The 57671-nt window shown below is 67.8% G+C and carries 50 protein-coding genes and 1 pseudogene (1 of these 51 running past the window's edge); 22 read left to right on the forward strand and 29 right to left on the reverse strand.

The features are described 5' to 3' along the window. Nucleotides 1–186 precede the first annotated feature (186 nt). From crtI to M1L58_RS19260, 4 genes are all read right to left on the reverse strand, one after another. Complete coding sequence (gene crtI / locus M1L58_RS19245; RefSeq protein ID WP_248660105.1) at nucleotides 187–1776, reverse strand: phytoene desaturase family protein; 1590 nt, start codon at nucleotides 1774–1776, stop codon at nucleotides 187–189. Next, a complete protein-coding gene (locus M1L58_RS19250; RefSeq protein ID WP_248660106.1) occupies nucleotides 1773–2684 on the reverse strand; it encodes a phytoene/squalene synthase family protein in 912 nt (303 codons plus the stop codon). The genes crtI and M1L58_RS19250 overlap by 4 nt, the downstream gene beginning before the upstream one ends. 37 nt (nucleotides 2685–2721) lie before the next feature. Next, complete coding sequence (gene idi, locus M1L58_RS19255; protein ID WP_006868710.1) at nucleotides 2722–3312, reverse strand: isopentenyl-diphosphate Delta-isomerase; 591 nt, start codon at nucleotides 3310–3312, stop codon at nucleotides 2722–2724. 151 nt (nucleotides 3313–3463) lie between these two features. Next, nucleotides 3464–4078, reverse strand: coding sequence for a TetR/AcrR family transcriptional regulator (locus tag M1L58_RS19260; RefSeq protein WP_248660107.1), 615 nt, complete (start codon nucleotides 4076–4078; stop codon nucleotides 3464–3466). A 93-nt stretch (nucleotides 4079–4171) separates the two neighbouring features. Between M1L58_RS19260 and M1L58_RS19265 the strand changes: the two genes are divergently transcribed. Beyond that, nucleotides 4172–5194 carry an ABC transporter permease gene (locus tag M1L58_RS19265; protein WP_248660108.1) on the forward strand — a complete coding sequence of 341 codons (1023 nt, stop codon included), beginning with the start codon at nucleotides 4172–4174 and terminating at the stop codon, nucleotides 5192–5194. 79 nt (nucleotides 5195–5273) lie between these two features. On the opposite strand, the gene M1L58_RS19270 is transcribed toward M1L58_RS19265, so the two are convergent. The 3 genes from M1L58_RS19270 to M1L58_RS19280 all read right to left on the reverse strand — a co-directional run bounded on the left by M1L58_RS19270 (nucleotide 5274) and on the right by M1L58_RS19280 (nucleotide 7563). Then, nucleotides 5274–5939: a CDP-alcohol phosphatidyltransferase family protein gene (locus tag M1L58_RS19270; protein ID WP_308221829.1), complete on the reverse strand. Its 666-nt coding sequence runs from the start codon at nucleotides 5937–5939 to the stop codon at nucleotides 5274–5276. Between the two features lie 52 nt (nucleotides 5940–5991). Then, the gene (locus M1L58_RS19275) at nucleotides 5992–6873 is read right to left on the reverse strand and encodes a YhjD/YihY/BrkB family envelope integrity protein (RefSeq protein ID WP_248660110.1); all 882 of its coding nucleotides are present in this window, start codon (nucleotides 6871–6873) and stop codon (nucleotides 5992–5994) included. A gap of 69 nt (nucleotides 6874–6942) precedes the next feature. Beyond that, a complete protein-coding gene (locus M1L58_RS19280) occupies nucleotides 6943–7563 on the reverse strand; it encodes a LysE/ArgO family amino acid transporter (RefSeq protein ID WP_154884006.1) in 621 nt (206 codons plus the stop codon). A gap of 85 nt (nucleotides 7564–7648) precedes the next feature. On the opposite strand from M1L58_RS19280, the gene M1L58_RS19285 reads away from it, so the two are divergent. Next, nucleotides 7649–8557, forward strand: coding sequence for a LysR family transcriptional regulator ArgP (locus M1L58_RS19285; protein WP_248660111.1), 909 nt, complete (start codon nucleotides 7649–7651; stop codon nucleotides 8555–8557). Between the two features lie 13 nt (nucleotides 8558–8570). Here M1L58_RS19285 and M1L58_RS19290 read toward each other — a convergent pair whose 3' ends face one another. Both M1L58_RS19290 and ku read right to left on the reverse strand, forming a co-directional pair. Next, a complete protein-coding gene (locus M1L58_RS19290) occupies nucleotides 8571–9947 on the reverse strand; it encodes an MFS transporter (protein ID WP_248660112.1) in 1377 nt (458 codons plus the stop codon). A gap of 60 nt (nucleotides 9948–10007) precedes the next feature. Beyond that, on the reverse strand, nucleotides 10008–10991 hold the full coding sequence (gene ku, locus M1L58_RS19295) for a non-homologous end joining protein Ku (protein WP_441316554.1): 984 nt from the start codon (nucleotides 10989–10991) through the stop codon (nucleotides 10008–10010). A gap of 116 nt (nucleotides 10992–11107) precedes the next feature. On the opposite strand from ku, the gene M1L58_RS19300 reads away from it, so the two are divergent. From M1L58_RS19300 to M1L58_RS19315, 4 genes are all read left to right on the forward strand, one after another. Next, nucleotides 11108–13579: an ATP-dependent DNA ligase gene (locus tag M1L58_RS19300; RefSeq protein WP_248660113.1), complete on the forward strand. Its 2472-nt coding sequence runs from the start codon at nucleotides 11108–11110 to the stop codon at nucleotides 13577–13579. Beyond that, a complete protein-coding gene (locus M1L58_RS19305) occupies nucleotides 13579–15099 on the forward strand; it encodes a DHA2 family efflux MFS transporter permease subunit (RefSeq protein WP_248660114.1) in 1521 nt (506 codons plus the stop codon). Before M1L58_RS19300 ends, M1L58_RS19305 begins: the two co-directional genes overlap by 1 nt. 49 nt (nucleotides 15100–15148) lie before the next feature. Further along, the gene (locus tag M1L58_RS19310) at nucleotides 15149–15922 is read left to right on the forward strand and encodes a dienelactone hydrolase family protein (protein ID WP_248660115.1); all 774 of its coding nucleotides are present in this window, start codon (nucleotides 15149–15151) and stop codon (nucleotides 15920–15922) included. Nucleotides 15923–16094: 172 nt separating this feature from the next. Further along, nucleotides 16095–16832: a metallophosphoesterase family protein gene (locus tag M1L58_RS19315; RefSeq protein WP_248660116.1), complete on the forward strand. Its 738-nt coding sequence runs from the start codon at nucleotides 16095–16097 to the stop codon at nucleotides 16830–16832. An 85-nt stretch (nucleotides 16833–16917) separates the two neighbouring features. On the opposite strand, the gene M1L58_RS19320 is transcribed toward M1L58_RS19315, so the two are convergent. The 3 genes and pseudogenes from M1L58_RS19320 to M1L58_RS19330 all read right to left on the reverse strand — a co-directional run bounded on the left by M1L58_RS19320 (nucleotide 16918) and on the right by M1L58_RS19330 (nucleotide 19040). Beyond that, complete coding sequence (locus tag M1L58_RS19320) at nucleotides 16918–17946, reverse strand: ElyC/SanA/YdcF family protein (RefSeq protein WP_248660117.1); 1029 nt, start codon at nucleotides 17944–17946, stop codon at nucleotides 16918–16920. Between the two features lie 106 nt (nucleotides 17947–18052). Continuing rightward, nucleotides 18053–18478, reverse strand: a complete 426-nt coding sequence (locus M1L58_RS19325; RefSeq protein WP_248660118.1) for a DoxX family protein — start codon at nucleotides 18476–18478, stop codon at nucleotides 18053–18055. A gap of 86 nt (nucleotides 18479–18564) precedes the next feature. Then, nucleotides 18565–19040, reverse strand: a pseudogene (locus M1L58_RS19330) (Lrp/AsnC family transcriptional regulator). 273 nt (nucleotides 19041–19313) lie between these two features. On the opposite strand from M1L58_RS19330, the gene M1L58_RS19335 reads away from it, so the two are divergent. Further along, nucleotides 19314–21665: a transketolase-like TK C-terminal-containing protein gene (locus M1L58_RS19335; protein ID WP_374112758.1), complete on the forward strand. Its 2352-nt coding sequence runs from the start codon at nucleotides 19314–19316 to the stop codon at nucleotides 21663–21665. A gap of 69 nt (nucleotides 21666–21734) precedes the next feature. Here the strand turns inward: M1L58_RS19335 and M1L58_RS19340 are convergent, their stop codons facing one another. The 4 genes from M1L58_RS19340 to M1L58_RS19355 all read right to left on the reverse strand — a co-directional run bounded on the left by M1L58_RS19340 (nucleotide 21735) and on the right by M1L58_RS19355 (nucleotide 26541). Beyond that, complete coding sequence (locus M1L58_RS19340; protein ID WP_248660119.1) at nucleotides 21735–23267, reverse strand: NAD(P)(+) transhydrogenase (Re/Si-specific) subunit beta; 1533 nt, start codon at nucleotides 23265–23267, stop codon at nucleotides 21735–21737. Further along, nucleotides 23264–23569, reverse strand: a complete 306-nt coding sequence (locus tag M1L58_RS19345) for an NAD(P) transhydrogenase subunit alpha (RefSeq protein WP_006358004.1) — start codon at nucleotides 23567–23569, stop codon at nucleotides 23264–23266. Before M1L58_RS19345 ends, M1L58_RS19340 begins: the two co-directional genes overlap by 4 nt. Further along, entirely contained in the window at nucleotides 23569–24657 is a 1089-nt protein-coding gene (locus M1L58_RS19350) for a Re/Si-specific NAD(P)(+) transhydrogenase subunit alpha (protein ID WP_248660120.1), read from the reverse strand. Before M1L58_RS19350 ends, M1L58_RS19345 begins: the two co-directional genes overlap by 1 nt. A 330-nt stretch (nucleotides 24658–24987) precedes the next feature. After that, nucleotides 24988–26541 (reverse strand): molybdopterin-dependent oxidoreductase, encoded by a 1554-nt coding sequence (locus M1L58_RS19355; protein ID WP_248660121.1) that lies wholly within the window; start codon nucleotides 26539–26541, stop codon nucleotides 24988–24990. Nucleotides 26542–26719: 178 nt separating this feature from the next. Here M1L58_RS19355 and M1L58_RS19360 point away from each other — a divergent pair, with 178 nt between their 5' ends. Continuing rightward, on the forward strand, nucleotides 26720–28192 hold the full coding sequence (locus M1L58_RS19360; RefSeq protein WP_154884020.1) for an FAD-binding protein: 1473 nt from the start codon (nucleotides 26720–26722) through the stop codon (nucleotides 28190–28192). 141 nt (nucleotides 28193–28333) lie between these two features. On the opposite strand, the gene M1L58_RS19365 is transcribed toward M1L58_RS19360, so the two are convergent. The 7 genes from M1L58_RS19365 to nadB form a co-directional block, all read right to left on the reverse strand. Beyond that, nucleotides 28334–30619 (reverse strand): heavy metal translocating P-type ATPase, encoded by a 2286-nt coding sequence (locus tag M1L58_RS19365; RefSeq protein WP_248660122.1) that lies wholly within the window; start codon nucleotides 30617–30619, stop codon nucleotides 28334–28336. Further along, nucleotides 30619–30813, reverse strand: a complete 195-nt coding sequence (locus tag M1L58_RS19370; RefSeq protein ID WP_006868688.1) for a hypothetical protein — start codon at nucleotides 30811–30813, stop codon at nucleotides 30619–30621. Before M1L58_RS19370 ends, M1L58_RS19365 begins: the two co-directional genes overlap by 1 nt. Before the next feature lies 1 nt (nucleotide 30814). Beyond that, nucleotides 30815–31021, reverse strand: a complete 207-nt coding sequence (locus M1L58_RS19375) for a heavy-metal-associated domain-containing protein (RefSeq protein ID WP_154884023.1) — start codon at nucleotides 31019–31021, stop codon at nucleotides 30815–30817. 49 nt (nucleotides 31022–31070) lie between these two features. Next, nucleotides 31071–31364: a metal-sensitive transcriptional regulator gene (locus M1L58_RS19380; RefSeq protein WP_005196646.1), complete on the reverse strand. Its 294-nt coding sequence runs from the start codon at nucleotides 31362–31364 to the stop codon at nucleotides 31071–31073. 175 nt (nucleotides 31365–31539) lie between these two features. Beyond that, the gene (locus M1L58_RS19385; RefSeq protein ID WP_248660123.1) at nucleotides 31540–32439 is read right to left on the reverse strand and encodes a hypothetical protein; all 900 of its coding nucleotides are present in this window, start codon (nucleotides 32437–32439) and stop codon (nucleotides 31540–31542) included. Nucleotides 32440–32601: 162 nt separating this feature from the next. After that, complete coding sequence (locus M1L58_RS19390) at nucleotides 32602–33606, reverse strand: alpha/beta fold hydrolase (RefSeq protein ID WP_227026502.1); 1005 nt, start codon at nucleotides 33604–33606, stop codon at nucleotides 32602–32604. A gap of 73 nt (nucleotides 33607–33679) precedes the next feature. Next, the gene (gene nadB / locus M1L58_RS19395) at nucleotides 33680–35326 is read right to left on the reverse strand and encodes an L-aspartate oxidase (protein ID WP_248660124.1); all 1647 of its coding nucleotides are present in this window, start codon (nucleotides 35324–35326) and stop codon (nucleotides 33680–33682) included. 147 nt (nucleotides 35327–35473) lie between these two features. On the opposite strand from nadB, the gene M1L58_RS19400 reads away from it, so the two are divergent. Next, a complete protein-coding gene (locus M1L58_RS19400) occupies nucleotides 35474–37009 on the forward strand; it encodes an FAD-dependent oxidoreductase (protein WP_248660125.1) in 1536 nt (511 codons plus the stop codon). 24 nt (nucleotides 37010–37033) lie between these two features. Here the strand turns inward: M1L58_RS19400 and M1L58_RS19405 are convergent, their stop codons facing one another. Beyond that, entirely contained in the window at nucleotides 37034–37903 is an 870-nt protein-coding gene (locus M1L58_RS19405; RefSeq protein ID WP_308221828.1) for an SDR family NAD(P)-dependent oxidoreductase, read from the reverse strand. 150 nt (nucleotides 37904–38053) lie between these two features. Between M1L58_RS19405 and M1L58_RS19410 the strand changes: the two genes are divergently transcribed. From M1L58_RS19410 to M1L58_RS19420, 3 genes are read left to right on the forward strand one after another with little or no spacing between them, the layout of a single operon-like run. Continuing rightward, nucleotides 38054–39649, forward strand: a complete 1596-nt coding sequence (locus tag M1L58_RS19410) for a phytoene desaturase family protein (protein ID WP_248660127.1) — start codon at nucleotides 38054–38056, stop codon at nucleotides 39647–39649. A gap of 13 nt (nucleotides 39650–39662) precedes the next feature. Next, entirely contained in the window at nucleotides 39663–40097 is a 435-nt protein-coding gene (locus M1L58_RS19415; protein ID WP_248660128.1) for an SRPBCC family protein, read from the forward strand. Nucleotides 40098–40137: 40 nt separating this feature from the next. Further along, nucleotides 40138–40743 carry a flavodoxin family protein gene (locus M1L58_RS19420; protein ID WP_248660129.1) on the forward strand — a complete coding sequence of 202 codons (606 nt, stop codon included), beginning with the start codon at nucleotides 40138–40140 and terminating at the stop codon, nucleotides 40741–40743. Here M1L58_RS19420 and M1L58_RS19425 read toward each other — a convergent pair. The 3 genes from M1L58_RS19425 to M1L58_RS19435 all read right to left on the reverse strand — a co-directional run bounded on the left by M1L58_RS19425 (nucleotide 40734) and on the right by M1L58_RS19435 (nucleotide 43589). Next, nucleotides 40734–42206: an aminotransferase class I/II-fold pyridoxal phosphate-dependent enzyme gene (locus M1L58_RS19425; protein WP_248660153.1), complete on the reverse strand. Its 1473-nt coding sequence runs from the start codon at nucleotides 42204–42206 to the stop codon at nucleotides 40734–40736. The two genes, M1L58_RS19420 and M1L58_RS19425, sit on opposite strands and share 10 nt — an antisense overlap. 52 nt (nucleotides 42207–42258) lie before the next feature. After that, nucleotides 42259–43308 carry a hypothetical protein gene (locus tag M1L58_RS19430; RefSeq protein ID WP_248660130.1) on the reverse strand — a complete coding sequence of 350 codons (1050 nt, stop codon included), beginning with the start codon at nucleotides 43306–43308 and terminating at the stop codon, nucleotides 42259–42261. A gap of 74 nt (nucleotides 43309–43382) precedes the next feature. Beyond that, the gene (locus tag M1L58_RS19435; RefSeq protein WP_006868676.1) at nucleotides 43383–43589 is read right to left on the reverse strand and encodes a hypothetical protein; all 207 of its coding nucleotides are present in this window, start codon (nucleotides 43587–43589) and stop codon (nucleotides 43383–43385) included. A 139-nt stretch (nucleotides 43590–43728) separates the two neighbouring features. Between M1L58_RS19435 and M1L58_RS19440 the strand changes: the two genes are divergently transcribed. Next, complete coding sequence (locus tag M1L58_RS19440) at nucleotides 43729–43974, forward strand: DUF6480 family protein (RefSeq protein ID WP_154884031.1); 246 nt, start codon at nucleotides 43729–43731, stop codon at nucleotides 43972–43974. A 306-nt stretch (nucleotides 43975–44280) separates the two neighbouring features. Here M1L58_RS19440 and M1L58_RS19445 read toward each other — a convergent pair whose 3' ends face one another. Then, nucleotides 44281–45324: an NAD(P)-dependent alcohol dehydrogenase gene (locus M1L58_RS19445; protein WP_006868674.1), complete on the reverse strand. Its 1044-nt coding sequence runs from the start codon at nucleotides 45322–45324 to the stop codon at nucleotides 44281–44283. Between the two features lie 197 nt (nucleotides 45325–45521). Here M1L58_RS19445 and M1L58_RS19450 point away from each other — a divergent pair, with 197 nt between their 5' ends. Together M1L58_RS19450 and M1L58_RS19455 are read left to right on the forward strand one after the other, a co-directional pair. After that, the gene (locus M1L58_RS19450; protein WP_248660131.1) at nucleotides 45522–46898 is read left to right on the forward strand and encodes an ABC1 kinase family protein; all 1377 of its coding nucleotides are present in this window, start codon (nucleotides 45522–45524) and stop codon (nucleotides 46896–46898) included. A 104-nt stretch (nucleotides 46899–47002) separates the two neighbouring features. Continuing rightward, on the forward strand, nucleotides 47003–48364 hold the full coding sequence (locus M1L58_RS19455; RefSeq protein WP_006868672.1) for a DUF3068 domain-containing protein: 1362 nt from the start codon (nucleotides 47003–47005) through the stop codon (nucleotides 48362–48364). A gap of 499 nt (nucleotides 48365–48863) precedes the next feature. On the opposite strand, the gene M1L58_RS19460 is transcribed toward M1L58_RS19455, so the two are convergent. Further along, entirely contained in the window at nucleotides 48864–49826 is a 963-nt protein-coding gene (locus M1L58_RS19460; protein WP_248660132.1) for an alpha/beta hydrolase, read from the reverse strand. Nucleotides 49827–50235: 409 nt separating this feature from the next. On the opposite strand from M1L58_RS19460, the gene M1L58_RS19465 reads away from it, so the two are divergent. The 7 genes from M1L58_RS19465 to M1L58_RS19490 form a co-directional block, all read left to right on the forward strand. Beyond that, entirely contained in the window at nucleotides 50236–51714 is a 1479-nt protein-coding gene (locus M1L58_RS19465) for an amidase (RefSeq protein WP_248660154.1), read from the forward strand. 75 nt (nucleotides 51715–51789) lie between these two features. Then, entirely contained in the window at nucleotides 51790–53451 is a 1662-nt protein-coding gene (locus M1L58_RS19470) for an FAD-binding dehydrogenase (protein WP_248660133.1), read from the forward strand. A gap of 114 nt (nucleotides 53452–53565) precedes the next feature. After that, entirely contained in the window at nucleotides 53566–54570 is a 1005-nt protein-coding gene (locus M1L58_RS19475; RefSeq protein ID WP_248660134.1) for a Dyp-type peroxidase, read from the forward strand. A gap of 48 nt (nucleotides 54571–54618) precedes the next feature. Continuing rightward, a complete protein-coding gene (locus M1L58_RS19480; RefSeq protein ID WP_006868666.1) occupies nucleotides 54619–55419 on the forward strand; it encodes a family 1 encapsulin nanocompartment shell protein in 801 nt (266 codons plus the stop codon). Between the two features lie 50 nt (nucleotides 55420–55469). Beyond that, entirely contained in the window at nucleotides 55470–55595 is a 126-nt protein-coding gene (locus M1L58_RS23370; protein WP_282578898.1) for a hypothetical protein, read from the forward strand. After that, the gene (locus tag M1L58_RS19485) at nucleotides 55589–57322 is read left to right on the forward strand and encodes an ABC transporter ATP-binding protein (RefSeq protein ID WP_248660135.1); all 1734 of its coding nucleotides are present in this window, start codon (nucleotides 55589–55591) and stop codon (nucleotides 57320–57322) included. The genes M1L58_RS23370 and M1L58_RS19485 overlap by 7 nt, the downstream gene beginning before the upstream one ends. Then, nucleotides 57319–57671, forward strand: partial view of an ABC transporter ATP-binding protein gene (locus M1L58_RS19490; protein ID WP_248660136.1) — the 5' portion only. The gene runs 1567 nt beyond the window's last position; only the first 353 of its 1920 coding nucleotides appear in the window; its start codon is at nucleotides 57319–57321; the stop codon falls past the right edge of the window. The genes M1L58_RS19485 and M1L58_RS19490 overlap by 4 nt, the downstream gene beginning before the upstream one ends.

Below are 57671 nucleotides of genomic sequence, written 5' to 3' on the forward strand. Positions count from 1 at the left end.
CCCCCCCCCCCCCGGGGGGGCCCCCCCCCCCCCCCACGAAGGGCTGGCGAGATAACCTCACCAGGCCTTCGTGGCTCGTCGCTACCGCTCCTCGCACCTCAGGCAGCAGGGGCAGGTCGCCCGGCGGACTCCCCTCACACCTCAGGCAGCAGGTTGGGTTGCGTTCGGCAGCAGACAATTCCGCTGTCAGCGCGTCGGCGTCGGACCGACGGAGCAATCACCGTTGAGTCTCTTGCGGATCAGCTCAGCACTGATGAGGCACATCGGGAGACCGATGCCCGGTCGGGTGCTCGATCCCGCGTAGTACAACCCCTCGACCTTGCGTGAGCGGTTCGTCGAACGAAGGAATGCACTCTGTCGCAACGTATGTGCCGGACCGAGGGCGCCACCGCACCACGAGTTCACGTTGTCGACGAAGTCCGCGGGGCCGACTGTGCGTCGGACGACGATGCGGTCGGCGAGGTCGGGGACTCCGGACCACTGGGCGATCATGGCGATGGCACGGTCGGCGACCTTCTCGATGTCGGGGTCGCCGGCCCCGTCCATGCCGCCGTGTCCGAGGCCGGGATCAGCCGGGACCGGGACGAGGACGAAGACGTTCTCGTGACCGTTCGGGGCCACCGAGTAGTCGGTCGCCGACGGCTTGCACACGTACAGCGACGCCGGATCGGGTACCCGCGTGGGTGATTCGAAGATGGCGTCGAAGTTCGTCTTCCAGTCCTCGGTGAAATACAGCGAGTGGTGGGCGAGCTCGGGCAGCTCACCGCGGACGCCGAGGTAGGCCAGAACCGCACCGGGACCCGAAGTAGCGCGTTCCCAGTAGCGCTCCGGGAAGGTCTGCAGCTCACCCGGAAGGAGCTTGGTCTCGAGGTGATGGAGATCGGCCGCGCCGACGACGATGTCGGCGGGCAGCTCTCGCGTGGCCCCGTCGGCGGTCTGGACGCGAACGCCGACCACCTCGGCGCGGCGGCGAAGTCGACGACCCGACCGTTCCCGGGTGAGCACGGAGGTCGCGGCCGTACCGGTGCGGATGACCACACCGCGCTCGCGGGCGACGCGTTCGAGTGCGTCGACGAGAGTCGTGAAGCCGCCCTTGGGGTATCGGACGCCGTCGGCGAGGTCCATCCAGCTCATCAGGTGGTACATCGACGGTGTCCGCTCCGGCGACGAGCCGAGGAACACGGCCGGGTAGCCGAGCACCTGCTGCAGGCGTCGGTCGCTGAACTTCGACGAGATGAAGGACTGCAACGACCGGGTCAGCAGTTTCGCGAGCGTCGGCGCGTGCTTCAGCACGGGGAGACCCAGGAACGCGCGCGGAGAATCGAAGCTGGTGTAGAGGAACCGTTCGACGGCGAGGTCGTACGCCTGGCGTGCCGTCTGCAGGTAGGAGTCGAGGGCCGCCCCGGCGCCCGGTTCGATGTTCTCGAACACCTCGCGGTTGCGTTCGTAGTCGCCGAAGATGTCGATCGGGGCCTCGCCGGAACCGTTCTCCCCGAAGAACACTCGGTAACCGGGATCGAGCCGGACGAGATCGAGCTGCTCCTTGGTGGAGGTGCCCAACATCTCGAAGTAATGGTCGAAGACCTCCGGCATGAGCCACCACGACGGCCCGGTGTCGAACCGGAACCCGTCCTTGGTCCACAGCCCGGCACGGCCGCCGAGATCGTCGTTCTTCTCGATCACCTCGACGTGGTGTCCGTCGTGGGCGAGCAGTGCGGCAGTGGACAGGCCGGCGACACCGCCGCCGATGACGACGATTCGTTTGCGTGCGGTCATGCGCTCACTCCCCGTGCTGCACGCGGCATCCCGCGTCGGGCGACGGCGGCCGCCGCAATCTTGGCCTTGCCGGCGTTGGGAACCCGGACGCGTTGCCGTCTGGCCTCGGACGCCGAGGATTCCCGAAGTCGCGCAGTCAATTCCGCGAAGAGATCGTGCGCGGTGCAGACAGCGACACGGCTGCTGGACGGCAGGTACGGGATCGCCGTCGCGGCGGCGGTGAGGTCGAGATCGATGTCGTCGAGCCACAGCGACCACGCCGCGTCGTCCGGCTCCTCCGGGTTGAGACCGACCAGGTACCGACGACCCAATCCGTCACTGTCCTCGCCGAAGTCGCGCAGGAAGTTGATCTTCTGGAAGGCGGCACCGAGTCGACGCGCGCCGGGCGCGAGGTGGTCGTAGCGTGCCTCCGCCTTCGCCTCCTCGGCGAGGAACGCGCGCAGACACATCAACCCGACGACCTCGGCCGAGCCGTAGATGTAGGACGCGAGGCTCTCGAAGTCGTGCTCGACCTGGGTCAGGTCGGAGCGCATCGAGGCGAAGAACGGCGCCACCAGGTCCAGATCGATGCCGACCCGTCGTGCGGTCCGTGCGAAGGCGTGCACCACCAGGTTGCTGCTCGACCCGGTGATCATCGCCGCCGAGGTCTGCTCCTCGAGCTGATCGAGTTCGTTGCTGCGGTCGACGAGTCCCTGCTCGGGGCGCGGTGCGTCGACGATCTCGTCGGCGACGCGGACCAGCGCATAGATGTTGCGGACGTCGCGGCGGACGGCGGGGGCGAGTAGACGTGAGGCGAGTCCGAAGGAACTCGAATACGACTTGATCACCAGTGCCGCGCTCGCCTCGGCGACGGCGTCGTACCGCCGATGCGGCGGGACCAGCTCGGTATGACCGGGTAGATGCATCATCCGATGGCTCCTGCGGTGTGAAGTGGGGTTCGGTATGTCATGAATTCGACACCCGGACGGTGGTCGGATGGGTCACGACCACGGCGGGGTCGGCGGCGAGTCCGTGGGGGTCGGGGCCGGGCATCTGGCGAACCTGGTCGGCGAACCAGGGACTGACCGCCCAGGGGGTGCGCGACACGAGATCCCACACGTCCGGGACATCCGCCCATGCGTACTCGGCGACTTCGTCCGGGTTGGGCTCCAGCGAGCCCAGAGGCCGGGCGACGAACACCGGGCAGATCTCGTTCTCGACGATGCCGCTCGCGTCGACGGCCCGGTACCGGAAGTCGGGCAGGACGCACCGTACCTCGTCGACGTCGATGCCCAGCTCACGCTGCGCGTACCGGTGGACGGCGTCGACGACGGCCTCACCCGGCCGCGGATGACCGCAGAACGAGTTGGTCCACACGCCGGGCCAGCTGCGCTTGGACAGGGCGCGACGGGTCATGAGGATCCGGTTGTCGGCGTCGACCAGGTGGCACGAGAACGCGAAGTGCAGCGGTGTGTCGACGCCGTGCACGGCCTCGCGGTCGGCGGTGCCGCAGGGGCGGCCGTCGGCGTCGGCGAGAACCACCGAGTCGTTGATCATCAGTTCCTCATCAAAGTCGAGATCGTGGGTCGAGCCAGGTTCGCCCGTTGTTCGTCACCGAGGCCGTACCGGATTGGCCGGCCGGTCCCGGACGACGGAACCGCGGACGAGAGTCGACGCCCTCGCATCGATGGTAGGCAGTGCGGGTGGATCAGCCCTGGTCGCCGAACCCGGCAGCGCGCATCAGCGCACACCACGTGTCCACATATGCGTCCACATCGACGTCACCGACGAGTGACTGCTGTACGACGACGCCCTGCATCACCGACACCATCGGGAGCGCTAGATCTGCGGGTTCACCAGGCAGTTCGTGGCCGGCGTCGCGCCAGCGGACCAGGACACGCTCGAAGACCTTACGCAGGCCCAGGATGATCTCCCGGACGATCTCGCGCAGTTCGGGGTTGTTCGCCGCCTCGCCCCAGATGGTCACCACCATCCGGAAGTCGTCGGTGAGCGGTGCGATCTCGGCGACTACATGCGCAGCGAGCATCCGGATGGCGTCCTCGGGCGACGCCGGGGCTCCGTGACCGTCGACGAGGTCTCCGAGCCCTGACTCGTAGGCCTGGAACACCGACCGCGCGACCGCGGCGATCAACTGCTCTTTCGACGAGTAGTACGAGTACACCGCCCCGGCGCTCAGGCCCGACTCCCGGATCACGTCCGACATGGACGCCCGGTGGAACCCCTTCTCGACGAAGCAGCGACGTGCCGCATCGAGGATCTGCTGACTGCGCTCGAGCTTGCGTTCATCGCTGATCTTCGGCATTCGGTGAGTATAAAACGAATATTCGTTCTTGATTGGCGGCAAGGCCCGGCGCATACTTCTTAAAACGAGAGTTCGTTCTTTTTGGAGGCCGTGATGACCACGTACACCGAACCGTCCGACCGAGAGTTCGCGACCGAGGATCGGCCGCCCGAGCCGGCCCCTTCGCACGGACCGTCATGGCGCATCGTCGTCGCCCTGGTCCTGGCGATACCGATCGTGGTCAGCACGATCGCGGCCATGTTCGTCTCCCTGGCGGTGGACCCCGAGCCGCACGACGTCCCACTCGGCCTGGTCGCACCGGCACCCGCAGCGTCTGCCATCGAATCCGCCCTGGCTGACCGTGCAGGGGAGGACGCCTTCGCCGTCGAACAGTTCGCCGACCCCGCCGCTGCGCGGGAGGCCATCGAATCCCGGGACATCGTCGGCGCCATCGCCGTCGGCCCGCAGGGCATCACCGTCCTGACCGCCGAGGCCGGGTCACCGGCGCTCGCCCAGATCGTCGGCGGCGTCGGCACGGGCATCGCCACCGCGCAGTCGTTGCCGATCACCACCGAGTCCGTGGTCGCCCCGCCCGCCACCGATGCACGCGGAACCGGATTCGCCGCCGGCCTCCTGCCGCTGCTCATCGCCGGGATCGCCCTCGGTGCCGCGTCGGCGATCGCCCTTGCCGGTCGGGTGTGGATGCAGGCCACCGTCGCGTTGGTCGGCCCGTTGGTCACGGGCCTGGGGTTTGCTGCGGTTTGGTCGTGGCTCGGGGTCATCGACGGGCGCATGGTGCCGGTGGCCTTGGCACTCGCCCTGATGATCGGTGCGATCTCCTGGTTCACCGCCGGGGCAGGCGCCCTTCTCGGCGCGCCCGGCGTCGGCATCGCGGCGGTCCTGATGATGCTGATCTCCAACCCGCTGTCCGGGCTGGCGTCGTCGCCGTACCTGCTCCCGGCACCCTGGGGGAGCATCGGTCAGTGGCTGCCGACCGGCGCCGGCGGCACCCTCACCCGCTCGGTCGCCTACTTCCCCGACGCCGCGATCTCCGGGCCGCTGTGGATTCTGTTGGGCTGGATCGCCATCGGTGCGATCCTGCTCGCCGCCTCCGGGCTTCGGCGAAGCCGGGCCTGACTCGGTCGAAGCCGGGTCTGATTCGGTCGAGGCCGGGTCTGACCCGGGCGAGGCCGGGTCTGGGTCAGGAACGTCGGGATCAGGCGCGCAGTCCGCGCGTTTGCCGGAACACCGCAACGAACAACTGCAGAAGGCCGATCGTCGCCAGGATCGCACCGATTCCGGCGATGATCGCTGCCAGCGTCCGGGTACTGCCGTCGGACAGCCCGATCTGCCACGCGACCGTGGCCACGACCATCGCGATGAAGGCGAGGATCACCCGCGACGGCCGTTCCCAGACGGTGACGGTTCCGGGTCCTGTCATCCCGGCGGCCTGGGCGGTCGCCCGCGTGCCCTCCAGGAACAGCGTGAGCACGGCGAGCACCACTCCCGACCACGGTGGCGCACCGGCCATCACGACGATGCCCGCCAGGAAGATGTCCGACCATCGATCGGCCATCGTGTCGAGCACGCGTCCCCATTGCGTGGCCGCGCCGGTTTGGGCGGCGACGGCGCCGTCCACCCCGTCGAGGACGGCAGCGAGAAGGATCACCACGGCCGCGACCGCGAACCAGCCGCGTCCGGCGAAGGTCACCGCGAAGGCGATCGCGGTGACCGCGGCCCCGCAGACGGTGATCACGTTCGGGGTGATGCCCAGTCGTACAAGGGGTCGCGCGCAGGCGTTGCTGAGGAGCACCCACCGCTCGACCCAGAACGAGCCGCGGGGATCGATTCCGCCGTGCAACTGCGACCATGCGTCGAGCACCGCGTCCCGTTGCGTCTGGCGGGCCTGTCGTCGACCGGGCCGATGATCCGGTTCAGTCGACACGGTCGCCTCCGACGGTCCGGGCCAGTACCTGTCCGACGGCCCAGCCGACGATCACCAGGATGTGGAGCACGTAGAGCCACAGTCCGGCAGCCACCACGCCGCCGACGACGCGGAGGCCGCCGTAGGGGATCCCGACGTCGATCGGCAGGGACAGGAACAGCAGGAACCCCTGCGAGAAGCCCGCGATGAACGACGCCGTGCCCAGTGCGGTCATCGCCGAGACGAGCAGAGACGGACCGCCGGGTGTGACCTTCCAATAGACCCAGGTCAACGGGATCGTCAGGGTGAGCCAGACGGTGAGGAACTCGATCACCACTCGGGCTGCGAGATCCCCGACGCCGCCGGCGCCCCCGCCGTCCGGGGCGAGCGTGGTGATCGACGAACCCGCTGCGACCGCGACCATCGTCAGGGGCGGCACGAAGACGAACAACACCAGGATCGAGAGCCGGGAGCGCCATCCGGTGAAGCGATCCTTCTCCGGATGCATCATCAGGCAGGCGCGTCGAAGCCCTTCCCCGTAGAACGACGCGGGGAAGAGCAGGACGAGCGCACCCCAGCCGGTCAGTGCGATGCCGATCGACACCGCCTCGCCGAAGACGTCTCGTCCGCCCATCTCCGGAGGGATCAGGACCGCCAGCTCACGCCAGGTCGACTCCGCTGCCGCATCCCCGCGCAGCCACGTCGTCGACCAGATCGCGAGCAACACCCACGGGACCACGGCGATCGCGGCGTAATAGGTCAGGGTCGCCGCGGCCGCGGCGAGGTCGCCGCGCGCGAGGACGTCCTTGGTGCCGGACGCCGCCCGGCGTACCGCGGACAGCACCGTCCCCGGCGCGGAACGCGTCTGCGGGGTGGCGGAACTGAGGATCACGATGTCCGGTGTACCCGAAATTCGGCACGACTAGGCACGTCACGGGCGGAAGTGACCGACGACGCTCCGTCAGATCGAGGCGAAGAGCGCGACCGCCATCCCGATCATGATCACCGCGACGACGGCGTCGAGGATCTTCCACGCCCGCGGGCTGGCGAAGAAGTGAGACAGGCGCCGAGCACCTCCCCCGAGCGCGGTGAACCACAGGATGCTGGCCAGGCAGGCCCCGATGGCGAAGGCCCACTTGCCGTTTCCGTGACCGTTGGCGATCGCGCCCATGGTCAGGACGGTGTCGAGGTAGACGTGCGGGTTGAGCCAGGTGAGCGCCAGCGCCGTGCCCACCGCGACCCACCGGCCGGCCGATTCCGCCTCCTCGGCGTTCGCGGCGATGGCCTCGTTGCTGCGCAGGCATCGCTTCGCGGCAAGTAGCCCGAGCACAAGGACATAGAGGCCGCCGACGAGTTTGGCGACGGTGACCACTTGCGGATGCGCCGCGACGATCGCGCCGAGCCCGGCCACTCCCGCGACGATCAGCACGACGTCGGAGATCGCGCACACCGCCACGATCGCCCCCGTGTGCCGTCGCGCGACGCCCTGCCGGAGGACGAAGACGTTCTGCGGACCGATTGCGACGATCAGGCCCGCGCCGGTGAGCAGGCCGGCGATCGCGGGGAGGAGGTAACTGGACACCCGGTGAACGCTATGGGGCCTCGGCAGATCAGTACAGCGAATGTTTCTGATGAATCATTAGCTGTTCTTCATCTAGCCTGGTCGTATGGAAATCAGCCAGGAAGGCCTGCGGACGCTGGCCGCGGTCCTCCGGGAAGGCACCTTCGACGCCGCGGCCGCGTCGCTGCACATCACGCCGTCGGCGGTGAGCCAGCGGATCAAGGCGTTGGAGTCGGCGGTCGGGCGGGTGGTGCTGCGCCGGACCAAACCCGCATCGGCGACGCCGGACGGCGAGGTGCTGGTCCGCCTCGCCAGGCAATGGGAACTGCTGCTCGCCGAGACGCGCGCCGAGTTCGTCGGCGAACCCGATGACGACGACACACCGGTGATCTCCCGCCCCCGCGTGCATCTGCCGATCGCGACGAACGCGGACTCGCTCGCGACCTGGCTGCTCCCGGTGCTCGCGCGGTTCCACCGTGAGCACGCGGTCGCCGTCGAGGTCTTCCGCGACGACGAGACCCGTAGCAGCGCCCTGCTGAAGTCGGGTGACGCGCTCGCCGCGGTGACGTCGGAACCCATCGCCATCCGGGGTTGCACCCTGCAGTCCCTCGGCAGCATGCGGTATCTGCCGGTCGCGACACCGGAATTCATCAATACCTGGCTACCCGACGGTCTCGACGCCGAGGCCCTGGCGAGAGCCCCGATGGTCCAGTTCGACCGCAACGACCACATCCAACTGGACATGGTCGCGGCCCTGGCCGGACGCGCGGTCGACCCACCGGCGGCCTACATCCCGGCCTCCACCGAGTACCACCGCGCGGTGTCGCTCGGAATCGGTTGGGGCGCAGTGCCCGTCGTCCAGATCCGGGAGGCACTCGACGACGGCCGGGTGCAGCTGATCGCCGACCACCACCTCGACGTCCCGCTGTACTGGCAATACTGGAAGCTCAGTTCTCCTCTGCTGCAACAGCTCACGAACCTGGTGGTCGCCGGGGCCGCGGAGGTGCTCCGCTGACCGTGCCGGAGGGTCAGTCGTTCACCGACACCAGCGTCGGCGGCGTCTCGTCGACAAGCGGGTTCTCGATCTCGTCGCGCCACATGCGGGCCGCGAAGTAGAACGCCCACGCGATGGGAACCGGCAGGAGACCGGCCAGGACGAACGTGGCGGTCAACCCGATCGCCGACGAGACCGGGGCGGCGATCGCCATCGACACCGGCATCAGTGCGACCGACACGAAGAAATCGAGGCTCGCGATCCGGCCGAGCAGCGCCGGCGGTACACGGCGTTGCAGCAGCGTTCCCCACAGCACCATCGGGCCGTCGAACATCACGCCCATCCCGACACCGGCGGCGACGAACATCCAGGTCGCGTCGGCGACACCCATCAGGACGAGTGGCACGCTCGAGAACGACCAGATGCCGAACATGACGGTCAGATACCGCCGCGGCATCGGCAGGGATGCGAACACCAGGGATGTCGCGGCCGCGCCCACGCCGAATCCGGCGAGCACCCACGCGTGCTGGGAGGCGCCACCGTCGATGCGCTCACGCAACGCGAAGGGCACGAGCACCTCGATCGGACCCATCGTCGCCAGCACCAGGACGCAGGCGAAGAACAGCGTTCCCCACAGCCACGGCGTACGGATCATGTAGACGAAACCCTCGACGAGGTCGACGACGACACCGCCGCGGGCGCTCGTGCGTGCGCCCTCGACGAGGTCGACGACGACACCGCCGCGGGCGCTCGTGCGTGCGACCTCGCCCTCGGAGGTCTCCGGTTCGCCGAGGCGTCGTGCGGTGACCGGGGTCATCACCAGGTAGCAGACCCCGGAGGCGATGGACGCGATGGCGGCCAGCACGACCGCCTGGCCCGGCGCGGTGGCACCAATGACCGCACCGGCGACCATCGGACCGACGGCCTGGAACACCACCGGACGGAAGAAGCCCTCGATGCCGTTCGCCGCCTGCAGCTCCGACGCGGAGACCACTCCGGGCAGCAGTGCCGAGTACGCCGGGTAGTACATGCCCATCGTGACGCCGGCGAGCAGCGAGGCCACCACGACCATCCAGAGGTCGAGGACCTCGAACACCGAGGCAGCACCCACCGCACCGAAGGCCGCCATCTTGGTGACCTCGAGACCGATCATGATGTGGCGCTGCGAGATCCGGTCAGCGAGTACACCGCCGACAAGCGTCGACAGGAGCATCCCGACCGCCGCCGTCCCCGTCGCCAAGGAGACCTGACCGGGTCCACCGCCAAGGGCGATGACCTGCCAGATCACCGCGACGGTCCAGATCCCGTCGCCGAACATCGCCAGGATCAGACCCGACGCCAACAGCCGATACTGCCGTCGCGCCAGGGGCTTCAGGGCGCGCGGCAAACGGGTGTCGACAGTGGTGCTCACCCTTCGAGCTTGCCGGACGCCGCCGGTCTCAGGCCAGCGAATTTCGTCGGGAGAGCAAGATCAGCTGGCCTTGCGGGAGGCCTTCTTGGCAGGTGCCTTCTTCGTGGTGCTCTTGCCGGAATCGGAACTCGAGCCGCTCTTCGACGCCGTCTTCTTGGCGGTCGTCTTCTTCGCTGCGGTCTTCTTCGCAGGCACCTTCTTGGCCGCCTTCTTCGCCGGGGCCTTCTTCGCGGTGGACTTCCCCCCGTCCGAAGCGTCGTCGGAGGAGCCACGATCCTTCACCGAGGCACGCAGCGCGGCAAGCAGATCGGCGACCTCGGAGTCCTCGTCCTCGGGCTTCTCCTCGTCGGACTCCGGGAACGCCTCACTGCCCTCGGCCTTCGCCTCGATCAGTTTGGACAGTTCCTCCTGGTACCGGTCCTCGAATTCGGACGGGTCGTAGTCGGAAGCCATCGATTCGATCAGCGAGGCCGCCATCTTCAGTTCCTGATCGCGGATCTCGGTGTCCTCGTCGAGGAAGCCGAAGTCGGGCTTGCGAACCTCGTCCGGCCACAGGAGGGTCTGCAGCGTCATCACGCCGTCGACGACGCGCAGCGCCGCCACCCGCGTCCGATTGCGCAGGGTGAACGTCGCGATGGCCAGGCGATCGGTCTCCTCGAGGGCCTTTGCCAGCAACACGTAGGCCTTGGGCGACTTCGACGACGGCTCCAGGTAGTACGGCTTGTCGAAGTAGATCGGGTCGACCTGTTCGGCCGGCACGAACTCGAGGATCGAGATTTCCGGGCTCTTCTGGACGGGCAGCGTGGCCAGGTCGTCCTTCGTCAGGATCACCGTCTCGCCCGATTCCGACTCGTAGGCATTGGCGATGTCGGAGTAGTCGACCTCGGTGTCGGTTCCCTCGCGCACGCGGCGGTAGCGGATGCGGGTGCCGTCGGAGGAGTCGACCTGATACGACTTCCGGTCGTGACTCTCCGTCGCGGAATAGACCTTGACCGGTACGTTCACCAGGCCAAAGCTGAGATCGCCCTTCCAGATCGAGCGCATGTGGAACATTGTGCCAGGCATTTGCACGCGACGTCGTCAACCGGGCGCAACACGGCGGGGCCGACATCCCGCGTCGATCAACCTGCCTCGGGGCATCGGGTGTGGACAATGGGGGGATGGCAGGCGGAGAGAACCTGGAGGTCGACGGCCGCCGGATCTCGATCACCAATCTCTCCAAGGTGCTCTATCCGGCGACCGGGACCCGGAAGTACGACGTCATCGACTATTACTCGCGTATCGCCGATGTCATGCTGCCGCATCTGCGGCATCGCATCGTCACCCGCAAACGCTGGCCCAACGGTGTCGAGTCGACGCCGTTCTTCGAGAAGGACATGCCCGACAGCGCACCCGACTGGGTCCGCCGGTACGGAATCCAGCACAGCGAGCGGGTCATCGAATACGCGCTGGCCGAGGATCGCGCCACGCTTGTGTGGCTGGCCCAGATGGCGGCACTGGAGATCCACGTCCCGCAATGGCGACTACCGATCGGCCCCGACGGCGAGCGCATGGCCAACCGAATCGTCTTCGACCTCGACCCCGGCCCGAATGTCCCCCTCCACGAGACCGCAGGCGTGGCCGTGGAGATCCGGAACTGGCTGGGCGGCACCACCACCTACCCGGTGACCAGCGGCGGCAAGGGCATCCACATCTACGCCCGACTGCCCAAACCGGTGAGCTCCGAGGCCGCGCGGAAGGTCGCGCGCGAGGTGGCCAACGAGTTCGCCCGGCAGAACAGCGATTTCATCACCGCCAACATGTCCAAGAAGATCCGTGACGACAAGGTCTTCATCGACTGGAGCCAGAACAACGCCTCCAAGACCACGTTGTCGCCGTACTCGTTGCGCGGACGCGAGCAGCCGTGGGTCGCGGCGCCCCGCACCTGGGACGAGATCGAGGACCCGAAGATCGCCCAGTTGCTCTACACCGAGGTCCTCGACCGCGTCGCCGACGTCGGCGATCTCCTCGAGGGTCTCGACGCCCCGTACGACGACGAACCGGAATTCGACGCCCACGAACACGACACCGAGAACGCCGTGGACGAGGACCTCGATCCGGACACCTTGCGGGAGAACATCACCTCCGGCGACGGTCCCGCGCCCGACGAGCGCCCCACCGAGGAGTCGCAGCCGGGGCAGATCATCAACCTCCGTGAGTACCGTCGTAAACGGGACGAGTCCAAGACGCCGGAACCGTTCGGCGACGAGAACCATCGACAGCGCCTCCGCGAATCCGGCGAGGAGGCCGGCACCGAATCCGAAACCGGCCCGCGCGAACCGATCTTCGTCATCCAGGAACACCACGCGCGGCGCCTGCACTACGACTTCCGCCTCGAACACGACGGGGTGCTGGTCTCGTGGGCCGTCCCGAAGAACCTGCCCACCGATCCGGACCAGAACCGGCTCGCGGTCCAGACCGAGGACCATCCGATGGACTACGCCGACTTCGAGGGTGACATCCCGGCCGGAGAGTACGGCGGCGGGCACGTATCGATCTGGGACAAGGGCACTTTCGAACTGGAGAAGTGGCGGGACAAAGAAGTCATCGTCCGCCTGCACGGCGAGAAGGTGCAGGGTCGTTACGCCCTGATCCGCACCGGTGACAAGAACTGGCTCGCCCACCTGATGACCGACGAGCCGCGCCCCATCGTCCCCGACAGTCTCAGCGATCCGCGTCCGATGCTCGCGACCGACGACCCGATCGACAAGCTGAACGAACGGGACTGGGCGTTCGAGGGCAAGTGGGACGGTTATCGGCTCCTGGTCCGGTCGATCGGCGGCGAATTCCGGCTCACGTCCCGGTCGGGGATCGACATGACGAAGGACTTCCCCGAATTCGCGGGCATCGCCGACGATCTCGGGCTGATGGACGTCGTCCTCGACGGCGAGGCGGTGGCCATCGACTCCACCGGCCGGACGAACTTCACACTGTTCACGTCGCGGAAGCACACCGAGGAGCCGTACACGCTCAAACTACACCTGTTCGACATCCTCTATCTCAACGGGACGTCGTTGCTGCGTAAACCGTGGTCCGTACGACGCGAACTGCTCGAGGAACTCGCGCCGGCATTTCGCCGGTCGCCGTATGTCGATGTGCCGCCGCTCCTTCCGACGCCGGCGAGTGCGGCGATCGAGTACAGCCGCGAACACAACCTGGAAGGCGTCGTCGCCAAGCGACGCGACTCGGTGTACCAGCAGGGTCGACGCACCACCAAGTGGCTGAAACACAAGAACTGGAGCGACATCGAGGTGGTGGTCGGCGGTTACCGGCCCGGACGCGGCAACCGGTCGCACACCATCGGGTCGCTGTTGCTCGGGCTGCCCGAGGAGACCGGACTCCGCTACGTGGGTCGCGTCGGCACCGGGTTCACCGATGCGCAATTGCGGGCGCTCGCCGAGGAACTCGGACCGCTGGAGATCTCGCGGTCGCCGTTCCTGGACAAGCTCGACCGCCCCATCGCGTCGAGCGCGGTCTGGGTGCTGCCCAAGATCGTCGGCGAGGTGCGCTTCATGGACTGGACCACCGCGGGCCACCTTCGACACCCGAGCTGGCGGGGCATCCGCCGGGACAAACTACCCGGAGACCTCTGATGACGAATCCCGCCGAAGCACACTCGGACAAGCTCGACCGCTCCGTGATCGTGACCGGTCTCGTGATCGTGTCGGGGATGATCATGGTGGTTCTCGACACCACCATCGTCAACGTCGCCCTGGAGTCGTTGAGCACCGAACTCGACGCCTCGTTGTCGACGACGCAGTGGGTGGTCACCGGGTACCTCCTCGCGGTCGCCCTGGTCATCCCGCTCACCGGCTGGGCGATGGACCGGTTCGGTCCCAAACCGACCTGGATCACCGCGGTGACGCTGTTCGTACTGGGGTCTGCCCTCTGCGCGGCGGCGTGGTCGATCGAGACCCTGATCGTGTTCCGCATCCTGCAGGGGCTCGGCGGCGGCATGCTCCTGCCTGCGGGGCAGGCCATCATCACCCGCGCCGCCGGCCCCGACCGACTCGGGCGGGCGATGGTCATCCTCGGCGTCCCCATGCTCCTCGGCCCCGTACTGGGACCGGTGATCGGCGGTCTGCTCGTCGAGTACACGAGCTGGCACTGGATCTTCCTGGTGAACGTGCCCGTCGGCCTGGTCGCGGTCGCACTCGCGGTGTGGAAACTGCCGTTCGGCGACAAGGCCCCCGACCGTGACCGCCTCGACCTACTCGGCCTCGCCGTGCTCTCCGGCAGCCTGGTCTCCCTGCTCTACGGTCTGTCGCGCGCGAGCTCCCATGGCGGCTTCGGCGAGGTCGATGTCCTCGCCTGGCTCATCGTCGGTGCCGTTGGCCTGGGGCTCTACACCTGGCACAGCCTGCGCAAGGGCAAGGACTCGATCGTCGACGTCCGACTCCTCACCAACAGGGTCTTCGCCGCGGGCACCGTCTCGGTCTTCCTGGTCGCGATCGGACTCTTCGGCGGGATGCTGCTCCTCCCGCTCTACTACCAGACCGTGCGCGGCGAAGGTGCGCTGAATGCGGGCCTGTTGCTCGCCCCACAGGGACTCGGCGCGATCGTGGCGATGGTGATCGGCGGCCGGATCACCGACCGCATCGGCGCCGGTTACGTGGTGCCCGTCGGCGTCGTGCTGGCGATGATCGGTACCTATCCCTTCACCCACGTCGGGGTCGACAGCTCCTACCTGTGGCTGAGCATCGCCCTGTTCGTCCGCGGGATGGGCCTCGGCTCGGTGATGATGCCGACCATCTCGGCTGCCTACAGCGATCTGAGCAAGGAGGTCGTGACCCGCGCGGCCCCCACCCTCTCGGCGATCCAGCAGGTCGGCGCGTCGCTGGGTAGCGCACTTCTGGTCACGGCGCTGACGCAACGCCTCACCCACGAGTCGAGCACCCACGGGCTCCCGTCCTCGGGCGGCGGCACCGATCAGATCGGTTCCGTCCCACCGGAAGCCATGCCTGTCATCGGTCCGCTGCTGGCGGACGCGTTCGGTTATGCCTTCTGGGTCGCGTTCGCACTCACGGCGGTGATCTTCGTTCCCGCGATGTTCCTGCCGCGACATCGATCCCGGGGCGCGGAGACGGCACCGGCGCCGCCGGCCGGGATCTGACGGCGTCGACGGACACCCCTGACCAGCAGCCCACGATGAGGAGTCACCCATGACACGCGAGGTACACGGCGAGACAATCACAGTCCCCGCGGCCTACGGCGACACCGAGATGTACGTGACCCGGCCGGCCGGATCCGACGGCGCACCGCTGCCCGGCGTCCTGTTCGTCACCGACGTGATCGGCCTCCGCCCGCGAACCCGCACGATGGCCGACCGGATCGCATCGTGGGGATACGTCGTCGCGGTACCGCATCTCTTCTACCGCTTCGGCACCGCCGAGGAGTGGGCGCCGGCCGACGACCTGCTGCTGCCCGAGGTCCGTGGCTCGTTCTTCAAGGCGGCGATGCCGCGGGCATCGACCCTCACCGCCGAGGTCGCCCGCGCCGACCTCATCGCCTACCTCGACGCCTTGCGCTCGGTGCCCGGTGTCTCTGCGGGCCCGATCGGCGTCACCGGGTATTGCATGGGTGGACGGCTGGCCCTGAACCTGGCGGCGGCGCGTCCCGCCGACGTGGCCGCGGTCGGGATCTTCCACACCGGCAACCTGGTCACCGACGCCCCCGACAGCCCTCACCTGCACCTCGTCGACATCGACGCGTTCGTGCTGGCGATCCACGCCGACAAGGACCGCTCGCTCCCCCACACCGCGGTCGCCCAGTTCGAGCATGCGCTCATCTCGAGTGGCGTCACACATTCGGCGACCGTCTATCCGGGTGCCGCGCACGGTTACACGATGTCGGACATCGCCGCGTACCACCACGAGGCCGCCGAGCACCATTTCGCCGAACTCGAGGGATTGTTCCGACGAACCCTGACGGCATGAGCCCCGAGCCGTGGCAGTGGCAGTGCGCCAGAGAACCTACCGATCGGTACGACGACTGAGCCACACCATCGCGAGGGGAGTGTGTTTCGACTCGCGGTGCCCCCGTGGTGCGCGAACAGGCGGTTCCTGGGACTAGCCTCGTGGAAGTCAGTGACCGTGACAGGAGCTCTTCGTGTTCGTCGTCGCCCACATCAGCGACCTTCATTTCAACGGGACGCGGTTCAATCGCAGCCGCATCCAGTCGACGCTGAGTTACATCAACGCTCGCGCGGCCGGAATCGACGTCCTGCTGGTCACCGGAGACCTGGCCGATGAGGGCGTGCCGAGCGAATACCGGGAGGCCTACGGCGTTCTCGAGAGCCCCTTGCCGATGCTCATCACCGCGGGCAACCACGACGTCCGCGAACCGTTCAGCGCCACTCTGCTCGGCGCCGAGACGTCCGGACCGATCAATCACGCCCGACGCGTCGGCGACGTCCTGTTCCTGATGTGCGACAGCTCCGTCCCTGGACGCAACGACGGTTACATCGACGACCAGACGATCGCCTGGATGTCGGCTCAGCTCGAGGCCGAGGACCCGCAGACACCCGTCTTCGTCGCCTTCCATCACCCGCCGGTCGAGCTGCACATGCCGTTCATGGACTCGATCCGGCAGACCGGCGAGGAGCGCCTGGTCCCGCTCGTCGAACGCCACCCGAACATCGTCGCGTTCCTGTGCGGGCATGCCCACACACCCGCCGTCACCCGATTCGCCGACCGCCCGCTGTGCGTCGCGCCGGGAGTCGCCTCGACACTGAATCTGCCGTTCGAGGGCACCGAGATCGTCAACCGCGGACAACCGCCCGGCATCGCCTTCCACATCTACGACAAGGGACGCCTCGTCACCCACTACCGCTCGGTCATGATCTGACCGAACTCCGTTCGGTGATGTTCTGACCGAACTCCGTTCGGTGATGTTCTGGCCGAACTCCGTTCGGGGGATGCGCGCTGAGGGGTCAGCCCTCGGTACCCGAACCGATCGCCGACGATCCGGCGTCGAGCAGCTGTTTGAGGACCTGTCCGCCGAGGTCGGTGAGCAGACCGGGTCCGGGATCGGGGAGGTTCTGCGGGAGCACACCCGGCTGGTGGGTCGCCGGGATCCGGGCGGCGCGAGTGGCCTCGAGCCGGATCCCCCGCGTCTGATCCTTGGTCAGCGGAGTGAGGTACTTGCTGAGATCGGTGGCGGTGGTGAGGGTTCCGACGACCCGCAGCCCGGTCGCGCCGAAGTCCGCCGCCCCGCGCCGGATGTGATTGGGCGAGGTCACCAGGATGATGTCGCGGATACCTTTCGCACGCAGGATCTCCGAGGTGTTCTGCGCGTTGGCCACGGTGGACCCCGACTTGTCCTCGGTCAGGATGCGGCCGCTGTCCACCCCGTTCTCGACCAGCCAGTTCTTCATCGCGGCGGCCTCGGTGATGCCGTTCTTGGGGACCCCGCCGGTCACGACGATCGGTGCGGCGGTGGTGATCTCGGATTGCGCCTTGCCCGCCGTCACCCGATTCACCAACTCCGGGGCCATCTTTCCGTTCGCGTTCAACCCGAACCCCAGGACGACGATCGCGACCCGCCCGGACACCGGTTTGGGCGTGGTGTCGGGCACGATCTGCGCGGCGGTGGCGACTCCCGAGATCACGTTGCGAGCGGTGGTGGCGAGGAGGGGGTTCAGCACCCGTAGGCGACCGAGCGCGGCATTGCTGACCGACGCTTCCTCCAACTGGTCGGCCCAGATCGCCTGCAGTGCAAGCGCATCGGTGTCCGCGGGAGCCAGCGTCAGCGCCTTCTGCAATGCGGCCAGACCGCCGGCGACGTCCCCGTTCGCGAACTTCGACTGGGCCTCGTTGTACAGCCCGGCCGGGTCGACGGCGTCCGCCACCGTCACGACGCCGGCCCCGTCGGCGGGGAGAGACCCGAAGGCCACGCCGCCGAGCGCGGCGACCGCGATGGTCGCGGCCGCAGCCAGCCGGAAGCGCTTCACTCTGGTCACACCAGTCACTCGCGTAACAGTACGAGGCATCCGCAACGGCCCCGCACCCGTCCGATTCCAGATCGGTAACGGGCACGGGGCCGTCGAGGGACCTCGCGTGCGCTGGTCAGCGCCGCAAACCGGCGACCTTCAACAGTTCCGGACGACGCAGGACGAGGCCGATCCACATCAGCACGCCGAGATAGACCGCGAACAGAACCGTGCTGAAGAGCGGCTCCTCGATACGCATGTTCGCGGTGACCGCGCCGCCGAGGTAGGCGGTGATGCCGAGCGCGCCCAGCACCGCCGTCCGCGGGATCGCGTACACGACAAGGCAGACGAGCAACACCACACCCATCACGATGGCCTGGTCGGAGTCGAAGCCGAGCTTCTCGGTACCGTCGATCACCGCCTGCGGGCGGGTCAGCTTCCCGATGACGTCGAATGCGAGGAATGCGCCGACGAGGACGCTGATGACGATCCCCACGATGCGGCGCCAATTACGGCTACCGGTGGTCTCGGACGAGTTCCGCGTGGTGATGTCGGTGGCCATGATGTTCTCCCTGGTGGTCGAGCGATGTGGTGGTCGTGCAGGGATAGACACGGCTCGCCCGGGAAACTCATCGGGGCTCGACGCAGCTACTCGGCGAGGGTGTCCAGCAGCGGGCGGACCCGGAAGTCCACCATCTCCCTCATCACCAGAGCGGTCGTGGTGCGCTTGACGCCCTCGATGCCCAGGATGTCCCCGGCGATGCGGTACAGATCGTCCGCATCCTGCGCGGCGACGTGCACCAGCAGGTCGGCGACCCCGGTGAGGCCGTGGACCTGCAGGACCTCGGGTATTGCCTCGAGCGCTGCACCTACCTGATCCAGCTTGCGCTGGGTGACATTGGTGAGCACGTAGGCCTGCAGCGGATATCCCAGGACAGCCGGATCGACGCGCCGCTCGAAGGAACGCAAGGCGCCCGCGGCGTCGAGCTTGCTCAACCGGGCCTGAACGGTGTTGCGGGACAGCCCGGTCCGCTCGGCGACCGCCATCACCGTGGCCCGAGGTCCTCGGCGAGGACCGTCAGGATCTTGGCGTCGATCCGGTCGGCCCGATGTTCGCTTGGCAAGATGCCAACCTCCGTTCCCCACACCCCCGCTGAAGGTGCGCATACTGCTCAGTTCCGCTGACAAGTATTGCGCAAACCGACTGTCATTGCTGGACTGTGAGCACACCTTCTCGTAGAACCGGCCAGCCCCGACGGAACACAACCCCGTAGGCGACCCGGATTTCGCCCTGCCGGCCGCGACCGATCCGTCGCCGCCGAGGGGGCGTCGGTCAAACCTTCACATCCGCACGCCGTGCCGCGGTTCGCGTGGGTGGTGTTCGAGAGTGAGTTCCCGTGTCCCAGTCCGCATTTCTCGACACCGTCGCCGCGCCGCCGTCACTCGGCGACGCAGTGACGCCCGAACAAGCCGCGCTCGAGTCGATCCAGCAACGTGTGCTCTGGCTGTCGACCTCGATGATCCACCACGCCAACCGGGTTCGGCCGAATCCCAGCGGTCTGCAGGTCGGCGGACACCAGGCGTCGTGCGCGTCGATGGTCTCGATCATGACCTCGCTGTGGTTCGAGCACCTGCGCCCCGGTGATCGCGTGTCGGTGAAACCCCATGCGTCGCCGGTGCTCCACAGCATCAACTACCTGCTCGGCGAGCTCGACGAGAAGTACCTGACCACGCTCCGCGAGTTCGGCGGCCTCCAGTCCTACCCCAGCCGCGCCAAGGACCCGGACACCGTCGACTACTCCACCGGCTCGGTCGGCATCGGCGCGACCGCCCCGATCTGGGGCGCGATGGCACGACGCTACGTCGACACCCACGTCGGCGACACCGGCCGCGGCCGGCAGTACTCGCTCGTCGGCGACGCCGAACTCGACGAGGGCGCCGTCTGGGAGGCCATCCTCGATCCGGGGATCGCCGATCTCGGCGGGGTGGTGTGGATCGTCGACCTCAATCGCCAGTCACTGGACCGCGTCGTGCCGAACATCGCCGCCCGTCGCCTGGAGAAGATGTTCGAAGCGGCCGGCTGGCAGGTCATCCCCGTACGGTTCGGACAGCTGCTCGAATCCCTCTTCGCCCGCCCCGGCGGCGACGCACTGCGGACCCGCATCCTGCAGATGCCGAACCCGGAGTATCAGCGACTGCTCCGCTGCGCCGCGGACGAGGTCCGTGACCGTCTGCCCGGCACCGGTTCCGAGAGCGGGAAGATCACCGAACTCATCGCCGCACTGGACGACGAAACCCTCTTGGCAGCGGTCCGCAACCTCGGCGGTCACGACCTGCAGGCGCTGTCGCAGGCGTACCGGCAGATCGATGACACCCGCCCGACGGTGATCATCGCCTACACCATCAAGGGCTACGGTTTGCCCACGCAGGGCCACCCCCAGAACCATTCGGCGCTGCTGACCGTCGAGGAGTACCGGCAACTGGCGGCGGCCCTCGGGACGGACCCGGACCGACCGTGGGGCCGGTTCACCGACGACGACCCGGCAGGTCGTCTGTGTGCCGCTGCAGCACGACGCCTTCAGCGGGATCCGGTACCTTCGTTGCCCGACGTCGAGATCCCGGCCGACTTCGGTCGCACCCCGAAGGGCACCAGCACCACCCAGGCCGCGCTCGGTCGGTCGCTGCTCGACCTGACCCGTCAGTCGCCGGAGGCGGCGAAGCGTGTCGTCACCGTGAGCCCCGACGTCAGCTCGACCACCAATCTCGGCGGCTGGGTGAACAAGGTCGGCGTCTGGTCGCCCACCGAGCGCCACAACTGGTTCGCCGACGATCCCGAGACGATCATGCACTGGAACGAGCGGCCCACCGGGCAGCACATGGAACTCGGTATCGCCGAGACCAATCTGGTGGGTCTGATCGGCGAACTCGGTGCCACGTGGAGCCGCTGGGGACAGCCGCTGCTGCCGATCGGCGTGCTCTACGACCCCTTCGTCGAACGCGCCCTGGAACCGTGGTCGTACGGCATCTACGCCGGCGGCCAGTCGATCCTGGTCGGCACCCCCTCCGGGGTCACGCTCGCTGCCGAAGGCGGCGCGCACCAATCGATCAAGACACCGTCGATCGGTCTCGAGCAACCGGGTTGTGTCAGTTACGAACCGGCGTTCGGGATCGACGTCGAGTGGACCCTGTTGGCTTCCCTGTCCCGGCTCGGCCGCCCGGACGGCACCTCGGCGTATCTACGTCTCTCCACCCGTCCGGTCGACCAGTCCCTCGCCGCGGTGCCGACCGACCCGGCCGCGCGCGAACGTCGACGCCGTCAGGTCGTCGCCGGCGGTTACCCACTTCGACGGAGTGAGAACGCACAGGTGACGATCGTGGCGATGGGGGCCCTGATCCCCGAAGCACTCGCCGCGGCAGACCGGTTGCAGCAGCAGGGGATCGACGCCGACGTCCTCTGCATCACGAGCCCCGGACTCCTGTTCGAGGCCTGGCAGGCGCGCCAGGGTCGAGGCAACGGTGAGAGCTGGATTCTGGATCAACTCTTCCCGGGCGACCGTGCCACCCCGATGGTCACGGTCCTCGACGGACACCCGCACACCCTGGCGTTCCTGGCCGGTATCAACCGGGTGCGCAGCACCAATCTCGGTGTCTCCCGGTTCGGTCAGGTCGGCTCCCTCGACGACGTCTACCGACATCACGGCATCGACGCCGACGGCATCGTCTCCGCCGCTCTCGACATCCTGCCCTGACCGAAATGACAAGACCCCCGGGACCGCATTCGCGGGGCCCGGGGGTCTTCTCGTCGAAACCGGAAGCGCTTACAGCGCTTTGAGTTCCTCGATGACGCTGTCGACGCTCTTCTTCGCGTCACCGAACAGCATAGAGGTGCCGTCGGCGAAGAACAGCGGGTTCTCGATACCGGCATAACCCGAACTCATCGACCGCTTCAGCACGATCACCGACCGCGCCTCGTCGACGTTGAGAATCGGCATGCCGTGGATCGGGCTGGACGGATCGTTACGGGCGGCCGGGTTGGTGACATCGTTGGCGCCGATCACGATCGCGACATCGGTACGGCCGAACTCGCCGTTGATGTCGTCCATCTCCTTCATCGCGTCGTATTCGACGTCGGCCTCGGCCAGCAGCACGTTCATGTGCCCCGGCATACGACCGGCCACCGGGTGGATGGCGTACTTGACCTCCACACCCTTGGCCTCGAGCAAGCTCGCCATCTCCTTGACCGCATGCTGGGCCTGGGCCACGGCCAGACCGTAACCGGGCACCACGATCACCTGATTGGCGTAGGCCATCTGGATCGCGGCGTCGGCGGCGGAGGTGGCCTTGACGGTGCCGCCCTCGGCGCCGGGACCACCGGCGGCTGCGGAGTCGCCGCCACCGAACGAGCCGAACACGATCGCCGGGATCGACCGGTTCATCGCCTTGGCCATCAGGTTGGTCAGGATCGAACCCGACGCGCCGACGATCATGCCGGCCACGATCAGCGCGGTGTTGTCCAGCGCGATACCCGCCGCTGCGGCCGACAGACCGGTCATCGCGTTGAGCAGCGAGATCACCACCGGCATGTCCGCGCCGCCGATGGGGAACACCACGAACAGACCCATCACGCCGGCGGCGAGCAACAGCCCGACCATCCACCACACGCTCGCCCCGCCACCGTCGGTGGCCTGCACTCCGAGGTAGATCGCCAGACCCAACGCGACGAGCAGCAGCACGATGTTGGCGGCCTGGAACAGCTTCGCGTTCGCCACGAAGGTCTTCTCCAGACCCTTGGGCATGATCTCCTGCAGCTTCGCGAACGCGACCAGCGATCCCCAGAACGAGATCGAACCGATGATCGCCGCGATCAGCGAACCCACCACCAGCGGCGAGGCCGGTTCGGTGTTGTGGAAGACCGAGAACCCGGAGGTCTCGATGAACTCCGACCACGCGATCAGCGCAACCGTGCCACCGCCGACGCCGTTGAACAATGCCACCAGCTGCGGCATGGCCGTCATCTTGGTCTTCAGCGCCGGCGGGATACCCAGCACCACACCGAGAACCAGACCGATCACGATCAGGATCCAGTTGATCGTCGGCACGCCGACCGTCGAATGACCGTCCTCGCCGACCGCGCCCGCGTTGTAGATGTAGAGCAGCGTCGCCGCCACCGCCAAACCCATACCGGTCGCGGCGATCCAGTTGCCGCGCACCGCGGTCTTCGGGCCGGTCAGACCCATGAGGCCGTAGATGAACAGCGAGAAGGACACGATGTAGAGCGCCATGACCAGGTAGGACAGGCCTTCGCTCGGGGTGTGCGCGCCTGCGGCGAGCACCAGTTGCGAGCCGATCACTTGGCGGCCTCCTTCTTACCCTTGAACATGCCCAGCATCCGGTCGGTGACCGCGAAGCCACCGATCACGTTGAGCGTGCCGAACACCAGCGCGACGAACGCGATGATCCGCACACCCCACCCGGCATCGGCAGGAAGCTTGCCCAGCACCACCAGCGCACCGAGCACGACGATGCCGTGGATGGCGTTCGTGCCCGACATCAACGGGGTGTGAAGGGTGTTGGGAACCTTCGAGATGACCGCGAAACCGACGAACCCGGCCAACACCAGGATCGCGAGATTCGCCAGAAGTCCGGAATACATCAGGCCTTCACCTCCTGCGAGTCACGGGTGACGCACGCAGCGGCGAGCACCTCGTCGTCGAAATCCGGTGTGATCGCGCCGTTCTCATCCAGCATCAGCTCGATCAGCGCGAGGAGGTTCTTCGAGTACAGCTCGCTGGCATGCTCGGGCATCGTCGCCGGCAGATTCAGCGGCGCGGTGATCGTCACGTCATGCTTCACGACGGTCTGCCCGGGTTCGGTGAGCTCGCAGTTGCCGCCGGTCTCACCGGCCAGATCCACCACGACGCTGCCCGGCTTCATGCCCTCGACCGCGGCCGCGGTCACCAGGCGCGGGGCCGGACGGCCCGGGACCAGCGCGGTGGTGACCACCACGTCGAAGCCCTTGATCGCGTCCTCGAGCGCCTGTTGCTGCTGCGCGCGTTCTTCCTCGGTCAGCTCACGGGCGTAACCGCCTTCGCCGGCGGCGTCGATACCGAGATCGAGCCACTGCGCTCCGACCGACCGGACCTGTTCGGCCACCTCGGGACGCACGTCGTAACCGGTGGTCCGACCGCCCAGGCGCTTGGCCGTGGCCAGCGCCTGCAGGCCGGCCACACCGACGCCGAGCACCAGCACCGTCGCCGGCTTCACCGTGCCCGCCGCCGTGGTCAGCATCGGGAAGAACCGCGTCGACAGGTCCGCGGCCACGATCACCGACTTGTAACCGGCCACGTTGGCCTGCGAACTCAGCGCATCCATCACCTGTGCGCGGGAGATACGCGGGATCGCCTCCACCGCGTAGGCCTCCACGCCCGCCGCACGCAGGGCGCCGATCTTGTTGTCGGCATTGCGCGGTGCCAGGAAGCCGATCAGCTTCTGCCCGCTGCGCAGCTTGCCGATCTCGTCATCCGACGGCGGCGACACCCGCAACACCACGTCAGCGGAATACGGGTCACCGATCGTGGCCCCGGCTTCGGTGTACGCCTCGTCGGGAATCAGGGCGCCGAGACCGGCCCCCGACTCCACCACGACGGGCACACCCTTGCCCACCAGCGAGGCGGCCACCTTCGGGACGAGCGCCACGCGGCGCTCTCCCGGGGCCGTCTCGCGTACGACACCCACTGTCATTTCACTCACCCTGTCTGGTGGCGACGCCGTGTCGGCGCCGCCTTGTTTCGGCGCCTGTCGTCGGCGCACATGTGTACAACGCCGTGACCTGCGTGCAAATCGTGCAGCTCCGCCATGTGTCGGCGGCGCGGACGACCTGACGCAGGTCACGAAGTGCTCGGGTTCCGACAGCGATGACTGTCACCCGGCTCACATTTAGAGGTTGGAAAAACATAACACGGGTTCTCAGCGCAATCTCAGGGGAGTCGGATACCTCACTCACCCTTGACAAAGCGATTCATCACGACCTTTACGAATACCGGCCGGTAACGCCTAATCCGTTGGAACAGATCAGGTAACGCTGTATCTACGCTCGTCGAGACCGGTCGCGCCATCGGGTGCAGGAGACTGGTACCGCTCGACCTGCGGGCGCCCCTGTTTGTCGAAGGCCCGGCACGTGACGGTGTGGTCGCCTTTGTCCGCTTGCCACACGAACTTCCACTGCCGCCAGGTGTCGACGCTGTACTCGGTCGCGAGCTCCGCAGGTTGCCACGGTCCGTCGTCGATCCGGACCTCGACGCGCTCGACACCTACGTGCTGTGCCCATGCGGTTCCGGCGATGACGACCTCACCCGCAGGATGGGAGGTACCCCGGGCCGGGCGGTCGATCCGCGAGGCCAGTTTGATGGGTCCGAGCGCCGACCATCCGCGGTCGGTCCAGTACGCCCTGGCCTCAGCGAACCTGGTGATCTCCCAGTCGACAACCCACTTGGTCGCCGACACGTATCCGTACAGGCCGGGAACCACCTGCCGGACCGGGTAGCCGTGTTCGATCGGTAACGGCCCCCCGTTCATACCGACCGCCAGCAGGGCGTCCCGGCCGTCGGTGATGTCCGAAATCGGTGTGCCGCAGGTCCATCCGTCGACGCTGGTGGACAACAGCATGTCCGCCCCGGGTCGTACGCCGGCGAGGTCGAGGACCTTCTGCATCGGCACACCGAGCCATCGGGCGTTGCCGATCAGGTCTCCCCCGACGTCGTTGGACACGCACGCCAGCGTCACGAACCGTTCGGTCATGGGCATCGCCAGCAGGTCTTCCCAGGTGATGGTCACCTCTCTGTCGACCTCTCCGTGTATCCGCAGTCGCCATTCGACGGTGGTGAGCGTCGGAACCTGGAGCGCGGTGTCGATCCGATAGAAGTCGTCGTTCCCGGTGACGAAAGGCGTTGCACCGGAGGGGTTCAGGTCGACCCCGGGCGGGATCGGCGGGGCCGGGTCGACGGGTTTCGGCAGCAGGATCCGTGCGCGGTCGGCCAGTGCGCTCGCGGTGTCGGCGAGCATGCGACGGCCGATGACGCCGATCGCGACGGCGGCCACCGCGACACCGCCCGCGGCGAGGACGAACCGGCGGGAAAGTGGTTGAGGTTCAAACTCTTCCGCAACTTCGTCGATGTCGCGTGGCGGCTCGTCGTCGAGCTGGGCGAGTAAGAGTTTCACCACGACGATGCCCACGACGCCGGCGAGGACCGAGGGCAACGCATACGTCCACGTCGCACCCGACCGGTTCACTGCTGCCAGCACTCCGATGGCCGCGAAGACCGCGATGATCGCGGAACCGAACGGTGGACGTCGCCGCTCGAGGTACCCGCAGGCGCCCGCGATCGCGGCGATGACGATCCCCATCCCGACGAAGAGGGCGACCTTGTCGGCGATGCCGAAGGTCTGGATGGCCCACTCGCGGACAACCTCGGGCGAGTGATCGACCACCGACGAGCCGACCGCGAAGTAGGGCGACGCGTCCGGCGACACCGGCACCGCGGCGATCTCCCCCGCCGCCAGCCCGGCACCCACCGCGATGATTCCGGCCACCCAGGGGGCGGCGTCGTGTGCGCGGGGGTCCGACATGATGGTCACACTTCTTGATACCGGAGTTCCCGCACAGGGCGGTGGTTCCGCACCGGACACCGACTGTTCATCCGACGATCGATCGGCTGACCTGCCGCTTCGGTCACAATCCGGCGACCTCCCGCTGAATGGGCACCAAGACTAGAACAGGTTCTATTTTGTCCGCTAATCTGGCCGCATGGCTACCAGTACCGAGATCCCGGAGACCGTCGCCCTCGAATCGGTGACCGAATTCTCCGACGAGGTCGACGTCGTCGTGATCGGATTCGGCATCGCGGGCGGATGCGCCGCGGCGGAGGCCGCGGCGAACGGCGCGCGCGTCCTGCTCATCGAACGCGCCGCCGCGGCCGGCGGCACCACCTCCCTGTCGGGAGGATTCTTCTATCTCGGTGGCGGCACCGCCGTCCAGAAGGCGACGGGTCAGGACGATTCGCCCGAGGAGATGGAGAAGTACCTGACCGCGGTGTCCATCGACCCCGAGGTCGACAAGATCCACGCGTACTGCGTCGACAGCGTCGACCACTTCAACTGGCTCGAAGGGCTGGGCTTCACCTTCGAGCGCAGCTTCTACCCGGAGAAGGCCGTCATCCAGCCGGGCACCGAAGGCCTGATGTACACCGGCAACGAGAAGGTCTGGCCGTTCAAGGACCAGGCCGTCCCCGCCCCGCGCGGCCACAAGGTGCCGGTTCCCGGAGAGACCGGTGGCGCCTCCCTGGTGATCGACCTGCTCGTCAAGCGGCTCGGCGAACTCGGCGTCGAGGTCCGCTACGAGACCGGCGCACGGCAGCTCGTCGTCGACTCCGACGGAACCGTCGCCGGCGTGACCTGGAAGAAGCCCGGCGAGGAAGGCGTCATCCGCGCCACCTCGGTGATCATCGCCGCGGGCGGCTTCGTGATGAACCCCGAGATGGTCGCCGAGCACACGCCGCACCTCGCCGAGAAGCCGTTCGTCCTCGGCAACACCTACGACGACGGCCTCGGACTGCGCATGGGCCGGTCGGTGGGCGCCGAGCTGAAGTACATGGACAAGGCGTTCATCACCGCGCCGATCTATCCGCCCGCAAGCATGGTCATGGGCGTCATCGTGAACAAATTCGGCGAACGGTTCGTCACCGAGGACTCCTACCACGCCCGCACGTCGGGATTCATCATGGAACAACCGGACTCGGCGGCATTCCTCATCGTCGACGAATCGCACATGAACCCCAAGCAGAACTACCTGATCCCGCTGATCGACGGCTGGGAGACGATCGAGGAGATGGAGCGCGACCTCGGCATCCCCGAGGGCAAACTCCAGGCGACCATGGCCAGGTACAACGAGAACGCCGCGAAGAAGGAAGATCCCGACTTCCACAAGGCGGCCGAGTTCCTCGAACCCCAGGACAAGGGTCCGTGGGCTGCCTACGACCTCTCGCTCGGCAAGGCGATGTACGCCGGCTTCACCATGGGCGGCATGGCCACCTCGCTCGACGGTGAGGTGCTCGACGAATCCGGGTCTGTCATCAAGGGCCTCTACGCCGCGGGCGCGAGTGCCACCAACATCGCCCAGGACTGCAAGGGATATTGCAGCGGAACGCAATTGGGCGAGGGATCGTACTTCGGCCGGCGCGCCGGTCGGCACGCCGCAGCGAAGGTGACCTCGCGCGCGTGAGCTGGTTTCGATACGGTTCTCGCCTAGCGGCTCGAACCTACTCAACCAGCAGGAGCGCATACCCGCTGGTTGAGTAGGGCCGAGGCGCCAGCCGAGGTCCGTATCGAAACCAGGCTGCCAACCGGTCTTTGTGGGCCGTTGTCAGCGGGCCGGGGAGAATCTCCGCAACCGCAGGCTGTTCCCCACGACGAACACCGAGGAGAGCGCCATCGCGGCCCCGGCGATCATCGGGTTGAGCATGCCGGCTGCCGCCAGTGGGATCGCGGCGACGTTGTAACCGAAGGCCCAGAACAGGTTTCCCTTGATCGTGCCGAGGGTTCGACGCGCCAACCGGATGGCGTCGGCGACCACGCGGAGGTCACCACCCACGACCGTGAGGTCGCTGGCCGCCATCGCCACATCGGTGCCGGTGCCCATCGCGAGACCGAGGTCGGCCTGCGCCAGTGCGGCGGCGTCGTTGATGCCGTCGCCGACCATCGCCACCACGTGACCCTGCTCCTGGAGTTCCGCGATCACCTCGAGCTTGCGTTGCGGACTGACCCCCGCGGTCACGTCATCGATTCCCACTTCTGCCGCAACAGCTCTCGCCGCACCTTCGTTGTCACCGGTAAGCAGCTTCGGCGTGAGTCCCAGGCGCCGGAATTCGGCGATGGCCTCGGCCGACGATGGCTTGATTCGGTCGGCCACCGCGATCACGCCGACCGCGACCGCTTCGGACGCAGCGTCGTTCACGTCGCCGACGAGGACGACGACCGCCGTCGCACCACCTGATTCGGCAGTCGACACCGCGTCCGCGAGGTCCCCGGGCAGCGGCACGGTGACCTTACCGGGTGAGAGGACCTGAACTCGCTTGTCCCCCACCGTGGCTGCGACACCGGCACCCTGGGTGGACACGAAGTCTCGCGCCTTCTCGGTCACGTGGTCACGACCCGCGGCGATGACGGCGCGGCCGATCGGATGTTCCGACCCCGCTTCCACCGCAACCGCCCACGCGAGCACCTGCGACTCATCCTGACCGCCGGCGACGGTCACCGTCGACACCGTCATGTCGCCGGAGGTGACGGTGCCGGTCTTGTCCAGCACGATGGTGTCGACGCGTCGGGTCGACTCCAGCACCTCGGGCCCCTTCAACAGGATGCCCAGCTGTGCGCCGCGGCCCGTGCCGACCATGAGGGCGGTCGGCGTGGCGAGCCCGAGCGCACACGGGCAGGCGATGATGAGGACCGCGACTGCTGCGGTGAACGCGAAGGTCACGTCGCCACCCGCGAAGTCGTCCAACGACGCCGCGCCGAGCCAGAAGCCCAGCGTGGCAATCGAGATCGCGATCACCGCGGGGACGAACACCGAGGAGATCCGGTCGGCCAATCGCTGTGCGTCGGCCTTCCCCTCCTGCGCAGCGGCGACCATGCGTGCCATCTGCGCGAGGGCCGTGTCGGAACCGACGGCGGTCGCCCGGACGACGAGCAGTCCGCTGGTGTTGACGGTCGCGCCGATGACCGCATCGCCCACGGTCACCTCGACCGGGACCGATTCCCCGGACACCATCGACGCGTCGATCGCCGAGGCGCCGTCGACGACGATGCCGTCGGTCGCGATCTTCTCGCCCGGGCGCACCACGAACTCGTCACCAACCGCCAACTGCCCGATCGGAATTCGGGATTCGACGCCGTGTCGTCGGACCACGACGTCTTTGGCCCCGAGATCCATCAGGGCACGCAGTGCATCACCGGCGCGTCGCTTGGACCGCTTCTCGAAGTAACGACCCGCCAGCAGGAAGGTCGTCACGCCCGCGGCCGCTTCGAGATAGATGTGCGAGGCCCCGTCGGCGCGTTGGGGAAGCAGGTCGAACCCGTGGGTGAGGCCTGGCGTCCCGGCGGTACCGAGGAAGAGCGCGTACAGCGACCAACCGAACGCGGCGAGCGTGCCGACCGACACCAAGGTGTCCATCGTGGTCGCGCCGTGACGCAGGTTGATCCATGCTGCGCGATGGAACGGGTAGGCGCCCCACACGACCACCGGCGCGGCGAGCGTCAGCGACAGCCACTGCCAGTAGGTGAACTGCCAGGCCGGGATCATCGCGAGGGCGATCACCGGGACCGACAGCACCGCCGAGACGATCAGCCGCTGCCGCAGCGCGACGAGTTCGGGGTCTGCCGTCGATGCGGCGTCGGTCGTGTCCGTCGACCCAGCGGGCGGGTCCGGCAGGATCGGCGCGGCGTCGTAACCAGCGGCGCGGACCACCTCGACGAGGTCGTCAGCGGCGAGACCGGTGGGGACCTCGACGTGGGCACGTTCGGTCGCGTAGTTCACCGAGGCGGTGACACCGTCGAGTTTGTTCAGTTTCCGCTCGATGCGGTTCGCACACGACGCGCAGGTCATTCCGGAGATGTCGAGGTCGACCAGTTGCAGGCCGGGACTCGCGGACATCAGTGGTCACCTCCATGTGTCATGTCGCCATGCGGAGCCGAGTCCGGAACGGCCGTCTCGACGACGCCGTGCGAGGGTGCGTCGTGGGTGACCGGCTCGGGTTGCGGTCCCCATGCCCGGCCGACGCCGAAGGCGATCGCGAAGGCGGCGATCAGCGCGACGACGTAGACCAGGGGGCCCTTGGGAATGCTCATGTCACACCAGTGAGTACCCGGCTTCGGCGACCGCTCCGGCGATCTCCTCGCGCGGGATCTCACGGTCGGCGACGACGCGTACGGCTCCGTCTTCGAGGGTTACGTCGACACTGGTCACGCCGGCGATCTCCTCGATCTCCTCGCGGACGGAAGCGACGCAGTGGCCGCAGGTCATCCCGGTGACGGTGTAGTTGCTGGTGGTGCTCACGGGTTCTCCTCTGATTGCTGTCTCGTGGTTGGCGGCGGGTCGGTCGGTGTCAGGACTTCACGAGTCGGGCGATCGCGGCCATGGCCTCGTCGACCTTCTCCTTGCCGGCGGCGTCGCTCTCCTGCGCGGCGTGTACGACGCAGTGGGCCATGTGCTCCTCGAGCAGACCGAGGCTGACCGCCTGCAACGCCTTGGTCATGGCCGACACCTGGGTGAGGATGTCGATGCAGTACGAGTCCTCTTCGACCATGCGCTGCAGCCCACGTGCCTGGCCCTCGATGCGGCGGAGACGCTTGAGATAGTCGTCCTTGCGGCCGATGTAGCCGTGCTGGTGCTCGTCCATGTCGCTCCTGTGGTGACGGGTACCCCTTAGGGGTATGCCTCAACAGGTATACCAGCGTTCGCCCGCCAACGGTACCCCCCTACCGTATTTGGATCCCGTCGGCCGGTCGGTCGTCGAACAAACCGCAACACGAAACCCCGACGCATGACGCGTCGGGTTCGAGGAACCGCGGGAGCTACGGCCGCAGGGCGGCGGCGAGGCGCGCCAGGGCCACGGCGACGTCGTCGAGTGCCGCGCTGATCTCTGCACGGCGCGCGGCTTCCTTCTCGGAGATCTCCGAGGCCTGGTCGGTCACCTGCGTACCCGGGACGCCGACAGGATGGACAACGGCCCCCTCAGAAGGGGAGACGTCCGGAAGCGCCGGCGCGGCGTGAGCCGGTGTCACCGGGTTCACCGGCGCCGGGCCCGGTCCAGCCGTGTCGGGTGCTGCCGTGCTGGGCACCGCCGGGCCGGAAACGTCCTGGCTCGGCGCGTCAGATCGATGGCGTCGACCGTGGTAGTCCTCGGACACGACCGGTTCGGCGTTGGTGGATCGACGGCCGCCTCGGTATCCCGACTCCGGAGGCGGTTCGGGCGTCGCACCGTGAGCGGGCTCGGAAGAAGGCTCCGTGACCGGCGGAGTGGGCGGTTGATGAGAGTCGGGCAGCCGGTGCGACCCCATTCGTTGCGGATTCGGGGTCGGGGGTTGCGGACCCGTCCGGCCAGGCCCCGGCGCAGGTCGTTGATGATTTCCTGCTCCGGCGCCCGTCATCACCGACGGGGCGTGTCCGTTCGAGTGCGCAAAGAAGTGGGGCCCGCCGTGGCCGACGAAGAAGACGCACCCGACCCCTTCCGGCGACGGGACCGGGCACGGGTTGCGTTCGATGAGCGACTGAGCGCGATCGTCGAAGTCGTTCCACTCCAGCCAGAGGCGACGATCGTGCCTCGGGTGGGTGCTCGCATCCGTCGCGTGATTCCCGCGATGGCCGATCGCGAGACGACACTGCAGCAACCAATCGGAATCACCCGACAGTCCCAGCGCCGCCCGTTCGGTCGGCCGGCACACCACCGTCGACCAACAGCCTTCGCCGTTCATACGGACTCCCCTTCATACCTGCAGTGCTTCACGTCTACGCGCGCCATCCAGCCATGCCACGCCGGTCTTCGCAGTGGTCTCGAGTGTTCGCCGATCTCGGCTCGCCCCCCGGCAAGCGCCACGGCGTCCCCGATGGCCGCGGTGCTGTGAAGATCCCGGGCGTCAGTCTACGAAGGAGGCCGGTCCGGTGTCACCCTGTTCGTCCCCGCGCGTCCCGGCGACAAACATCACGATCCGGCGATTCACCTCCTCCGGGCGATCGAGGTGGAGGAAGTGCCCGGCGTCCGCGACGACCGCAGTGGCACTGCCGTCGGGCAACACGCCGCGCACGTGGTCGGTGAATCTCGCCTGCATGCAGCCGTCGTCGGCGCCGTGCAGATACAGCGTGCGGCAACGGGGTTCGCGCAACCAGTCCCGGCTGAGGTCCGCGTACCGCGCGTCGGTCCGCGGCCGGAGCATTGCCCGGTAGTAACCCAGGACGGCAGCGCGATGCTCGCGCGTCGGCAGCGCGGCGAGGGCCCGGTCGATGTCGAGGTCGTAGTTCGGCCGCGGCGTGCCGGGGCGTCGTAACCGCCAGCGGCGCCACAGCAGGGGGATCAGCCAGCCGAGACTGCGCTCGGGCAACCAGGGCAACTGGTTGAACCCGATGTACCAGCTCATGGTCGCCTGCCGCGCCAGAAGCCGAACTGCACCCGGTCCCTCGGCGACCGCGCTCCGGATCGCGGGGATCGGCGGAACCGACATCGCGACGACCGCCGAGTACGGGTTGTCCGAGCGGTGCGACAGGGCGTTGACCGTCAGCGCACCCCAGTCATGCCCGATGAGCACCGCGTCGGGACCGGCACCGACCGCCCGGTGGATCTCCCGGGCGTCGTAGGCGAGCGCTGCGACGTGAAAGTCCTTGTCGCGCGGGATGTCCGACGGCGCGTACCCGCGGGTGAACGGCGCGACGACGCGATAACCGGCGGCAACCAGTTCGGGGGCGAGCAGACGCCATGTCCACGCCGAGTCCGGAAAACCGTGAAGACACACTGCAACCGGGCCGTCGACCGGACCCCACTCCAGCGCGTGGAGGGTGATGTGTCCGAGGTCGATGGTCTCGTGCCGCGGGGCGTCGGAGTCGTCGTGGGGTTCGGTGTCGCGCGCGTCCGGTGAGCTCTGGGTCATCGGCGCCAATGTATCTCTCGTATCCGACGACCGCATCTATCTGTGCCCGCGGGTGCGCGGCGTGGGCGTCCCCTCAGGCCGTGATGCCGGCGAATCCCGACTCTCGGATCTCTCCGTCGACGAGACGGAAGGTGTGGGATTCCCCGATCTCGGCCGTGAGGGGAAAGTCCGTTCGGACGTGAGCGCCACGCGACTCGGTGCGGGCGGTGGCCGCCGCGATGACCGCCGCCGCGGTCAGCGTGAGCGCGGCATCCTCGACCTCGCGCACCGTCGCGGGAACCCGCCGCGGCGCACTCGCGATCGTCTCGGCCGCGTACGCCAACCCGTCGGCGGATCGGCGAAGAGCCACCCGTCTCGACATCGTGTCCTGCAGCAGCTCGCGGTCGAGGATCGGCACCGGTCCGGGCGTCGCGACGGGAACTGAGTCGGCCGGCCGCAGGTCACGTCGTCCGACGGCGACCGCCGCGGCACGCCGGCCCATGACGAGGCCTTCGAGCAGGCTGTTCGACGCCAGTCGATTGGCCCCGTGCAGGCCGGTCCGAGCGACCTCCCCGGCGGCCAGGAGACCGTCGACGGCGGTACGCGCCTCGTCGTCGGTCACCACGCCACCGCAGAGGTAGTGGGCACCCGGTACGACGGGGATGCGGTTGCCGGCCGGGTCGAGACCAGCCGACCGGATTCCGGCACTGACCGTCGGGAATCGCCGCTCGAAGTCGGGCACCCCGCTGATGTCGAGGTAGACGCAGGGATGCCCGGTCAGTTCGATGGCGGTCTCCACGGCGTTCGCGACCACATCGCGGGGAGCGAGGTCGCCCATCGGGTGCACGCCGTCGGTCACCGACCGTCCGTGCGCGTCGACGAGTCGCCCGCCCTCCCCTCGCACGGCCTCGCTGATGAGCGTCCGACGCCCACGGGCGCCCGGCGTGTAGAGCATCGTGGGGTGGAACTGGATGAATTCGAGGTCGGCGACGTGCGCTCCGGCCCGCAACGCCAGCGCGATGCCGTCACAGGTGGCACCGGACGGATTGGTCGTCGCCGCGTAGAGATGGCCCGCACCGCCGGTGGCGAGCAGGACCGTCGGCGCGTGGACCACACCCCACCGGTCGTCCTGCAGATAGGCCACTCCCGTGACCCGTCCGTCGTCGACCCGGACCTCCGTGACGATCGCGTCGTCGAGGAAACGGATGGACTGCCCGGGGTCGGCCTCCCGCTGCGCGACGGCGTCGTTGAGCGCACGTTGGATCGCGGCGCCCGTCGCGTCACCGCCGGCGTGGATGATCCGTCGCACGGAGTGGCCGCCTTCGCGGGTGCGCAGGAGTTCACCGTCGGCGTCGCGATCGAAGTCGGCGCCCCACCCGATCAGCGCGGACACCGATGACCACCCGTCGGCCAGGATCGGGCGCGTCGCCGCAGGGTCGGTGAGGCCACCGCCGGCGGCGAGCGTGTCGGCGAGGTGCAGATCGATCGAGTCGACGTCGTCCGGACCGGTCGAGCGCACACCGGGCATGACCACCGCGACCCCGCCCTGGGCGTAGAACGTCGAGGTCGGTTGCTCCCCACGGTCGGGACGCCAGCTGGGGCCCTTGTTGACCACGACGACCGACAGTCCGCTCTCCGCGGCGCACAGTGCGGCCGTCAGGCCCGCGATACCGGCCCCGACCACGACGAGATCGGCACGGTCGGCGATACCCGCGCCCGGTCCGTATGTGGACGTACTCATGTCATCCGCCTTTCGCCGGTCGTACTCTGACAACCCCGGCGAGGTGTTTTCGATTCCCAGTCGAAAACCCTACCCCGCAGCTCCCCGCGACGAAATGCTCGATCGCCTGATGTTTGATCAACCCGGATCGCGGCAACCCCGACCACCATGAAAACCCTCTGGTTCGACCCGGCGAACGACTCCGATCACGCCGGACTCCCCGACGTGCGTCCCGAGACCACCCCGTTCGGGACGGTCGACACTTATGACCAGATCGTCGTGGGCGGTGGCATCACCGGCCTGACCACGGGACTCCTGCTGGCGCGGGCCGGACAGAAGGTCGCCGTCCTCGAGCGACGCCACATCGGTGCCGCAGCGACCGGCCACACCACCGGCAAGCTCTCACTGCTGCAGGGCACGCGGTTGTCATCGATCTCGAGTCGGCACGGGAAGTCCGCGGTGCAGGACTACGTCGAGGCGAACCGTGAGGGCCAGGCATGGTTGCGGCACTACCTCACCCATCGCGGCCTGCAGGTCGACGAGCGTGCAGCACTGACGTTCGCGGCCACTACGTCGGGCGCGAAGACCGTGGAGAAGGAGTTCGAGGCCTGCCGGGCGCATGACATCCCGGTCGAGCACGTCGATTGTCCGGAACTGCCGTTCGACGTCAAGACGGCCATCCGCCTCGAGGGGCAGGCGCAGATCGACCCGATGGTGGTGCTCCGCGCCCTCGCCGACGACCTCCGCGCACACGGCGGCCACCTCTACGAGGAGGTGCACGTGCAAGGTCTGCGCCACGGCACGCCCCACACCCTCACCACCGACGCCGGTGACATCCGCGCCGAATCGGTCGTGCTCGCGACCGGCGTCCCCTTCCTCGACCGCGCGGGGTTCTTCGCCCGGGTGCATCCACAACGCTCGTATGCGGCAGCCTTCGTCGTCGACGGGGAGATCCCGCGCGAGATGTACCTCGGCGCCGACAACCCGTCGGTGTCCCTGCGAACCGCGACACGGCCGGGCTACGACGGTGAGCTGCTGATGGTCGGCGGTTTCGGTCACGAGGTGGGACGCACGAAGTCCGAACGTCAACACGCCCTGGACATGATCGCGTGGACCGAGAAGCACTTCCCCACCGCCCGCATGGTGGCGCGCTGGTCGGCGCAGGATTACGTGACGATCGACGAAATGCCCTACGTCGGACCGCTTCTGCCCGGCATGGACAGCGTTCAGGTCGCCACCGGATTCGCGAAGTGGGGCCTCACCAACGGCGTCGCCGCGGCGTTGTCGATGACCGGACGGATCCTGGGCTCGGAACCACCGTGGTCGACGAGCCTGCGCCCCTGGCGCTCGTCCGAGATCACCAAGCCTGGATCGCTGGCCTCGGCGGCATCGGCCAACGCGCAGGTCGCGGCCTACATGGTCGGCGGTTACCTGAGTCTGTTGAAACCGGCGAACTCATCACCCGCCGAAGGCGACGGCAGCGTCGGACACTCCGGCGCTTCACCGAAGGGCGTGTGCACCGTGGCCGGACAGACGCAGTCCGTCGCCCCGCTGTGCACGCACCTGTACGGCGTGTTGCGCTGGAACGACGCCGAGCAGTCCTGGGACTGCCCGCTACACGGTTCACGGTTCAGCCACTCCGGTGAAGTACTCGAAGGTCCTGCGACCCGAAAGCTGTTCTCGCAGCACCCCTCCGAGGGCTGAACCGCTGCGCTGCGCCGTGCCCCGTCACCGCCCGCCGAGAATCCGGCGGAACACCGGTCCCGTCACCGTCGCGACGGGTCGTTGCAGCGCCCCGTCCAGAATCCGGACACCGATGTCGAGCGCGCGTGCGTCGATCCCGACGAGGATTCGATCGCGATCACCGAGAACGCCGGCGAGGATCGCCGCGGCCGCGGCATCGGGGTGCGCACCGGGTAGCCGTCGGTCGAAGCCCTTGGTGACGTACTCCCGCACCGCCGGGTCAATGTACCGGGCCCGCCGGGCGATGGCGGTGTGAACGACCCCCGGGCAGACTATATGGATTCGTGCACGGGATCCGCTGCCGCGCAACTGTTCCTGCACGCTCTCCGAGAACCCGCGAGCGGCGAACTTCGACGCCGAGTACGCGGATTGCGCGGGCGACCCCATCAACCCGAATGCGCTCGAGGTGTTCACGATTCGTCCGCCCCCGGCCTCGAGGTGCGGCAGGAACGCCTGCGTGCCGTTCACGACACCCCCGAAGTTGACCGCCATGATCCGCCGTGCGTAGTCGTCGTCCTCGTCGAGGACGGATGCGACCATCGTGATGCCCGCGTTGTTGAAGACCAGCGCCGGCGCGCCGTGGCGTCGGGTCATCTCGTCGGCGTAGGCGGTGACCGCAGCGGCGTCGGCGACGTCCATTTCGGTGGCGTCCACCTTCGCCCCGCGGTCGGCCGCAGACTTCGCGGTCTCGGCCAGGGCCGGCGAGTCGACGTCGCTGAGCAGGACCGGTATCCCGGCGGCTGCCAGCCGGTTTGCCAGCGATCTGCCCATTCCCGACCCGGCGCCGGTGATGACGGCGCCTCGTCCCGCACACAGCCGACGGAGGCGTTCGTCGGTGACTCGCGGGTGCCACACGTGGCCAAGATTCAGGGAGACCTTCACCCCACCGGACTACCCGGGCGGAGTCGTCCTACACCTCCGCCGCGTTTACGCGGTGGCCGCGCGGGTACCCCTCTTCACCATGGGCCGACCGGCCCGAAAGCGATCGAGAGGAGTTGGGGACGAGTGTCGGACGCAGTCGTCGTGGGCGCCGGACACAACGGGCTCATCTCCGCCATCCGGCTGGCCGACGCCGGCTGGGACGTCACCGTCCTCGAAGCCGCTCCCGAGGTGGGCGGCGCGATCAAAAGTGCCGAGTTGACCCCCGGCTACGTCACCGATCTCTTCAGCGCGTTCTATCCGCTTGCGGTGGCCTCCCCGGTCTTCGCCGACCTCGCTCTCGAAGACCACGGGCTCGAGTGGAGTCGGGCACCGCTGGCGTTCGGGCACCCGGCCGGACCCGAGGACGACGACGCCCCGGTCATCCACCCCGACGCCGCCGACACCGCCGCACACCTCGCCACCTTCGACCCGCACGACGGCCGGGCATGGCTCGACCTCGTCGGTCAGTGGGAGACTCTGCGACCCGCCATCCTCAACACCCTCTTCGGACCTTTTCCGCCGGTCCGCGCCGTGCTGTCCCTGTTGCGCTCGATCGGCACCGCGGATGCCCTGCGCCTGGCGCGTTTCCTGATATTGCCCGCCGACCAGATGGTGCGCGAACTGTTCCGCAGCGAGAAAGCCGGCCTTCTCATCCTGGGCAACGCTCTGCACGCCGACATCCCCCTTCACGCACCCGGAAGCGGGGTGATGGGGTACCTGCTGACCATGTTGGGCCAGGACACCGGGTACCCGGTTCCCGTCGGTGGTGCGAGCGCACTCTCGGCCGCTCTCCGACGCCGCGCGGAAAGCGCAGGGACACAGGTACATTGCAACACCCGGGTCACCGGGATCGACGTCCGGGGAGGTCGTGCGGTCGGCGTCGTGGACAACGACGGACGACGGTGGAAAGCCGATCGAGCCGTCCTCGCCGACGTCTCGGCACCCGCGCTCTACACCGAACTGCTCTCTCCTGCCGATGTGCCCGCCCGGGTACTGGACGACCTGCAGAGGTTCACCTGGGACACCCCGGTGGTGAAGGTCAACTACGCCGTCAACGGCAAGATCCCATGGCGCAGCGCCAATCTGGCCGGAGCGGGCACCGTTCACCTCGGCGCGGACGCGCGCAACATCGCCTACTCCACCGCCGACATCGAGACCGGCAACATCCCCGAGCATCCATTCCTGCTGTTCGGTCAGATGACCACGGCCGATGCCGGACGGTCGCCCGTCGGGACCGAGAGTGCATGGTCCTACAGCCATCTTCCCCGCGGGGTCACCGACGACGAGGCGGCTCGGCTCCTCGCCGCGCGGATGGACGAGGTGTTCGAGGAACACGCTCCCGGCGTCGCCGACATGATCGTGGGCCGGCATGTCCAGACACCGAACGACCTGCAGAACGCCGACGCCAACCTCGTCCATGGGACGGTGAACGGGGGAACGGCACAACTGTTCCAGCAGTTGATCTTCCGACCGTCACCGAACCTCGGCGGCGCCACGACACCCGTGGACCGCCTCTACCTCGCGGGGTCGGCCGCACATCCCGGGGGCGGAGTCCACGGCGCCTGCGGCAACAACGCCGCCCGCGCCGCACTGGCCTCCGACGGCCTACGAGGGATGCCGCGAAGAGCATTCAACCGCACCCTCAACAAACGCCTCACGAAGAGCCGAGACAACAAGTGAACGGAGAACATTCATGAACCGCGTCGAACGCCACACATCCGCTACCCCCGCACAGGTCTGGTCGGTGCTGTCCAACGGTTGGCTCTACGCCTCCTGGGTGGTCGGCGCCTCACGCATCCGCGACGTCGACGCCGAGTGGCCTCAGGCCGGATCGAAAATCCACCACTCGGTGGGTGTCTGGCCGGCACTGCTCAACGACGAGACCACCTCGTGCGAGTCGAAGGCCGGGCTGCTGGAGCTCTCCGCCGCCGGCTGGCCGTTCGGTCGCGCCCGCATCCGGATGACGATCGAGAAGGACGGCAACGGCTCGCTCATCGGTATGGAAGAGTTCGTCGAGACCGCCCCGCTGAAGTGGATCCCGCCGGTGGTCCAGCAGACCGCCATGTCTCCCCGACTCAGCGAATGCCTCAACCGCCTGGCGATGCTCGCCGAGCGTCAGCCGAGCTGACGCAGGGATTCGTCGGCTTCGAACCGGGTAAACGCCTGACATGACCACAGCTCTCGCCATCACCTGCACCCTCAAACCCTCGCCGGCGTCGTCGAGTAGCGACCTCATCGCCCGGCACATCCTCGACGCACTGGCCGAGCAAGGCGTCGAGGGTGACGTCGTCCGCGCCGTCGACCACGACATCAAACCCGGTGTCGAACGGGACATGGGCGACGGTGACGAGTGGCCGGCGATCCTCGAGCGCATCCAGGCAGCCGACATCCTCGTGATCACCACCCCGACCTGGCTCGGCCACATGTCGAGCGTCGCCCAGCGAGTCCTCGAACGACTCGACGCCGAGGTGTCCGAGACCGACGACCGCGGTCGGCCGTCGATGCTGGGCAAGGTCGCGATGTGCGGTGTCGTCGGCAACGAGGACGGCGCCCACAAGATCATCGCGGACATGTTCGGTGCGCTCAACGACATCGGGTTCACCATCGCCGGGCAGGGCAGCACCTACTGGAACGACGAGGCGATGGGCGGCCGCGACTACAAGGACCTCGACGCGGTCCCCGAGCCGGTCGACAAGACGACCCACGCCGCCGCCCGAAATGCGGCCCATCTCGCCCGAGTGTTGTCGGAGAAGGCTTTCCCTGCTTACGAGTGAGTGCGACGCACCACCTTGATCGTGTCCAGCGCGTCGTCTGCGGCGTCGGGCAGATTCATCCCCGCGTTCTTGCCGGTCCGCAGGTACTCGACCACCGACTCGTTCAGCACTTCTCCGGGGATCACCACCGGGATGCCGGGCGGATACGGTGTGATCTGTTCGGCCGCAACACGTCCCGGAGCATCGGCGAGTGACACCCGCTCGGTGTCGCCGAAGAACGCATCCCGCGGGAGCATCCGGTTCTCCAACTGCAGCTCGACCGGCGACGGCTGATGAACCTTCCGGGGACTCTCGAAAGAGTCTGCGGCGCAGGTGAGATCCCGCAGCGCGCTCAGCAACCTATCCGCGGTGTCCTCGTCGTCGGCGTGGGAGATGGTCGCGAGGATGCGACGGTGGTCGCTCAGCCCGAGGTCGATGCAGTGCCGGTCGCGCAGCCAGTCGGCGGACTGATAGCCGCTGATCCCCAACTCGCTCACATCGATGAGCACCTGCATCTCGTCGAGATCGTGGCTGGCCTCCTCGTGGAGCAGCTCGTCGTGCATCACGGTGAGACCGTCGATGTCGTCGACGGCGCGGCGTACCCGACGCGCCAGATCGAGGCCACGGCCGAGGACTTCGCGCCCGGACTCGACCATGTACCGACGCCAACCGTCGAGCGCCGAGTAGACCGGCACGCTCGGGCTGGTGGTCATCAGCAGGTCTGCGCACTGCGACAGCCGGGAACGGTCGATCAGGTCCCCCTGTACGTGGAAGACCGACCCCTGTTCGAATCCCGCGCCCATCTTGTGGACGCTGACGACACACACGTCGGCTCCGGCGTCCATCGCCCACGTGGGCAGCTCGTCGTGGAACGGCAGGTGCGCGCCCCACGCCTCGTCGACGATCAAGGGCTTGCCGTACTCGTGGCAGACGTCGGCGATCGCCCGGATGTCCGCGCAGGTGCCGTACGGCGTCGGACTGACGATGAGGAGGCCGGCCGCCTGCGGGTCCGTCTCCCACGCCTTGCGAACCTCCTCGGGGGACGGCGGATGCGTCAGGTGGAGATTCTCGTCCCAGCGCGGCCGCACCCACCGTGGGCGCAGACCCGAGAAGATCAGCCCGGCGACGATCGACTTGTGCGCGTCGCGGGTGATGAGCAGCTCGCCGCCTTCGCCGCCGGCCACGGCCATCATCGCGGCCTTCACCGACAACGAACTGCCGCAGGTCGAGAAGAATGCGAGCTCGGCTCCGACGGCGTCCGCCATCAATTCCTCGGCGTCGGGCAGGTAGGCGCTGGACATCCGTCGGTCGTCGAGACCGGGCGACACGAGGAGATCCGATTCGAACGCGGCCGCTCCGATGGTGGTGCGCGTGCGGTCATCGACGCCTCTGCCCTGACGATGGCCGGGGGGCGTGTAACCGTATCGGTTGTCGCGACGGTAATTCTCCAGCGCTTCCAGGAGAGGGGCGCGGGATTGATCCAGAGACGTCATGTCAGGCTCCGATCGGGTGGTGAACACTGAAATCGTGTCGTTTTCAGCGTGATTCGCTCATCTCGTCGCTTCGCGACGACTCCGCCGCCCGGCGTCGCAGGCGTTCCCGGTAACCGTACGTCGCGCGGAGCACGTCGTCGTGGCTGTCGGCACTGGACCCCAACGCCCCGGCGAAGATCCCCATCGAGGTCGCCAGCCAGGCCAGATTGAGGTAATTGTGCAGTCCCGCTTCGAATCCGAGTTGCGAGGACAGGAAGGTCTCGTCGATGACGGTCATCGCGGCGACGAGGACCGCGAGGAACAAACCGACGTAGAGGACCACCGCACTGAAGACGACGGTGCAGACCGTGGCCGTGTTGTAGAGGCGGGCGCGGGGCCGGTAGGTGTCGGTGGTCTTCTCCCACAGGCGGTTGTTGACGATCAGCCAGAGTGCCGCCAGGACCATCGACAGAACCGAGATGGCGGCCAGACGCCACGGGCTCAGCGCGTTGGCCATCGACCAGATGGTGGAGAAGAAGACACCGAACGACGCCGCCGCGGCCGCGGCCGCCGTCATGCCCGTGAGCGTCGGTATCAGACGCCAGGGCCGGTTGCCGCGGACCATTCCCGCGGTCAACAGCGACCGTGAGTAAAACCCCTGGGCCACCACATATTCCGTCTCACCATCCCGCTCGACGACTAGTCCGCGAGCCCGCTCGAACGGCTCGGTGGAGGACTCCTCGAGCGAGGACACGACCGTCGCGATCAGTTTGCCCAGACGTCGGCGGGGCGAGGGACCGAGCGCAGGCAGGGAGATCACCGCGGCGCCGCGTTCCCGGTCGAGTTCCGCCAGAACAACGCTGTCCCGGGAACGGCCGTCATCGCCGCGCCGACTGAACAGGCGGGGCATCTCCGTCACGAACACCACGACCTCGTCCGGGATGCGATCGGATCCCCAGACGGTCTCCAGATCACCACGCGGGGTCATCTGGAGAGTTGTGTCACGGGTGATCGTGACTCCGCAGTAGTCCATGCCGAAGCGCTCGGCGATGCCGCGAATCCGATCCTCCCCGTTGGTGATCAGGTTCTCGGGCAACCCGTGTTCGGCCACCATGCGCAAACTTGAGATACTCCTGCCCTCCTGGCGCTCGACGGTTGTGGAATCCACCGACGGTGCGGTGGCAGGAATCAGTCCGGCGGCTCCGGGGCGCCGGACGCAGGGGACTCGAGGTCGTCCTCGTCGTCGGATGCAGAGGTCGGTTCAGCCGACGCCGCCTTCTCGTCGGGTTCGTCGACGTGCTCTGCTTCGAGTTCGTCGACCTCGCGGCGGGCGTCGTCCGGGGTCTGGTCCGGTGTGCCGGTCTCGGCCGGCTCCATCGGCAACTCTTCGGACATGTAGGGCTCTCACCACCAATCCGTTTCGGGTATCCGTCTGATGTCCGGTTTCCCGGTAGGGACGGCTTCCAAACGCCGCCGGACGGCCGCCGATCAGGACCGAGGTGTGGGCTACCGGTGCCCCGGGTATGCGACCGTCATGACAGATGAATCACGCGGATCCATGGACCCGGCACCGGAAGAGACACCCGACCTCGAGGCCGGTGGCGGCGTCGCCCCCGGCGACACCCCTCCCGACACCCCTCAGACGTCAGGCCTTTCGCACGAACAACCCGATCGGACCAAACACTTCCCGGCCGGCGGGGTCGGCGCATTTCTGGGCGTCGGGCTGCTGGTCATCGCGATGGTGGCGATCATCATCGGCCTCATCGTGATGGTGTTCTGAGATCCGATCGGCGCCTCGACGGTCCGGACGGATCGTCGAGGTTCGCGTGTGTTGAATTCCGTTGCGACAGGGCGTGATCAGCGCGCCGCATACCCCGTCGTGCGTGACGGGCGGTTCGACGCGCCGCGGCGCATCGGTGCGTTGCTCGACCGGCGCGAGTTCCGTTGACGTCATGCGCGGCGGCCTCCTCGAGGTTGGTGCGGGATGTTCGGTCTACGGATTCCCAGCAAGGAGTACATCAAACATTCGGCCCGGCCGCCGGATGAGCGGGGCCGGGCCGAGACGCATCGTCGGAAGTGAGCCCGATCAGAGCGTGGCGGTGTCGATCACGAAGCGGTAGCGCACGTCCGAGGCGACCACCCGGTCATAGGCCTCGTTGATCTTGTCCGCGGAGATCACCTCGATCTCGGCACCGATACCGTGCTCGGCGCAGAAGTCGAGCATCTCCTGGGTCTGGGCGATTCCGCCGATCATCGACCCGGAGAAGCTGCGGCGCTTGCCGATCAGTGCCCCGGCCGGGACCTCGATCGGGTGTTCGGGCAGACCGAGTTCGACGAGCGTGCCGTCGAGAGCGAGCATTCCGAGGTATTTCCCGATGTCGAGGTTGGCAGAGACGGTGTTGAGGATGAGGTCGAACCGCCCCCGCAGCTCGCGGAAGGTCTGCGGATCACTCGTCGCGTAGTAGTGGTCGGCCCCCAGGCGCAGCCCGTCCTCCATCTTCTTCAGCGACTGCGACAAGACAGTCACCTCCGCGCCCAGTGCGTGCGCGATCTTGACTCCGACGTGCCCGAGGCCGCCGAGCCCGACGATGGCCACCTTCTTACCTGGGCCCGCCTCCCAGTGCCGCAGCGGTGAATACAGCGTGATGCCCGCACACAGCAGCGGAGCCGCCACGTCGAGCGCGATGCCCTCCGGGATGCGACAGACATAGTTCTCGTCGACGACGATGGACGTGCTGTACCCACCATGGGTGCGCTGCCCGTCGCGCCCGACCGCGTTGTACGTTCCGGTGTTTCCCCGCTCGCAGTACTGCTCCTCGCCGAGGCGGCACGGCTCGCATTCGCGGCAGGAGTCGACGAAGCAGCCGACGCCGACGCGGTCGCCGACGGCGTAGCGGGTGACGCCTTCGCCGACGGCCGAGACCGTACCGGCGATCTCGTGACCCGGCACCACCGGGAACGTGGTGCCGTTCCACTCGTTTCGGGCCGTGTGGATGTCGGAGTGGCAGATGCCGGCGTAGGCAATGGCGATCTCGACGTCGTTCGGGCCGAGGTCGCGGCGCTCGATCGTGGTCGGTTCGAGCGGGCGATCTGCTGCCGTGGCTATGTACGCGTTGACCGTCGTGGGCATACGGGGATCTCCTAGGGGTGGATGTTCGAGGTGTCGACAACGTTCGCGGTCGAGGGACCGATGCGCGAGAGCGCATGGATCGGCACCGCACAAGTCTGCCGTCGTCTGTGGATCTCCGCCACAAGGGCACGTCGGGGGGTCGACTTGGCCCGCCGAGACACTGGATCGGGCATCGATGATCGTTACAATGGCCGACGGTGACTATCAACAGCTCGGTCGACGACGGCCGGCGCACGCAGTTGCATCCGGTGTCGCCCATCGCCGAGGTCACGCGATTCGGGACGACCACTGCACACGCGGCTGCGGGCCTCGGTCGGTTCGTCCTCCACACTGCAGGCGACGCTCTACGCGGCCGCGCACCCAGTGCTGCGCGCGCCGCCCATGAACTGCGCTCCACCTTCGAGCATCTCGGCCCGACCTACGTGAAGCTCGGGCAGCTCATCGCGTCCAGCCCCGGTGTCTTCTCCGACGCTCTCTCCTCGGAGTTCGAGACGCTGCTCGATCGCGTGAAGCCGGCCGATCCCGACGCCATGCGCGCTCAGTTCGTCGCCGAACTCGGCCGACCGCCCGAAGAGGTGTTCGCGCAGTTCGACCCGGTGCCGATCGCCTCGGCGTCCATCGCGCAGGTACACACGGCGGTCCTGCACAGCGGCGAAGAGGTGGTCGTGAAGATCCAGCGGCCCGGGATCGCCGACCGCCTGGCACCCGACGTCGCGATCCTCGAGCGGATCGCCGGTCTCGTCGAGATCTCCGAGTACGGCCGGATGCTCAGCGCGCGCCACGTCGTCGAGGACTTCGCGGCCGGCCTGGACGCCGAACTCGATTTCCGGATCGAGGCCGACACCATGCGCGAGTGGTTCGAGTGCCTGCAGCCGGGCCCCTTCGGCGACCGCGTTCGCGTCCCGCGCGTCTACGACGAGTTCACGACGCCGCGCGTGCTGACGATGGAGCGCATCCACGCGGTCCGGATCGACGACGCCGCGGCGGTTCGGGCGGCCGGCCACGACGGCGTCGCGCTGTGCCGCAATCTGCTGCTGTCGCTGCTCGACTCGGCATTCCACGGCGGCCTCTTCCACGGCGATCTCCACGCCGGGAACGTCCTCGTCGACGATGCCGGGAAGATCGTGCTGCTCGACTTCGGCATCGTCGGACGGTTCACGCCCCGCACCCGTCGCATCCTTCGTCAGCTCGTCGTCGACCTGGTGGTTCGCGCGGACTACGAATCCGCAGGTCGCGCCATCTTCCTTCTCGGCGCCGTGCACAAGCCCGGGTCGACGGCCAAGGGCGCCGAGGACATCAAGAAGGTGACGACCCCGCTGTCGACGACCGACCTGGGCTCGATGTCCTACACCGACCTGGGCCGTCAGCTCGCCGCCGTGGCCAAGGCCCACGACGCCCGCCTCCCCCGCGAACTGGTCCTCGTCGGCAAACAACTGCTGTATGTCGAGAAGTACATGAAACTCCTGGCCCCGAGGTGGAAAGCCATGTCGGACAAGGAGATCTACGGGTACATGGCCGGCATCCTGAAGGAGGCCGAACGCGATCGGCGCGACGATCGGGCCCGCACGAACTGATGCACGATCGCAAATCCCGGCATGTCGGGCCTACTGACGCGTACGGAATGCGAGACGCCCGCTAGGGTGATACCGATTACGCTGCTGATTCACAGGAGTCACACATGAGACGTTTCGTGCCGGCACTGCTGGCCTTCTTTGGGGCCGCGTTCCTCGCGGTCGCCATTGCCATCCCGCTGTACCTGGTGCCGACGCTGAAGGTGGTGCCGCTCGACCTCGACATCACCTCGGATGCGACGACCGTCGCCGCCGACGGCTCCACCGGCGACCGCTTCCCGGCGGTGATCTTCGACCGTTGCTCGGTGTCCGAGGATCGTGCCCGCACGTTCGAGGCACATCTGACGCAGCAGCGCCGCTCGGTCATCGTCGAGCCGTCGGACAGCCGCCAGGCGACTCTGCAGTCCGCGCAGACCGTTCTGATCGACCGCATCCGCGACGCCGACGGCCAGGAGACCGAGCCCACCGTCGCCGCCGCCGGCGAGACCCGTACCTGTAAGGACGGCTTGCTCACCGCGACCATCGACCACGTGTCGGTGAACCGCAAGACGTCGGTCCCCAACGGTGCCGTCAGCTCGCTGCAGCTCGAGGCCGTGCCGCCGGGCGGCAACGTGAACGACGTCTCGGTCGCCCTCGACAACCGCAAGGGCTTCCAGTACAAGTTCGGCTTCGACGTCCAGCAGCGCGACTACCTGTACTACGACCTCAACACCCGCCAGGACTGCGACGCGAAGTTCCAGGAAGAGGTCGAGATCAAGGGCATCAAGACCCTTCACTTCGCCTGCGACGTCCCGGAGAAGGACCTGTCGAGCCTGCCGAACGCACAGGGCGAGGCCGCCCTCGGCACCATGCTGACGATGCCGGCCAAGTGGTGGGGCATCAGCGGCCCGGGTGTCCGTCCGAACGATCCGATCACGATGCACCGCCACGCTTCGGCCGTGCGCCACGTCTACGTCGAGCCGATCACCGGCACCATCGTCGACGGCCGTGAGGATCAGCACCAGTACTTCAAGTCGCCCGACCAGAGCGAGTCCAACCCCGAGGTCGTGCGCAATTTCCGCATGGACGCGCTCAAGGGCACGTTCAAGTGGAGCGACGGGATCGTCGCCAAGCAGGCCGACACCGCCAGCGGTTACGTCACGCAGCTGAACCTCCTGGGTTTCTGGCTGCCGATCGTGCTCGGCGTGCTCGGCGTGATCATGCTGGCCCTGGCGGTCTTCATGTTCCTCCGCGGTCGTCGCGACGACGATGCCGCCGTGGCCACCGCAGGCCCGGCTGCCACCGCGCCCGCCGCTGATGAGCGTCGGACATCCATGATCAAGCGGGACGCACCGGCGGCCGGTACCGCGTCGTCGGCCGGCAACCCGTGGGAGCGTCCGACCGAACAGATCCCGAAGGTCGACGGCGGTGAACCGCCGGCCGACGACTCGTCGACCCGCTCCTTCCGCAAGCAGCCCCCGCCCGAGTAGGACCCAGCTGCTGTAAGCGACCACCGCGGGCGCATCCGGACCACCGGATGCGCCCGCGGTGTTTTCGTCCTGGGTCTCAGATGTCGCGAAGTGTGCCGGTCGGCGACACGATCCGCGTCAACTGTCCTGACGGAGTCGCGATAGCGACGCCCCTTCCGCCCCCTGAGGTGCGAGGACCGCCAGAGACGCCCCTTCCGCCCCCTGAGGTGCGAGGAGCGATAGCGACGCCCCTTCCGCCCCCTGAGGTGCGAGGAGCGATAGCGACGCCCCTTCCGTCCCCTGAGGTGTGAGGAGCGATAGCGACGAGCCACGAAGGGCTCGTGAGACACCGTCGCCCACCTAACGCAGTCGACGTCACCCCGACCGGCAGACTTCGATCGACGTCTGCCGGTCGAGTTGAGGTTCGGCAGTCGGAATCCGCACGACAACAAGGGCCGGTGACCCGAAGGTCACCGGCCCTTGCCGTGTCTCTATGGAGTTGCGAGACCGTCTACTCGGCTCAGAAGAACGCCGGGCGGAAGGTCTTGACCCACGACTCCTTGAAGGTGTTCTGCCAGTAGTCCCACCAGTGCGCACCGTCCGGGGTGATCCGGGTGGTGAGCTTGACGCCCGGGACGAGCGCGACGCGGCCGACGTACAGCTGGCTACTGGTCGACGCGGCGACCTCCAGCGGGATCATCTGCGCGAACTTGACCGGGTCGAAGTTGGCGCTGGTCGGGTTGACCGACGAGTCGTACTTGCTGCCGACGCCGCTACCGGAGGAGATGTAGACGTGCTTGCCGGCCAGGTTGCCCGCGGTCAGGAACGGGTCGTTCTGGAACCAGCTGCCGGCCGGGTAGAAGCCCCACATGTTGGTGGGGTTGCCGCCCATCTCGATGACCGAGGCCTGGATGCCCTGGGTGAAGCCCGGCATGGTGACGGTCGGGTAGCCACTGTAGGAGGCGACCGCCTTGTAGAAGCCCGGGTGGCGCGACGCGAGGTTGAGCGCCGAGGTACCCGACATAGACAGACCGGCGATGCCGTTGCGACGGTTGTCGCTGCCGTGGCGGGCGGCCATGTGGCGCGGCAGCTCGCGGGTCAGGAAGGTCTCCCACTTGTTGTTGCCGAGCTTGGGGTCGTAGGACTGCCAGTCGGTGTAGAAGCTGCCGCCGCCGCCGAACGGGATGGCGACGTTCGTGCCCTTGCCGGCCATGTAGCGGGCGACATCGGTGTTGATGAGCCAACCGCTGTTGTTGTTGGGGGCACGCAGGCCGTCGAGGAGGTACAGCGTCGGCTTCGGTCCGCCGCCACCGGCCGAGACGATGCACACGGGCACGGTCCGGTTCATGGCGTTCGAGCGGACGTATTCGACGTTGCAACCATTGGCTGCGGACGCCGGCGGAGCTGCGACCAGCGTGGCACCTGACAAGGCCACGAGAGCCACGAGTCCGGCGACGAGGCGCTTACGGGCGCGAGTCAGCATTCGTCAGTTTTCCTTTGGATCTCGGCCGGAGTCGGCCGCTTCTGGGTCTTGCCTACCGGGTACTGCGGAGTCGTACGTAGGGGGATTCTATTGATCCCCGTCAGGAGCGGTACCCGTCGTCGAGAAGTGTAACGGCACGATAACGTCGCGGCAAAGGCCGGATCGGGCTTCGTGACGCCGACGGACAGTGGTGCGTGTCACATTTGCCCCATTGTGAACAGCTCATATGGGCCATACGCGGCACAACTGTCCGATTCTGCCCTTCGAACGAACGAAATTGCCGCGACCGCACCGTTATTCGTTTGGGTGGTTAACGGTGATGTGGGAATCGGTTCGATCTCCTGGGCGGGCGTATCGGCCAACCCGGCCGCGGCCCGGCCCCGCACTCACTAGGGTCGGGGCCGTGAACATGGGTGAATACCTCGGGGCGGACGCGACCACCCTCGCCGGGCTCGTCGCATCGGGCGAGGTCACGGCAGCCGAACTCCTCGAGCTGGCACGGGCCCGTGCCGCTGCCGTGAACCCCGGCCTGAACGCGATCGTCATCCCGATCGAGGCCGAGGCCGATCACCGGGCCCGCACGGAGCTGACCGGACCGTTCGCCGGTGTCCCCTTCCTGATCAAAGACCTCGCCCAGGACTACCGCGGCTATCCGACGACGCGCGGCTCCCGGTCGTTGGCGCGCCACGTCGCCACCGAGCACGCGACGGTCGTCCAGCGTTTCCTCGATGCGGGGCTGGTCGTCTTCGGCAAGACCAACACCCCGGAGTTCGGTTCCAAGGCGATCACCGAATCGGTCCTGTGGGGTCCGGCGCGCAACCCCTGGAACCTCGACGTGACGCCCGGCGGCTCGTCCGGAGGCAGCGCCGCAGCAGTGGCCGCGGGCATCGTGCCCGCGGCGGGCGCGAACGACGGCGGCGGCTCCATCCGCATCCCGGCTGCGTGCACCGGGCTCGTCGGACTCAAGGCGTCGCGCGGCCTGATGCCGTTCGGGCCCGCCACCGGCGAGCCGCTCTTCGGGATGGGCGTCGAGGGTGTCGTGACCCGCACGGTGCGCGACGCGGCCGCCCTCTACGACGCGATCATCGGCCCCACCGCGTCGTCGACCTATCCCGCTCCCCTCCACACCGAGTCGTTCACGACGCGGATCGCTTCTCCGCCACGGCTGCTGCGGATCGGTTTCACCACACGTTCGGCCATCAACCCGGCACCGCATCCTGAAGCGGTCGCGGCCGTCGAGCACGCCGCGAAGCTGCTCACCGAACTCGGCCACCAGGTCGAAGAGGTGGACCCACCGCACGACGACGCGGAACTGGCCCGCGACTTCCTGCAAATCTGGTTCGCCAAGGCAGCCGCCCAGGTGGACGAGGCCCGCCGCCTGTCCGGCGCCGGGGACGCCGACTTCGAGGCCGACACGCTCGCCCTCGCCGAGATCGGCCGGGCCGCCGGGGTGGTGCCGCTCTTCCGCGCGCTCGACCACGTCAACCACCACGTACGTGCTCTCGAACGCTTCCACGAGACCCACGACCTGCTGCTGACCCCGACCCTCGCCGTTCCGCCGCCGGCTGTCGGGTCGATGACGACCCCGCCCCTCCTCCAGCAGGCGGCGCGGCTCGCGGCCCGCGCCCGCATCGGCAAGGTGATGTCACGGGTGGGGATCGTCGACCAGCTCGTCGAAGAGAACCTCGGCTGGGTGCCGTACACACAGCTGGCGAACATGACCGGACGCCCGGCGATCAGCGTGCCCCTGCACTGGACCGGGACCGGGCTCCCGCTCGGGGTCCAGTTCGTCGGCCGCGTGGGCGCCGACGGTGACCTCCTGGCGCTCGCCGCCTCCCTCGAGAACGCCGCGCCGTGGTTCCACCGGTACGCCGACATCGCGGTGTGACGCGGCGCTAATGTTCTCTCGGGATCGCATGTCCGGGTGGGGACAGGCGGCACATCGACGCGGTGAGGAGTTGTCGTGACGAAGCAGGTGGCCGACGCGGTGGTCGTCGGTGCGGGTCTGGCTGGTCTGGTCGCGACATACGAGCTCACCAAGGCCGGCCGCCGCGTGGTGGTCGTCGATCAGGAGAACCGCAACAACCTTGGCGGGCAGGCCTTCTGGTCGCTGGGCGGGTTGTTCATGGTGGACAGCCCCGAACAGCGCCGGCTCGGCATCTCCGACTCCGCCGACCTCGCCCTGCAGGACTGGATGGGGTCGGCGGGCTTCGACCGCGACGACGAGGACTACTGGCCGCGTCAGTGGGCGCGGGCGTACGTCGACTTCGCGGCCACCGAGAAGCGGCAGTACCTGCACGATCTCGGTCTGCGCATCACCCCGGTCGTCGGCTGGGCCGAGCGCGGCGGCGGATTCGCCGACGGGCACGGCAATTCCGTGCCACGTTTCCACCTCACCTGGGGCACCGGCCCGGAGGTCGTCCGGATCTTCGCCGAGCCGGTCCTCGAGGCCGAGAAGCGCGGTCTCGTCGAGTTCCGGTTCCGCCACCGCGTCGACGAGCTCGTCGTCGAAGACGGTGTCGCCGTGGGCGTGCGGGGGGCCACGCTCACCCCGACCGACCTCGAACGCGGCAAGGCGTCGAACCGCGAAGTGGTGGGCGACTTCGAGATTCGCGCGGGAGCGGTCATCGTGACGTCCGGCGGCATCGGGCACAACCACGACCTCATCCGCAAGAACTGGCCGGTCGATCGTCTCGGTCCCGCACCGCAGACGATGATCTCCGGCGTCCCGGCGCACGTCGACGGTCGCATGCTGGGAATCAGCGAGGATGCCGGCGCGAGCATCGTCAACCGCGACCGCATGTGGCACTACACCGAGGGCATCCACAACTGGGACCCGATCTGGCCCGACCACGCCATCCGGATCATCCCGGGACCCTCGTCGCTGTGGCTCGACGCCAACGGAAACCGCCTCGCGCCGCCGAACTTCCCCGGCTTCGACACGAACTCGACGATGAAGGCGATCCTCGCCGCCGGCCACGACTACTCGTGGTTCATCCTCACGCAGACCATCGTCGAGAAGGAGTTCATGCTGTCGGGTTCCGAACAGAATCCCGACATCACCTCCAAGGACCTCAAGCTGGCCGCGAAGAGCCGGCTCGCCAAGGGCGCCGCCGGGCCGGTGGATGCGTTCGTGCGCAACGGCATCGACTTCGTGGTCGCCGACAACCTGCCCGAACTGGTCAGCGGGATGAACGCGATCGCCCGAGGTCCCGAACTCGACCTCGCGCACATCGAGCGCGTCATCTCCGCCCGCGACGCCGACGTGGAGAACAAGTTCTCCAAGGACGCCCAGCTGATGGCGATCAACAACGCGCGACAGTTCATCGGCGACAAGATCGTTCGGGTGGCCAAGCCCCACCGCATCCTCGACCCCGCGCACGGCCCGCTGATCGCGGTGCGGCTCAACATCCTCACCCGCAAGACCCTCGGCGGCCTCGAGACCAACCTCGACTCGCAGGTGCTCCGACCCGACGGCAGCGCCTTCGACGGTCTGTTCGCGGCCGGCGAGGTCGCGGGTTTCGGCGGCGGCGGTGTGCACGGCTACAACGCGCTCGAAGGCACCTTCCTGGGTGGGTGCATCTTCTCCGGCCGTGCGGCCGGAAGGGCCATCGCGCGCAGCTGATCTCGGCATCCGGGCACGGATTTTCCGGGCGTCCCGAAAAGGGTTGCCTGCCCTACTTTTTCACGGCACGATCTGCGATCCCATTTCGGACATGGGTCGGCTAGGGTATTGGGCGTGCCCGTGCCGCAGACGATCCTGACGCGTAAGACCAAGTCGGCGATCTTTCTCGTCCTCACCATCAACGACGGTGGTGAGGACACGGTTCGTGATGTGCTGGAGGAGATCCCGGGCCTGAACAATGCGGTGTCCTCGCGCGCACCGGAGGCCGCGTTGGCCGGCATCGTCTCGATCGGTTCCGACGCCTGGGACCGGTTGTTCGACGGCCCCCGCCCGCGTTCGCTGCGTCCGTTCGTCCCCTACGAGGGCGCGGTCCACACCGCACCGGCGACCCCCGCCGATCTCCTGGTCCACATCAAGTCCGATCAGATGGATCTGTGCTTCGAACTCGGACGCCTGATCACCGACGCCCTCGGCGACGCGGTGACCGTCGTCGACGAGGTGCACGGCTTCCGCTACTTCGACCTCCGCGACCTCATCGGCTTCGTCGACGGCACCGAGAACCCGGTCGGACAGGCCGCGGTCGACGCCATCACCGTCGGCGACGAGGACCCCGACTTCGCCGGCGGCAGCTATGTCGCCATCCAGCGCTACGTCCACGACCTGTCGTCGTGGAACGATCTGAGCACGAGCGAGCAGGAAGCCGCGATCGGACGCACCAAGCTCGACAACGTCGAGATGTCCGACGACGTGAAGCCACCCAACTCCCACATCGCCCTCAACAAGGTCGAGGACGAGAACGGCGAGGAGATCGACGTCGTCCGCGACAACATGCCCTACGGCGACGTCTCCGGGAACGGCGAGAACGGCACCTTCTACATCGCCTACTCCGCCGGCGCCGAGGTGACCGAGGAGATGCTGCGCAAGATGTTCATCGGCGACCCGCCGGGAACCTACGACCGGCTCCTCGACTTCACCACCGCCGTCACCGGGTCGCAGTTCTTCACCCCGACCCTCGACTTCCTCGAGGATCTGCCGCCCGCGCCCGGCACCGCCGAACCGGCCGTCCAGACCCCGGCCCTCCGCGCCGACGGCTCCCTGGGAATCGGTTCCCTCCGCTAGCCCGCCACAGACCGACCACCGCCCGACACCACCGCACCAGGAGGCCCCATGAACAACCTGCACCGCGAACTCGCCCCCATCTCCGAGGCCGCCTGGGCAGAGATCGAGGAGGAGGCCACCCGGTCGTTCAAGCGGAACATCGCAGGCCGCCGACTCGTCGACGTCAAGGGGCCGATGGGTCAGGACACCGCGGCCGTCACCCTGGGCCACCGCAGCAAGATCGACTCCCCGGCCGACGGCATCCAGGCCTTCATCCGCCGCACCCAGTCGCTGGTCGAGCTGAAGGTGCCGTTCACCGTCTCCCGCGAGGCCATCGACGACGTCGACCGCGGCGCCCGAGATGCCGACTGGGATCCGGTCGTCGAAGCCGCGCGCCAGCTCGCGCTCGCCGAGGACCGCGCGATCTTCGAGGGCTACGCGGCGGCATCGATCACCGGCATCCGCGCCGAGGCGTCCGCGACCCCGATCCAGCTGCCCGCCGACGTGCGCGACTACCCCGAAGCCGTCAGCCAGGCACTCACCACCCTGCGTCTCGCCTCGGTCGACGGGCCGTACTCGGTCGCCATGTCGGCAGAGGTGTACACGCAGGTCAACGAGACGTCCAACCACGGCTACCCGATCCGCGACCACATCAAGCGACTGGTGACCGGCGACATCGTGTGGGCCCCGGCCATCCGCGGCGCCTTCGTCATGAGTACCCGAGGCGGCGACTTCGAGCTGACCATCGGTCAGGACGTCTCGATCGGCTACGACTCGCACGACGCCGACGTGGTGAACCTCTACTTCCAGGAATCGTTCACCTACCTCACCCACACCGGCGAGGCAGCCGTCGCCCTCTTCGGCAGCTGAGCACGCCAGACGATTCCCACCCCTTAGCCGGGGCAACTAGTCTGACGCAGGTGATCGCAGAGACCATCGGCCCGCTCGCCACGCGCCCGGCGCCGGCGACCATCGGCCCGCTCGCCACGCTCCCGGCGCCGGCGACCATCGGCCCGCTCGCCACGCTCCCGGCGCCGAGATGCTGACCCAACTCATCAGCACGTACCTCCGGCGGTACCGCATCAACATCGTCATGGTGGTGTCGCTGCAGTTCGTGGCGACCGCGGCGATGCTGTACCTGCCGAGCCTCAACGCCGACATCATCGACAACGGCGTGGCGACCGGCGACACCGGGTACATCATGCGCATCGGCGGCTGGATGCTACTGGTGAGCGTCGTGCAGATCGTGGCGACGATCATCGCGCAGTTCTTCGGGTCGCGGGCCGCTCTCGGGGTGGGCCGCGACATCCGCAGCGACCTGCTACACCGCGTCAACTCGTTCTCCGCCCGCGAGGTCGGCACATTCGGCGCGCCGTCGCTGATCACCCGCACCACCAACGACGTCCAGCAGGTGCAGATGCTGATCGTCATGTGCAGCGCGATACTCGTGATGGCGCCCATCATGTGCATCGGCGGGATCGTGATGGGCATCCGGGAGGCCCCGGCGTTGTCGTGGGTCATCGCGGTCGCGGTGCCGATCCTCGGTCTGGCGATGGGTCTCGTCATCGCACGCATGATCCCCGGTTTCCGTGCCATGCAGGAACGGATCGACGCGGTCAACCGTGTTCTGCGCGAACAGATCACCGGCATCCGCGTGGTGCGCGCCTTCGTGCGGGAGGAGCACGAGCGCAAACGCTTCGGGGTCGCCAACGACCATCTCGCCGACGCCACGCTGCGGGTCGGCAAGCTGATGGCGCTGATGTTCCCGCTGGTCATGGTGATCACGAACGTCACGATCGTCGCGGTCATCTGGTTCGGCGGTCACGCCGTGTCCGACGGCAAGGTCGAGATCGGCGCACTCACCGCATTGATGAGCTACGTCATGCAGATCCTCATGTCGGTGATGATGGCGTCGTTCCTGGCGATGATGGCGCCGCGCGCTGCGGTTTGTGCCGAACGCATCACCGAGGTCCTCGACACGGAGACATCAGTGCATCCGCCCGCCGACCCGATCGCTTTCGCCGGCCATCCCGGCACCGTCGAGTTCGACGCCGCCGAGTTCCGCTACCCCGGCGCCGACGATCCGGTGCTGAGCGGCATCAGCTTCAGCGTGACGCCGGGGACCACGACCGCCATCGTCGGGTCGACCGGGTCCGGCAAGACGACGCTCCTCGGACTCGTGCCCCGGCTCATCGACGCCACCGAAGGCAAGGTCAGCGTCGGTGGCACCGACGTCAAGCGACTCGACCCCGACGAACTGCGCTCGGTGGTCGGCCTCGTCCCGCAGCGCCCGTACCTGTTCTCCGGGACAATCCGGTCGAACATCCTCCACGGCAAGTCCGACGCCACCGACGACGAGATCTGGGAGGCGCTACGCATCGCACAGGCCGAGGAATTCGTCTCGGCGATGCCCGACGGCCTCGACACCCGCGTCGCACAGGGCGGCACCACCGTCTCCGGCGGGCAGCGGCAGCGCCTCGCGATAGCCCGTGCACTCGTCCGGCGGCCCGCCATCTACCTGTTCGACGACTCGTTCTCGGCGCTCGACCTCACCACCGACGCCAAGCTCCGGGCGGCACTGCGGCCGGCCACCCGCGATGCGTCGGTGATCGTGGTGGCGCAACGCATCTCGACCATCGTCGACGCCGAACAGATCGTCGTACTCGACCGCGGACGCATCGTCGGCATCGGCACACACGACGACCTGCTGGCCTCGTGTCCCACCTACGCTGAGATCGCCGAATCGCAGATGGCCATGGAGGAGCGCGCATGACCCGCCCGGGTGGACCCATGGCCGCCGGCGGTCCCGAGTCCAAGCCGCGCTCGTTCTGGCCGTCGATCAAACGGGTTGTCGCCCAGCTCGGTTCGTACCGCGGACTGATGACCGTGACGCTGAGCTCGATCGTCGGTTCGGTCATCCTGCTGGCCGTCGCGCCGCGCGTCCTCGGCCACGCCACCGATCTCGTCTTCAACGGCGTCATCGGTCGCATGCTGCCCGCCGGGCAGTCGAAGGACCAGGTGGTGGCCGGTCTGCGCGACCGCGGCGACAACACCTTCGCCGACATGGTCTCGTCCATGGACGTGACACCCGGTGTCGGAGTCGATTTCGGCGACGTCGGTCG

It is taken from the genome of Gordonia sp. C13, from assembly GCF_023218005.1.
GTDB lineage: Bacteria > Actinomycetota > Actinomycetes > Mycobacteriales > Mycobacteriaceae > Gordonia > Gordonia namibiensis.

Bases quoted from the DNA above. Each gene is read 5' to 3' on its own strand.
- M1L58_RS19310 (WP_248660115.1), top strand. From the start codon at position 15,149: ATGACACGCGAGGTACACGGCGAGACAATCACAGTCCCCGCGGCCTAC.
- M1L58_RS19355 (WP_248660121.1), bottom strand. From the start codon at position 26,541: ATGTCGGACCCCCGCGCACACGACGCCGCCCCCTGGGTGGCCGGAATC.
- M1L58_RS19365 (WP_248660122.1), bottom strand. From the start codon at position 30,619: ATGTCCGCGAGTCCCGGCCTGCAACTGGTCGACCTCGACATCTCCGGA.
- M1L58_RS19435 (WP_006868676.1), bottom strand. From the start codon at position 43,589: ATGTCCGAAGAGTTGCCGATGGAGCCGGCCGAGACCGGCACACCGGAC.
- M1L58_RS19385 (WP_248660123.1), bottom strand. From the start codon at position 32,439: ATGAACGGCGAAGGCTGTTGGTCGACGGTGGTGTGCCGGCCGACCGAA.
- M1L58_RS19420 (WP_248660129.1), top strand. From the start codon at position 40,138: ATGACCACAGCTCTCGCCATCACCTGCACCCTCAAACCCTCGCCGGCG.
- M1L58_RS19445 (WP_006868674.1), bottom strand. From the start codon at position 45,324: ATGCCCACGACGGTCAACGCGTACATAGCCACGGCAGCAGATCGCCCG.
- M1L58_RS19460 (WP_248660132.1), bottom strand. From the start codon at position 49,826: ATGCTGACTCGCGCCCGTAAGCGCCTCGTCGCCGGACTCGTGGCTCTC.
- M1L58_RS19250 (WP_248660106.1), bottom strand. From the start codon at position 2,684: ATGATGCATCTACCCGGTCATACCGAGCTGGTCCCGCCGCATCGGCGG.
- M1L58_RS19400 (WP_248660125.1), top strand. From the start codon at position 35,474: ATGAAAACCCTCTGGTTCGACCCGGCGAACGACTCCGATCACGCCGGA.
- M1L58_RS19455 (WP_006868672.1), top strand. From the start codon at position 47,003: ATGAGACGTTTCGTGCCGGCACTGCTGGCCTTCTTTGGGGCCGCGTTC.
- M1L58_RS19440 (WP_154884031.1), top strand. From the start codon at position 43,729: ATGACAGATGAATCACGCGGATCCATGGACCCGGCACCGGAAGAGACA.
- crtI (WP_248660105.1), bottom strand. From the start codon at position 1,776: ATGACCGCACGCAAACGAATCGTCGTCATCGGCGGCGGTGTCGCCGGC.
- idi (WP_006868710.1), bottom strand. From the start codon at position 3,312: ATGATCAACGACTCGGTGGTTCTCGCCGACGCCGACGGCCGCCCCTGC.
- M1L58_RS19465 (WP_248660154.1), top strand. From the start codon at position 50,236: ATGGGTGAATACCTCGGGGCGGACGCGACCACCCTCGCCGGGCTCGTC.
- M1L58_RS19485 (WP_248660135.1), top strand. From the start codon at position 55,589: ATGCTGACCCAACTCATCAGCACGTACCTCCGGCGGTACCGCATCAAC.
- M1L58_RS19300 (WP_248660113.1), top strand. From the start codon at position 11,108: ATGGCAGGCGGAGAGAACCTGGAGGTCGACGGCCGCCGGATCTCGATC.
- M1L58_RS19430 (WP_248660130.1), bottom strand. From the start codon at position 43,308: ATGGTGGCCGAACACGGGTTGCCCGAGAACCTGATCACCAACGGGGAG.
- M1L58_RS19350 (WP_248660120.1), bottom strand. From the start codon at position 24,657: ATGACAGTGGGTGTCGTACGCGAGACGGCCCCGGGAGAGCGCCGCGTG.
- M1L58_RS19325 (WP_248660118.1), bottom strand. From the start codon at position 18,478: ATGGCCACCGACATCACCACGCGGAACTCGTCCGAGACCACCGGTAGC.
- M1L58_RS19305 (WP_248660114.1), top strand. From the start codon at position 13,579: ATGACGAATCCCGCCGAAGCACACTCGGACAAGCTCGACCGCTCCGTG.
- M1L58_RS19415 (WP_248660128.1), top strand. From the start codon at position 39,663: ATGAACCGCGTCGAACGCCACACATCCGCTACCCCCGCACAGGTCTGG.
- M1L58_RS19285 (WP_248660111.1), top strand. From the start codon at position 7,649: ATGGAAATCAGCCAGGAAGGCCTGCGGACGCTGGCCGCGGTCCTCCGG.
- M1L58_RS19480 (WP_006868666.1), top strand. From the start codon at position 54,619: ATGAACAACCTGCACCGCGAACTCGCCCCCATCTCCGAGGCCGCCTGG.
- ku (WP_441316554.1), bottom strand. From the start codon at position 10,991: ATGCGCTCGATCTGGAAGGGCGATCTCAGCTTTGGCCTGGTGAACGTA.
- nadB (WP_248660124.1), bottom strand. From the start codon at position 35,326: ATGAGTACGTCCACATACGGACCGGGCGCGGGTATCGCCGACCGTGCC.
- M1L58_RS19345 (WP_006358004.1), bottom strand. From the start codon at position 23,569: ATGTATTCCGGACTTCTGGCGAATCTCGCGATCCTGGTGTTGGCCGGG.
- M1L58_RS19380 (WP_005196646.1), bottom strand. From the start codon at position 31,364: ATGGACGAGCACCAGCACGGCTACATCGGCCGCAAGGACGACTATCTC.
- M1L58_RS19265 (WP_248660108.1), top strand. From the start codon at position 4,172: ATGACCACGTACACCGAACCGTCCGACCGAGAGTTCGCGACCGAGGAT.
- M1L58_RS19390 (WP_227026502.1), bottom strand. From the start codon at position 33,606: ATGACCCAGAGCTCACCGGACGCGCGCGACACCGAACCCCACGACGAC.
- M1L58_RS19260 (WP_248660107.1), bottom strand. From the start codon at position 4,078: ATGCCGAAGATCAGCGATGAACGCAAGCTCGAGCGCAGTCAGCAGATC.
- M1L58_RS19360 (WP_154884020.1), top strand. From the start codon at position 26,720: ATGGCTACCAGTACCGAGATCCCGGAGACCGTCGCCCTCGAATCGGTG.
- M1L58_RS19370 (WP_006868688.1), bottom strand. From the start codon at position 30,813: ATGAGCATTCCCAAGGGCCCCCTGGTCTACGTCGTCGCGCTGATCGCC.